The organism is Novosphingobium sp. BL-S-20, from assembly GCF_055521635.1.
This window is the reverse complement of sequence record NZ_CM145493.1, coordinates 1036744-1093936: the sequence shown is the minus strand read 5'-3', so window position 1 is coordinate 1093936 and position 57193 is coordinate 1036744. Positions and strand designations below refer to the sequence as shown.

52 protein-coding genes (2 of these 52 running past the window's edge) are annotated in these 57193 nt (G+C 64.6%); 28 read left to right on the top strand and 24 right to left on the bottom strand.

Annotated elements, in window-relative coordinates:
- The 4 genes from ACZ1II_RS04720 to ACZ1II_RS04705 form a co-directional block, all read left to right on the top strand.
- On the top strand, nt 1–171 hold the end of the coding sequence (locus tag ACZ1II_RS04720) for a Fe2+-dependent dioxygenase (RefSeq protein WP_465143262.1). 510 nt of this gene lie to the left of the window's left edge; the window shows 171 of its 681 coding nt (coding positions 511–681); the start codon falls outside the window, past its left edge; its stop codon occupies nt 169–171.
- The gene (locus tag ACZ1II_RS04715; RefSeq protein ID WP_465143261.1) at nt 168–1289 is read left to right on the top strand and encodes an alpha-hydroxy acid oxidase; all 1122 of its coding nucleotides are present in this window, start codon (nt 168–170) and stop codon (nt 1287–1289) included. Before ACZ1II_RS04720 ends, ACZ1II_RS04715 begins: the two co-directional genes overlap by 4 nt.
- A gap of 328 nt (nt 1290–1617) precedes the next feature.
- Complete coding sequence (locus ACZ1II_RS04710; RefSeq protein ID WP_465143260.1) at nt 1618–4206, top strand: TonB-dependent receptor; 2589 nt, start codon at nt 1618–1620, stop codon at nt 4204–4206.
- A gap of 129 nt (nt 4207–4335) precedes the next feature.
- Nucleotides 4336–4746 carry a hypothetical protein gene (locus ACZ1II_RS04705; RefSeq protein WP_465143259.1) on the top strand — a complete coding sequence of 137 codons (411 nt, stop codon included), beginning with the start codon at nt 4336–4338 and terminating at the stop codon, nt 4744–4746.
- Here the strand turns inward: ACZ1II_RS04705 and ACZ1II_RS04700 are convergent.
- The 7 genes from ACZ1II_RS04700 to ACZ1II_RS04670 all read right to left on the bottom strand — a co-directional run bounded on the left by ACZ1II_RS04700 (nt 4736) and on the right by ACZ1II_RS04670 (nt 11377).
- Nucleotides 4736–5776, bottom strand: coding sequence for a DUF3667 domain-containing protein (locus ACZ1II_RS04700; RefSeq protein ID WP_465143258.1), 1041 nt, complete (start codon nt 5774–5776; stop codon nt 4736–4738). The genes ACZ1II_RS04705 and ACZ1II_RS04700 overlap by 11 nt on opposite strands.
- Before the next feature lie 57 nt (nt 5777–5833).
- Complete coding sequence (locus ACZ1II_RS04695) at nt 5834–6604, bottom strand: ParA family protein (RefSeq protein ID WP_465144530.1); 771 nt, start codon at nt 6602–6604, stop codon at nt 5834–5836.
- 222 nt (nt 6605–6826) lie between these two features.
- Nucleotides 6827–7171: a DNA-directed RNA polymerase subunit omega gene (rpoZ, locus tag ACZ1II_RS04690; protein ID WP_465143257.1), complete on the bottom strand. Its 345-nt coding sequence runs from the start codon at nt 7169–7171 to the stop codon at nt 6827–6829.
- 98 nt (nt 7172–7269) lie between these two features.
- Nucleotides 7270–9411, bottom strand: a complete 2142-nt coding sequence (locus tag ACZ1II_RS04685) for a S9 family peptidase (protein ID WP_465143256.1) — start codon at nt 9409–9411, stop codon at nt 7270–7272.
- A 67-nt stretch (nt 9412–9478) separates the two neighbouring features.
- On the bottom strand, nt 9479–10030 hold the full coding sequence (locus tag ACZ1II_RS04680; RefSeq protein WP_465143255.1) for a DNA-3-methyladenine glycosylase I: 552 nt from the start codon (nt 10028–10030) through the stop codon (nt 9479–9481).
- A complete protein-coding gene (gene alkB / locus ACZ1II_RS04675; protein ID WP_465143254.1) occupies nt 10027–10671 on the bottom strand; it encodes a DNA oxidative demethylase AlkB in 645 nt (214 codons plus the stop codon). Before alkB ends, ACZ1II_RS04680 begins: the two co-directional genes overlap by 4 nt.
- Nucleotides 10658–11377 (bottom strand): 2OG-Fe(II) oxygenase, encoded by a 720-nt coding sequence (locus tag ACZ1II_RS04670; protein WP_465143253.1) that lies wholly within the window; start codon nt 11375–11377, stop codon nt 10658–10660. Before ACZ1II_RS04670 ends, alkB begins: the two co-directional genes overlap by 14 nt.
- Nucleotides 11378–11543: 166 nt before the next feature.
- On the opposite strand from ACZ1II_RS04670, the gene ACZ1II_RS04665 reads away from it, so the two are divergent.
- Both ACZ1II_RS04665 and ACZ1II_RS04660 read left to right on the top strand, forming a co-directional pair.
- The gene (locus ACZ1II_RS04665; protein WP_465143252.1) at nt 11544–12347 is read left to right on the top strand and encodes a DUF4198 domain-containing protein; all 804 of its coding nucleotides are present in this window, start codon (nt 11544–11546) and stop codon (nt 12345–12347) included.
- Between the two features lie 11 nt (nt 12348–12358).
- On the top strand, nt 12359–12820 hold the full coding sequence (locus ACZ1II_RS04660; RefSeq protein ID WP_465143251.1) for an EF-hand domain-containing protein: 462 nt from the start codon (nt 12359–12361) through the stop codon (nt 12818–12820).
- A 95-nt stretch (nt 12821–12915) separates the two neighbouring features.
- Here ACZ1II_RS04660 and ACZ1II_RS04655 read toward each other — a convergent pair whose 3' ends face one another.
- The 3 genes from ACZ1II_RS04655 to ACZ1II_RS04645 are packed head-to-tail and all read right to left on the bottom strand — an operon-like array spanning nt 12916 to nt 18767.
- Complete coding sequence (locus ACZ1II_RS04655; protein WP_465143250.1) at nt 12916–14379, bottom strand: efflux transporter outer membrane subunit; 1464 nt, start codon at nt 14377–14379, stop codon at nt 12916–12918.
- Between the two features lie 2 nt (nt 14380–14381).
- Complete coding sequence (locus tag ACZ1II_RS04650) at nt 14382–17573, bottom strand: efflux RND transporter permease subunit (protein ID WP_465143249.1); 3192 nt, start codon at nt 17571–17573, stop codon at nt 14382–14384.
- A gap of 6 nt (nt 17574–17579) precedes the next feature.
- A complete protein-coding gene (locus ACZ1II_RS04645) occupies nt 17580–18767 on the bottom strand; it encodes an efflux RND transporter periplasmic adaptor subunit (RefSeq protein WP_465143248.1) in 1188 nt (395 codons plus the stop codon).
- A 32-nt stretch (nt 18768–18799) separates the two neighbouring features.
- On the opposite strand from ACZ1II_RS04645, the gene ACZ1II_RS04640 reads away from it, so the two are divergent.
- Together ACZ1II_RS04640 and ACZ1II_RS04635 are read left to right on the top strand one after the other, a co-directional pair.
- Nucleotides 18800–19486: a TetR/AcrR family transcriptional regulator gene (locus ACZ1II_RS04640; protein WP_465143247.1), complete on the top strand. Its 687-nt coding sequence runs from the start codon at nt 18800–18802 to the stop codon at nt 19484–19486.
- Nucleotides 19487–19648: 162 nt separating this feature from the next.
- Nucleotides 19649–19915, top strand: a complete 267-nt coding sequence (locus ACZ1II_RS04635; RefSeq protein WP_465143246.1) for a hypothetical protein — start codon at nt 19649–19651, stop codon at nt 19913–19915.
- 18 nt (nt 19916–19933) lie between these two features.
- Here the strand turns inward: ACZ1II_RS04635 and ACZ1II_RS04630 are convergent, their stop codons facing one another.
- From ACZ1II_RS04630 to ACZ1II_RS04620, 3 genes are all read right to left on the bottom strand, one after another.
- A complete protein-coding gene (locus ACZ1II_RS04630) occupies nt 19934–22174 on the bottom strand; it encodes a fused MFS/spermidine synthase (protein ID WP_465143245.1) in 2241 nt (746 codons plus the stop codon).
- A 104-nt stretch (nt 22175–22278) separates the two neighbouring features.
- Nucleotides 22279–23562 (bottom strand): cystathionine gamma-synthase family protein, encoded by a 1284-nt coding sequence (locus tag ACZ1II_RS04625; protein ID WP_465143244.1) that lies wholly within the window; start codon nt 23560–23562, stop codon nt 22279–22281.
- Nucleotides 23563–23664: 102 nt separating this feature from the next.
- On the bottom strand, nt 23665–23880 hold the full coding sequence (locus ACZ1II_RS04620; RefSeq protein WP_465143243.1) for a hypothetical protein: 216 nt from the start codon (nt 23878–23880) through the stop codon (nt 23665–23667).
- A 57-nt stretch (nt 23881–23937) separates the two neighbouring features.
- Between ACZ1II_RS04620 and ACZ1II_RS04615 the strand changes: the two genes are divergently transcribed.
- Together ACZ1II_RS04615 and ACZ1II_RS04610 are read left to right on the top strand one after the other, a co-directional pair.
- Complete coding sequence (locus tag ACZ1II_RS04615; protein ID WP_465143242.1) at nt 23938–24171, top strand: hypothetical protein; 234 nt, start codon at nt 23938–23940, stop codon at nt 24169–24171.
- A gap of 26 nt (nt 24172–24197) precedes the next feature.
- Nucleotides 24198–24461 (top strand): DUF6356 family protein, encoded by a 264-nt coding sequence (locus ACZ1II_RS04610; protein ID WP_465143241.1) that lies wholly within the window; start codon nt 24198–24200, stop codon nt 24459–24461.
- 15 nt (nt 24462–24476) lie between these two features.
- Here the strand turns inward: ACZ1II_RS04610 and ACZ1II_RS04605 are convergent, their stop codons facing one another.
- From ACZ1II_RS04605 to ACZ1II_RS04595, 3 genes are all read right to left on the bottom strand, one after another.
- The gene (locus ACZ1II_RS04605; RefSeq protein WP_465143240.1) at nt 24477–25187 is read right to left on the bottom strand and encodes an SDR family NAD(P)-dependent oxidoreductase; all 711 of its coding nucleotides are present in this window, start codon (nt 25185–25187) and stop codon (nt 24477–24479) included.
- The gene (gene yaaA / locus ACZ1II_RS04600; RefSeq protein ID WP_465143239.1) at nt 25184–25936 is read right to left on the bottom strand and encodes a peroxide stress protein YaaA; all 753 of its coding nucleotides are present in this window, start codon (nt 25934–25936) and stop codon (nt 25184–25186) included. Before yaaA ends, ACZ1II_RS04605 begins: the two co-directional genes overlap by 4 nt.
- A gap of 101 nt (nt 25937–26037) precedes the next feature.
- Complete coding sequence (locus tag ACZ1II_RS04595) at nt 26038–26256, bottom strand: hypothetical protein (RefSeq protein ID WP_465143238.1); 219 nt, start codon at nt 26254–26256, stop codon at nt 26038–26040.
- A gap of 325 nt (nt 26257–26581) precedes the next feature.
- On the opposite strand from ACZ1II_RS04595, the gene ACZ1II_RS04590 reads away from it, so the two are divergent.
- From ACZ1II_RS04590 to ACZ1II_RS04575, 4 genes are all read left to right on the top strand, one after another.
- On the top strand, nt 26582–26950 hold the full coding sequence (locus ACZ1II_RS04590; RefSeq protein ID WP_465143237.1) for a hypothetical protein: 369 nt from the start codon (nt 26582–26584) through the stop codon (nt 26948–26950).
- An 80-nt stretch (nt 26951–27030) separates the two neighbouring features.
- A complete protein-coding gene (locus tag ACZ1II_RS04585; protein ID WP_465143236.1) occupies nt 27031–28272 on the top strand; it encodes a TolC family protein in 1242 nt (413 codons plus the stop codon).
- A 5-nt stretch (nt 28273–28277) separates the two neighbouring features.
- On the top strand, nt 28278–29417 hold the full coding sequence (locus ACZ1II_RS04580) for an efflux RND transporter periplasmic adaptor subunit (RefSeq protein WP_465143235.1): 1140 nt from the start codon (nt 28278–28280) through the stop codon (nt 29415–29417).
- 4 nt (nt 29418–29421) lie between these two features.
- Nucleotides 29422–32592, top strand: coding sequence for an efflux RND transporter permease subunit (locus ACZ1II_RS04575; protein ID WP_465143234.1), 3171 nt, complete (start codon nt 29422–29424; stop codon nt 32590–32592).
- 84 nt (nt 32593–32676) lie between these two features.
- Here ACZ1II_RS04575 and ACZ1II_RS04570 read toward each other — a convergent pair whose 3' ends face one another.
- The 3 genes from ACZ1II_RS04570 to ACZ1II_RS04560 form a co-directional block, all read right to left on the bottom strand.
- Entirely contained in the window at nt 32677–33663 is a 987-nt protein-coding gene (locus ACZ1II_RS04570; protein ID WP_465143233.1) for a copper resistance protein B, read from the bottom strand.
- The gene (locus tag ACZ1II_RS04565; protein WP_465143232.1) at nt 33663–35435 is read right to left on the bottom strand and encodes a copper resistance system multicopper oxidase; all 1773 of its coding nucleotides are present in this window, start codon (nt 35433–35435) and stop codon (nt 33663–33665) included. The genes ACZ1II_RS04570 and ACZ1II_RS04565 overlap by 1 nt, the downstream gene beginning before the upstream one ends.
- A gap of 98 nt (nt 35436–35533) precedes the next feature.
- Nucleotides 35534–36544, bottom strand: coding sequence for a DUF2891 domain-containing protein (locus ACZ1II_RS04560; RefSeq protein ID WP_465143231.1), 1011 nt, complete (start codon nt 36542–36544; stop codon nt 35534–35536).
- A 174-nt stretch (nt 36545–36718) separates the two neighbouring features.
- On the opposite strand from ACZ1II_RS04560, the gene ACZ1II_RS04555 reads away from it, so the two are divergent.
- From ACZ1II_RS04555 to ACZ1II_RS04500, 12 genes are all read left to right on the top strand, one after another.
- On the top strand, nt 36719–38569 hold the full coding sequence (locus ACZ1II_RS04555) for a cation:proton antiporter (RefSeq protein WP_465143230.1): 1851 nt from the start codon (nt 36719–36721) through the stop codon (nt 38567–38569).
- Nucleotides 38566–39174: an OmpA family protein gene (locus tag ACZ1II_RS04550; RefSeq protein ID WP_465143229.1), complete on the top strand. Its 609-nt coding sequence runs from the start codon at nt 38566–38568 to the stop codon at nt 39172–39174. The genes ACZ1II_RS04555 and ACZ1II_RS04550 overlap by 4 nt, the downstream gene beginning before the upstream one ends.
- Before the next feature lie 58 nt (nt 39175–39232).
- Nucleotides 39233–39772, top strand: coding sequence for a sigma-70 family RNA polymerase sigma factor (locus tag ACZ1II_RS04545; protein WP_465143228.1), 540 nt, complete (start codon nt 39233–39235; stop codon nt 39770–39772).
- An 85-nt stretch (nt 39773–39857) separates the two neighbouring features.
- Nucleotides 39858–40877 carry a FecR family protein gene (locus ACZ1II_RS04540; RefSeq protein WP_465143227.1) on the top strand — a complete coding sequence of 340 codons (1020 nt, stop codon included), beginning with the start codon at nt 39858–39860 and terminating at the stop codon, nt 40875–40877.
- Between the two features lie 154 nt (nt 40878–41031).
- Entirely contained in the window at nt 41032–44136 is a 3105-nt protein-coding gene (locus ACZ1II_RS04535) for a TonB-dependent receptor (protein ID WP_465143226.1), read from the top strand.
- A gap of 112 nt (nt 44137–44248) precedes the next feature.
- A complete protein-coding gene (locus ACZ1II_RS04530) occupies nt 44249–45040 on the top strand; it encodes a Slam-dependent surface lipoprotein (protein ID WP_465143225.1) in 792 nt (263 codons plus the stop codon).
- A gap of 64 nt (nt 45041–45104) precedes the next feature.
- Nucleotides 45105–46604: a surface lipoprotein assembly modifier gene (locus ACZ1II_RS04525; protein ID WP_465143224.1), complete on the top strand. Its 1500-nt coding sequence runs from the start codon at nt 45105–45107 to the stop codon at nt 46602–46604.
- Between the two features lie 18 nt (nt 46605–46622).
- Entirely contained in the window at nt 46623–47216 is a 594-nt protein-coding gene (locus tag ACZ1II_RS04520) for a biliverdin-producing heme oxygenase (protein WP_465143223.1), read from the top strand.
- Complete coding sequence (locus tag ACZ1II_RS04515) at nt 47200–47616, top strand: YbaN family protein (protein ID WP_465143222.1); 417 nt, start codon at nt 47200–47202, stop codon at nt 47614–47616. Before ACZ1II_RS04520 ends, ACZ1II_RS04515 begins: the two co-directional genes overlap by 17 nt.
- Nucleotides 47613–48380: an energy transducer TonB gene (locus tag ACZ1II_RS04510; protein WP_465143221.1), complete on the top strand. Its 768-nt coding sequence runs from the start codon at nt 47613–47615 to the stop codon at nt 48378–48380. The genes ACZ1II_RS04515 and ACZ1II_RS04510 overlap by 4 nt, the downstream gene beginning before the upstream one ends.
- 218 nt (nt 48381–48598) lie before the next feature.
- Nucleotides 48599–49111, top strand: coding sequence for an acyltransferase (locus tag ACZ1II_RS04505; protein ID WP_465143220.1), 513 nt, complete (start codon nt 48599–48601; stop codon nt 49109–49111).
- Nucleotides 49108–50082 carry a glycosyltransferase family 2 protein gene (locus tag ACZ1II_RS04500; protein WP_465143219.1) on the top strand — a complete coding sequence of 325 codons (975 nt, stop codon included), beginning with the start codon at nt 49108–49110 and terminating at the stop codon, nt 50080–50082. Before ACZ1II_RS04505 ends, ACZ1II_RS04500 begins: the two co-directional genes overlap by 4 nt.
- A 56-nt stretch (nt 50083–50138) precedes the next feature.
- Here ACZ1II_RS04500 and ACZ1II_RS04495 read toward each other — a convergent pair whose 3' ends face one another.
- Genes ACZ1II_RS04495 through ACZ1II_RS04480 form a run of 4 tightly spaced genes read right to left on the bottom strand, consistent with a single transcriptional unit; the run spans nt 50139 to nt 55025 of the window.
- The gene (locus tag ACZ1II_RS04495) at nt 50139–50924 is read right to left on the bottom strand and encodes an ABC transporter ATP-binding protein (protein WP_465143218.1); all 786 of its coding nucleotides are present in this window, start codon (nt 50922–50924) and stop codon (nt 50139–50141) included.
- Nucleotides 50921–51934 (bottom strand): FecCD family ABC transporter permease, encoded by a 1014-nt coding sequence (locus ACZ1II_RS04490; protein ID WP_465143217.1) that lies wholly within the window; start codon nt 51932–51934, stop codon nt 50921–50923. Before ACZ1II_RS04490 ends, ACZ1II_RS04495 begins: the two co-directional genes overlap by 4 nt.
- Complete coding sequence (locus ACZ1II_RS04485; protein WP_465143216.1) at nt 51934–52890, bottom strand: TroA family protein; 957 nt, start codon at nt 52888–52890, stop codon at nt 51934–51936. The genes ACZ1II_RS04490 and ACZ1II_RS04485 overlap by 1 nt, the downstream gene beginning before the upstream one ends.
- Nucleotides 52887–55025: a TonB-dependent receptor gene (locus ACZ1II_RS04480; RefSeq protein WP_465143215.1), complete on the bottom strand. Its 2139-nt coding sequence runs from the start codon at nt 55023–55025 to the stop codon at nt 52887–52889. The genes ACZ1II_RS04485 and ACZ1II_RS04480 overlap by 4 nt, the downstream gene beginning before the upstream one ends.
- Before the next feature lie 204 nt (nt 55026–55229).
- Between ACZ1II_RS04480 and ACZ1II_RS04475 the strand changes: the two genes are divergently transcribed.
- Both ACZ1II_RS04475 and ACZ1II_RS04470 read left to right on the top strand, forming a co-directional pair.
- The gene (locus ACZ1II_RS04475) at nt 55230–55832 is read left to right on the top strand and encodes a helix-turn-helix domain-containing protein (protein ID WP_465143214.1); all 603 of its coding nucleotides are present in this window, start codon (nt 55230–55232) and stop codon (nt 55830–55832) included.
- Nucleotides 55833–55856: 24 nt separating this feature from the next.
- A complete protein-coding gene (locus tag ACZ1II_RS04470) occupies nt 55857–56627 on the top strand; it encodes a sensor histidine kinase (protein ID WP_465143213.1) in 771 nt (256 codons plus the stop codon).
- A gap of 234 nt (nt 56628–56861) precedes the next feature.
- Here ACZ1II_RS04470 and ACZ1II_RS04465 read toward each other — a convergent pair whose 3' ends face one another.
- Nucleotides 56862–57193, bottom strand: partial view of a hypothetical protein gene (locus tag ACZ1II_RS04465; RefSeq protein WP_465143212.1) — the 3' portion only. Its footprint extends 217 nt past the window's final position; only the last 332 of its 549 coding nucleotides appear in the window; its start codon lies beyond the right edge, outside the window — the gene reads right to left on this strand; its stop codon occupies nt 56862–56864.

Here is a 57193-nt window from a genome sequence, read left to right as displayed (position 1 = left end):
GTCTCGTTCTTCTGGACCCAGAGCTTCGTCGCCGCACCCGAACGCCGCCGCCTGCTTCTCGAACTCGACGGCGCGATCCAGGGGGTGGCGGGCGACCATCCCGAGCACCCTTCGGTCGACACGCTCACGCAGGTCTACCACAACCTGCTGCGCCAATGGTCGGTGACGTGAGCGACCTACCGCTTCCCGCGCTGACGCAAATCCCGCCGGACTTGCGCAGCCTAGCCGACTACGAAAGGCGCGCCCCCGCCCATCTCACCGCCGAGGCCTGGCACCACATCGAGGAAGGCTCAGGCATCGGACAGACCCTGCGCGCCAACCGCGAGGCGTTCGCGCGCCGTGGATTCCGCCCACGCGCCATGGCCGACCTCCGCGGCGGCAGCACCGCGACCGAGCTGTTCGGACGCACCCACGCCGCCCCGCTGATGCTCGCGCCGATTGCCTACCAGCGCCTTGCCCATCCCGATGGCGAACTGGCGAGCGTGCGCGCCGCCACTGCCCTCGACACCGGCACGATCGTCAGCACCCTGTCGAGCGTGACCCTGGAGGATATCGCCGAGGCCGCCCGCGCCTTCGCCCGCGAACTCGGCAAGCCTGCCGCACCCCTGTGGTTTCAGCTCTATCTCCAGCCCGACCGGCAGCATAGCCTCGCTCTCATCCGCCGCGCCGAGGCGGCAGGCTACGAAGCGATCGTGTTCACCATCGACGCCGCCATCAAGCTCTCGGGCATGACGCTGCCGCCCGGCGTCGGCGCGGCGAACCTCGCCGGAATGCCGCTGCCACGCCAGACCGCGACGCCGGGCGGACGTATCCTGTTCGGCACCCCTCTTGCCGATACGGCCCCGCGCTGGGAGGACCTCGCCTGGCTCCGGCAGGTCACGGCCCTGCCGATCCTCGTCAAGGGTATGGTGCTCGGCGAGGATGCCGCGCGCGCCGTCAATCTCGGCGCGGACGGTCTCATCGTCTCCAACCACGGCGGCCGCGTGCTCGACGGCTTGCCTAGCGTGCTCTACGTGCTCGAAGAAGTGGTCGAGGCGACCGGCGGGCGCGTTCCGCTCCTCATGGACGGCGGGTTCCGCTCCGGCACCGACGTGGTCAAGGCGCTCGCGCTCGGGGCAAGCTCGGTGCTGATCGGCCGTCCGCAGATGCATGCCCTCGCCGTCGCCGGAATGCCGGGCGTGGCCCATGCGATCCACCTGCTGCGCACCGAACTCGAGGCAGCCATGGCGCAACTCGGATGCGCGACCCCAGCCGATATCACGCGCGAGCGGCTGACCGATCTCTATTGATACCGCGACAATTGCGGATCGCTCATCTTCGGTAAATCTCTGGAATTGCATCGTTCATTTGTTAGCCGACCAGGCCAAGCAACAATGACGCGAAGCTGTCACCAATTAATACAAATTATGACGCCTCAAAGGGCGCGAACTTTGTCATGGCAGCAACAAAACAAGATGAGGGATTTACAAAGTGGTGCGATTCCGTTGCGGCCTTTTGGCATCGGCTGCCCTGACAGTCTGGCCTATCGCTACCGTTCACGCCCAATCGGCTTCGAGCGGCACAGGTACCGGCACGACCACAACGACCCATGCTGCCACCGAAGATAGCGGCGAAGAAATGGAGATCGTCGTTTCGGGCCAGAAGCCGCGCGGCTCGGTCGTCGGCGATATCGCTCCCGAAGTGACCTTCAACTCCGGCGACGTGCGCGCGCTGGGCGTCTCCAGCGTCACCGAACTGCTTGAGGAACTCGCGCCGCAGACCGAAAGCGCGGGCGGCGGTTCGCCGGTCGTCCTGCTCGAAGGGCGCCGCATCGCCAGCTTCCGCGAAGTCGGCACGATCCCCACCGAAGCGATCCAGCGCGTCGAAATCCTGCCCGAGGAAGTCGCGCTGAAATACGGCTATGCAGCAACGCAGAAGGTCGTGAACATCGTCCTGCGCCAGCGCTTTCGCGCCTACACGCTCGAAACCGGCGGCAAGCTCACCACCAAGGGCGACGGCCTGACCCTCAACCCCAAGGCCGATTTCCTGGCGATCCGCCGCGGCGAACGGGTCAACATCGATGCCAATTACTCGCACGCCAATCCGATCACGGAAGCCCAGCGCGGCCTTGCCACGAGCGGCGGCGACGGCAGCAACCGTACCTTGCGCTCGGGATCGGAAGCCCTGACACTGACGGGCACTTACGCCAAGCCGCTCTCGCAAGTCTGGCTGGCCACGATCAACGGCGAAGTCACCACCACCGATACCGAGGCCCTACGCGGCAGCGCGCTTTCCCCCGTCACCATTCCCGGCGGCAGCGCTTATGCAAGCGGCGCGACGGATGAGACATTCCTTCCGACCGTCGACGGTCTTTCCCCGCTCACCAACAGCAACAGCACCCAGACCGGGCATCTCGGCCTGACCTTGAACGGCACCACCCGGAAATGGCAGTGGACCGTCACCGGCAACTACGACCACAGCGACACCCGCTCGATCCAGCAGCGCCCGCTGAACCTTGCCGACTATGCCGCCGCCGTCGCCGCCGGAGACCCGCTGGCCGATCCCTCACTGCCGATCGCCGGTCAGTTCCTCGACTTCCAGTCGGCTAACCAGTCGCGCAATTCTACCGATAGCGCCGAACTCAACCTGATCGCCACGACCTCGCCTTTGCAACTGCCTGCCGGTGCGGTAAACACGACCTTCAAGGTAGGCGGCACGCTCGACCGCTCGGAAAGCGAGATCACCCGGCAAGGCCTGACGCAATACAGGAATGTCGACCGCAACCAGGGCGAGGCCTCGGTCAACATCGACATCCCGCTCAGCAGCCGCGCGGTGCCATTATTCCCCGGCGCCGGAAAGATGTCGATCAACGCCAATGCCGCCGTGCGCCAGGTCGGCGATTTCGGTACGCTGCGCACGCTCGGCGGCGGTTTCACCTGGAACCCGACCAGCCAGTTCAGCCTGATCGCCAGCTATCGCGACGACCAGAGCGCGCCCAGCGCGGCCCAACTCGGCGGTGCGGTAATCACCACCGCCAATGTCGACATCTTCGATTATACGCGCGGGCAGTCGTACCGCGTCACCGCACTGACCGGCGGCAATCCCGATCTCAAGGGATCGGGCATGCGCAACTTCCGCCTGGGCGGCACTTTCCGCCTCGACGATCCAAACATCACGCTCAATCTCGACTACAATCGCAGCTGGCAGCGCAATCAGGTTACCGCCCTGCCCGGTGCGACGCCTGCAGTCGTTGCCGCTTTCCCGGAACGCTTCACGCGCGATGCCGACGGCGACCTGGTCTCGGTCGACCTGCGGCCGATCAACATCGCCAGCGAGGACAAGTCCCAGCTGCGCATGGGCATCACGTTCACGAAGTCGCTCAAGACCCCGCAGTCGCAGATCGACGCCATGCGCGAGAGCTTCCGCAAGCGGTTCCCGAACGGCTTCCCCGGTCGTCCCGATGGCGAAGGTGGTCCGCCGCCGCCTCCGAGTGAAGGCGAGGCTGCCGGTTCTCGACCTGACAGTGCCGGAACCTCTGCCAATGCACCGGGCAATCCTGGAGGCGGTGAAAGCCCCGCCGGCGGCCCCGGCGGCGGCTTCGATCGTCCCGGCGGTGGCGGTCCGGGTGGCGGTCCGGGCGGCGGGCGCGGCTTCGGCGGCGGCGGCTTCGGCGGCGGCGGCTTCGGCGGCGGAGGACGCGGTGGGCGCCTCACGTTCTCGCTCTACCACACCTGGGTCTTTTCCGACCGTGTGGTCCTGCGCGAGGGACAGCCCGAGATCGACCTGCTCAAGGGCGGTACGATCGGTGCCAGCAGCGGCGGCACCCCGCGCCACAAGCTGGAACTGCAAACCGGCTATTCGCAGAGCGGGCTCGGCATGCGCTTCACCGGAAGCTGGCAGAGCGGCACGACCGTAAACGGCGTGGACGGCTACCCGACGACACAGCTGCGTTTCGAGGACTTCGCCAAGTTCGACTTGCGCCTCTTCGCCGATCTCGGCCAGCAGCCCAAGCTGGTGGACAAGATGCCGTTCCTACGCGGCTCGCGCGTGACTTTCTCGGTCTCCAACCTGTTCGACGCCCGCCAGAAGGTGCGCGACGGCAACGGCGATACGCCTTTCGCCTATTCGCCTTACTACCTCGACCCGGTAGGCCGTTCGTTCCAACTCACGTTCCGTAAACTGTTCTTCACGGCGCCGCCGGGCGGCCAGGGGCGCGGGCCGCGGTAACGGCAAGCGGCGCGACGAGGAGATCATCGTCGCGCCGCCGCGGTGTTAGCGCCGTTCCGGATGAACTTCAGGCTAGTATTTGCGAATGATTTTCATTAGCATGTTATTCGCGACCTGGAGTGCCCGCCGATGACCTTTCACTTTCCCGCCCCGTCCGGCCCGCCCGCCACCCTGCCGCCCAGCGTTCTCGTCGACATGGCGCGCTGCTGGACAGAGGCCCGCAGCGACGGGCACCTGACTCAGCCCAGCCTTGCCACCCGCCTCGATTTGTTCGACTGCGCCGTTCTCGCGCCGGTACTCGACAGCTTCTGCCTCCTGCTCGAATCCGCGCTCGATCGGCCGTTCCGCATGGGCGAAGCCCGGCACCTCTCCTCCGACGAGCGATTGATGCTGACACTGCTCGAAGGGCCGGAACTGCGCACCGTCACGCTGCCCTGCGACAGGACACGCGGCGCCCTGCTCGATCTTGCGATCCGTTCGACCCGGATCATGATCGCCCTTACCCTTCGGCAAGCACGCAAGGTGAAGGTCAAAGGCTGATTTGGGCCATGATCATCACGAAGAAGATGACCAGCGCCGTCGAAGCGAACCAGCCCAGCAGGACGGTGCGCCAGAACGCGCCGAACCGGCCTACTCCGTAAGCTCCGCGCAATTGCCGGTACATGTGGATCGGCGGTACGAAGAACAGAGCGGTCCACAAGGTGGCGGCGCCGAGCGCATCCAGCACCATACCGAGAATGACGAGCATCGTCATGAAGCAGAGCGAGTACGTAACGAAGACCGTGTGGTCGTAAAGGTGGAAGCGGCGGCTGAACGGAAAAAGCAGCCAGAGGAACGGCACCGAGATCGGGATCAGCGCCCAGCTATACTTATAGGCATAAGTCTGAAGCTTGTAAGCGGCGAGTTCCGGGTTCTTCTTGAATTTCTTGATCGCCTTGTCGATCTGGTGGAAGTCGCTGTAGCGCTTCTCATCGGGCAGGTTTTCGGCAATGGCGGACCGGGTGTCCTTCAAAGCCTCGATTTCCTGCCGCCTGCTGTCGATCCGCCTATCGATCGCCTGCGTATCGGCTTGCCGGTCCTTCAGCTTCTGCCGCTCTGCCTGCAAAGCCGCGAGTTCCTTCTCACTCGCGGCGATCGCCTGCCCGAAATTGCCGGATCGGACGGCCGGCACCTCGGCGCTCTCATGGCCTTCAAGGGCATGGAAGGTCGCGAACATCAGGAAGACGCTGAACAGGAAGAGCGCGATCGGAGAGACATAGCTCGCGCGCCGACCATCGATATATTCGCGCGTAAGTCGGCCGGGGCGCCAGGCCAACATCGGCAGCGTGCGCCAGATCTTGCCCTCGAAATGGAACACGCCGTGAAGCAGGTCGTGAAAGAACGCGCCGAGGCTGCGATGGACATGCGCCGCCTGTCCGCAAGCATGGCAATGCGAACCGACCAGCGAAGTGCCGCAATTGAGGCAGGCGGTTTCGTGCGTGTGCCCGTCGCTGCCCGTTTCCGGTTCGGCGGCCTTCGCGGCCAGCGCGCCTTGCCCGATTTCGGCCAGACTTTCAGTAATCTCGTTCATGCGTTCCCCCTGAAGCAGCAGGAACTTATCGCGTTGTCCAGCGACTGAACAGGCCTGCTAGCCGCCCCGAGCGGCAAGCTTGGCCTCTATGGCGCGCCACAACCGCGCGAACTGCTGCGCTGCCGGACTTTGCGGTGCATGGTCGCCGACCGGCCGCTGCTGCACGGCGCATTGCTCGACCGCACTGGCATAGGGCACCGAGGGCCAGCTCGGGTTGGCCTCACGCGCCTGTTTATGCAAGGCCCTTCGCAAATCGAGCATCGAAAGGACCGGCAGGATCGGCGGATGACGCCGCGTATTACCCGCGATTTCCCGAACCACCAGGTCAAGCGCCCGTGCGGAAAGGGGCGAGGGCGGCAGGGGAACGATCACCAGATCGGCCGCACGCAAGACTTGCGCGGAAAGCTCGTTCATCACCGGCGGGCAATCCAGCACGATGCGGGCATAGTTTCCGGAAAGCTCCTCGGTCAATCTCGCCAGCCGCTTCCGCTTGCCGATGCGGATCAACTGGGCGTCGAGTGCGCGAATGCTCTCATCCGCAGGCAAAACGTCCAGCCCTTCCCAGGCGGTTGACCGGATCAATCTGGCTGGGGAGCGATCGCGCGAGAAGACCTCTTCCGCCAACCCGCTGTCGCTGGATTCCAGCCCATAGAGAAACCCGGAACCGCCCGCCGCATCGAGATCCCAGAGCAGCGTGCGATGGCCGCCTTGTGCCGAACACCAGGCGAGATTGGCCGCAAAGGTCGTCTTTCCAACCCCGCCCTTGACGCTGTAGATCGCAATCGTGGCCCCGCCGGAGGATTGCCTATCCGCATCCGGTTCATCCACGCGGCGTCCGCGCTCGCGAACCGATCCACCGGCGATCCGGGGTAATTTGTGCTTCCTGCCAACCACGAGCGGGATCGTTGCCGGTGGAGCGCGATCCGTCAACCGGGAACCGCTTTCGGTCGCTGCCCAAAACGGTATCGGCCCGCAGCTCTGTCCGATAAACGGAGAGAACTGCGGGCCGATACCGCAATCCGGCTCGCACCGGATCAATAAGTCAGGCTATCAGCCGTCGTAGTCGCCACCCAGCGAGGTATTACGGGTGGGCGCCGAAGCGGTGATGCGCAGGGCTTCGGCCGACTGGCTGAGCGAACCGATTTCGTCCATCTCGTCGTCGTCGTCCGGCAGGACGCGCTGCATCGAGGTGACCAGCGTTTCCTTGAGGTTGGTCGGGGTCACGGTCTGCTCAGCGATTTCACGCAGGGCAACAACCGGGTTCTTGTCGCGGTCGCGCTCAAGGGTGAGTTCGGCGCCGCCCGAGATCTCGCGCGCACGCTGTGCGGCCAGCAGGACCAGGTCGAAGCGGTTGGGGATCTTGTCGACGCAATCTTCGACAGTAACGCGCGCCATGGGCACTCCGTATGAAATCTGGTGGATCGGTAAACGGGAGCCGATAAGCCCTCCCCTCCCGAGAGTCAAGAAAATGCGCGTCGGTCAGCATGCAAGAGTCATGACGCGGCGCCAAGCTGGTCGAGAACGAAAGCCTCCCATTCCGCCGAATCCCGGTAGCGCTCGAACCGGCCGGATTTGCCGCCATGCCCTGCCTCCATGTTGATCCGGAACAGCAGCGGGTTGCCATCGGTCTTTCTGGCCCTGAGCTTGGCCACCCATTTGGCGGGTTCGTAGTACTGAACCTGACTGTCCCACAGCCCTGTCGAAACAAAGAGCGCCGGATAGGCTTTGGCCGTCACGTTGTCGTAGGGCGAATAGCTCAGCATGTAATCGTAATAGGGCTGGCTGGCCGGATTGCCCCACTCGTCGTATTCGAACGTGGTGAGCGGGATCGAGGCGTCGAGCATCGTCGTCACCACGTCCACGAACGGCACTTGCGCGACGATCGCCTTGTAGTCCTGCGGCGCCATATTGGCGACGGCGCCCATCAGCAGTCCGCCCGCACTACCGCCCATCGCCGCCACCCGCCCTTTCGCCGCATAGCCTTTCGCCACGAGGTCGCGAGTCACGTCGATGAAATCGGTGAAAGTGTTCTTCTTGTTCAGCAGGTGGCCGTCGTCATACCAGCCGCGCCCCATTTCCTGCCCGCCGCGAATATGGGCGATGGCAAAGACGACACCTCGATCGAGCATGCCGATGCGCGAGGGATCGACGCTCGGATCGGTGGAAAAGCCGTAGCTGCCATAAGCATACTGGAACAGCGGCGCGGTGCCGTCGCGTTTCACGCCTTTTGCGTGGACCAGCGAAACCGGCACTCTGGTACCATCACGCGCGGTCGTCCAGACCCGCTCCGTCACGTATCGCGAAGGGTCGTAGCCCGGTACCGGCGTGACCTTGAGCACACGCTTCGCGCCGGTCGTTGCATTGATCTCGATCGTCGTGGTCGGCGTCACCAGCGAACCGTAAGTGTAGCGCACCCACGGTGAGGACGGCACCCGGTTGATATCGAGCGCCATGCGATAGGCCGGTTCGTCGGCGCCGACCGGGATCGACTTGCCCGCATCGGTCAGCAGCCGGATCGTGCGATTGCCGCCCTCGCGCTGGTCGATGGCGATAAAGCCTTCGAACGGCGCAAAATCCTCGATGAAGACGCTGTCGCTGCCAGGCGTCACATCCTTCCACGCGGCCACGCCCTTGGCGGCGTCGGCATCGGCGAGGCTCACCAGCTTGTAGTTCTTCGCACCGCGATTGGTGCGGATCACCCAGCGCTTGCCGAGATGTTCGGCCGAGTAGCGGAACTCCTTTTCGCGCGGCGCGATCACCGTGAAGCGGTCCAGCGCATCCACGGCGGCGCAGCGCTGCTCGTCGCTGACCGTGCTCTGGACGACGATGCAGGCATATTTGCCGTCCCGCGTACGGGTGATGCCCATCTGGAAGGTATCGTCCTTCTCCTCGTAGAGCAGGCGATCCACCGCGGCATCGGTGCCCAGGACATGGGCCTTCACCTGATAGCCGCGCAAAGTTACCGGGTCCTTGGCTATATAGAGCACGGTGCGCCCGTCCCCGGCCCACACGATGTTGGGTTCCACGTCGGCAATCGTATCGGCCAAGACCTTGCCAGTCGCGATGTCCTTGACCTTCAGCACATATTGCCGCCGCCCGACGGTATCCTCGGCCCAGGCGACTTTCGTGTTGTCGTCGCTGACGGAATAGTCGCCGAGCGTGAAGAAATTGTGGCCCCGCGCCATCTCCGGTTGGTCGAACAGGACTTCCCATGCACCGGCGCTCCCCGCCTTGCGGCGCTCGACCACCGGATAATCCGCTCCGGCAGCGAAGCGGCGCGCGTAGGACCAGCCGTTATCCTCGTAGGGAACCGAACTGTCGTCCTGCTTGATATGCGCGACGGTCTCCTCGTACAGCTTGTGCGAGAGCGGTTTCAGCCGCGCCATCTGCGCATCCGTCCAAGCGTTCTCGGCTGCGAGGTAGGACAGCATCTCCGCGTTCTTGCGGGTATCGTCGCGCAGCCAGTAGTAATCGTCCTCGCGCGAACCGTTCGGCGAAGGGACCTGATAGGGTTTCCTCGCCGCGACCGGGGGGCTGGCCGGCAGGTTGACGGAAGGGACGCTCTCACCAAAGGCGGGCACTGTTCCCAGCACCGCGCTCATGACCGTTATGCCCGCAAGAAACGTCGACCGCATCGTCCATATCCCCCCGTAATCGAAGCGCGATGCTATCCGGCTCGTTCCCGGTTGGAAAGACGCGATATCAGCGGCGGAAACAGGCCGTTTCGTGATCGTTGACGACGCCCACAGCCTGAAGCCAGGCATGGACCACGACCGGGCCAACAAAACCGAAGCCGCGCTGTTTGAGCGCCGCCGACAGGGCATCGCCTGCCGGAGAGCGCGCCGCACTGCCGGTGCCGTCGCCCATGGCAGGTTCGCCGCCGACGAAGGACCAGACGAACTCGGCGAAGTCCTCGCCCTGTTCCTGCATCGCAAGGTATCCCTGCGCGTTGCGGATGGTCGCCTCGATCTTGGCGCGGGCGCGGACAATTCCCGCATCGCCCATCAGGCGTTCGATTTCGGCAGGACCGTAACCAGCGATGCGATGAGGATCGAAGTCCTCGAAAGCCGCACGGAAAGCATCGCGCTTGTGGAGGATCGTCCGCCACGACAGGCCCGCCTGGAAGGTGTCCAGCACCAGCTTTTCCCAGAGCGCGCGGGAATCGCGGACGGGAACGCCCCATTCGTCGTCATGATAGGCCTGCATCCGGGCATCGCCCTCGGACCAGCGGCAGCGGCATAGCGTTTCGGTCATCGGGCTTTCCGGAAAGTGAGGTTGTAGCGCCAAGGGCCGGTGGCAGGATGCGTACCCTTCTCGACACTGTCCACCCCATGGAAGACCATGCGCGACGGGCCTCCCCAGACCACCACGTCGCCATGGTGAACATGATGGCGACGGGGGCGGTCGCTTCGCGCCTTTCCGCCCCAGAGGAACGTGGCCGATAGCCCCAGCGAAACCGAGACGATCGGCGCATCGTGGTCACGCTCGTCCATGTCCTGATGCAGCGAGAGGCGCGTTTGTGTGTCATAGCGATTGACGAGGCAGGCGTCCGGCACGAAGCTCGGATAGCCCGCGGCAGCCGCCGCGCGCGCCGCCAGATCGAGGAAGCGCGGCGGCAGCGCGGGCCAGGAATTTCCCGTCTCCGGATCGGTGGACTGATAGCGATAGCCCTTATCGTCGCTGACCCAGCCCGTCTCTCCGCAGTTGAACATCGCCACCGAAAGTCGGCCGCCGCTGCGGGTCGTCATATGGCGGAACGGCGAGATCGCCGCGAGCGGCGGTATCTCGGCGAGCAATGCGTCAGCATCATCCAGCGCGAAACCGCCGAGCAGGATCGCGCCCGGCCCCAGCGCGACTTCGCTGCGAGCGCAGGCGAACATGTCAGGCTGCATCATGGAAGATTACCCCCAGAACATGGCGCCTGCCCGAGCGAAGCCGCGACACCCCGTGCCGCATGGCGACGCGGTAGTCGCCCCGCGATCCGCGCTGCGGCCGCTGGTTGACCGCAAAGACCACGCCGTCGCCCTTGGCCAACGGCACGACGATAGGCCGCGACTGCATGCGCGGGCGCTGCTCGGTCAAGACGAACTCGCCGCCAGTGAAATCCACTCCCGGCTGCGAAAGCAGGACCGCCACCTGCAAGGGGAAGACATGCTCGCCATAGAGGTCCTGATGCAGGCAGTTGTAGTCTCCGGGACCGTACTGGAGCAGCAGCGGCGTCGGCCGTCGCTGTCCGGCAGCATGGCTGCGGTCGAGGAACTCGGCATGATTCGCCGGAAAACGGGCCGCCATGTCCATGCGCTCATGCCAGCGGTTCGCGATCGGCGCGAGACGGGAATAGAGCGCCGTGCGCAGCGACTGGACCACATCGGGCAGCGGATAGGCGAAATAGCGATACTCGCCCTGTCCGAAACCGTGGCGGGCCATGTGAACCTGGCTGCGGAACATGTCTGTCGGGGCGTAAAGCCCGCAAACCGCATCGCATTGCCCATGCCCCAGCAGGCCCGGTAGGAGCGCCCAGCCCTCCCTGTCGAGCTGGGCCGCGATTTCCGGCCAATCCTGTCCCGCAACAGCGGGCATTTCGTCTTCGTTCTGGGTCATCACCGGCGGCCTATCGCAAGCACCCTGCGATAGCGCCCCGATCCTTGCGATCAAACCTAGCTCTCACCGGCAAGGCAGCGAACAGGCATCGTTGCAATTATCGCTATTGATTCGCATTAGTTTATATGCCCAAGGACGAGTACGCCCATCCATCGAGAAAGACCCGATGACTCGCACCAGACACCTCGGCCTCATGACCGCCACCCTCGCTGCCATTCCCGTCATTGCTCTCGTGACAGCCGCACCGGCAGCGGCCCATTCGCCTTACCTGCTGCCCAACGGCTTCAACCTCGACAAGGACGACCATGTTACCGTCGAAGCCTCGTTCAGCGAACATGTCTTCGTGCCGACGATCGCCATGCAGTCGGACGACTTCCACCTCGTCGGGCCGGACGGAAAGGCCGTGCCGCTGAAGCCGGTGGCGCTGCGCGATCTCACGATCCTGGAAGCCCCGCTCCCGGCCGACGGCACGTATCGCCTGACCAGCGGCGAGCGGCAGGGGCGGGTCGCCAAGGCCGCGCTCATCGACGGCAACTGGGAATTCATCGATCCGCGCCGCCCCCTCCCCGCCGGCGTCACGCCGGTCGACATGCAGAGCGTGACCAAGGCGGAGACGTTCGTGACACGCGGAAAGCCTGATCAGGCCGCGCTCGCGCCATCCGGCAAGGGTATCGAATATCGCGCGATCACCCACCCCTCGCTGATCCACGCAGGCCAGCCTGCCGAATTCGAACTTCTGTTCGACGGCAAGCCGCTCGCCAATGCCGACGTCGAAGTCGAACAGGCGCGGGCGGGCGAGGTGGAGAACACGCGCCTGCCGCTCGTCACCAGCGATGCGCGCGGCCGCTTCACCATCACCGCGCCCGAACCGGGGCTCTACTTTGCGATGACGCGCCACCGCGTGGATGCCGCAAACGGCCTGCCGGCGCGGAGCTACACGTATTCCCTGAGCTATTCCGTTTCGAAATGAGGAAAAATACCATGAAGTCCGCACTTTGCGCGATGTCCCTGCTGGCCGCGATCGGCGCCGGAACCACGGCAGCCCATGCCGCCTCCCACGATCTTGCGACTTTCATCAGGGAGCAGGACCTCGACGGCGACGGCAAGGTCGGCAAGGACGAGTTCCAGCGCGGCCGCGATGCCGAGTTCGACCGGATGGACCGCAATCGCGACGGCGTCCTCTCGCACGACGAATATGTCGGCGACTATCGCGAGCGTCTGGAACGTGAACTGGCGCAGCGCCCCGAAAGCGAGCGTGCCGAGCAGCGCACCCGCCAGATGCGACAGGCCGAAGTGCGCTTCGGCGTGCTCGACAGCGACAAGAGCGGCGGCATCACCCGCGCCGAGTTCGCCGCCACCGGCTGGGGCATGTTCCTGCGCCACGATACCAATCATGACGGTTTCGTCTCGGCTGACGACGTACCGGCGAAGGACGACGAATAACCTTCTCCCCCGCAGAAGGGGGCAAGCCTTCATTGGATTTTCCGGGGAACGGCAGGGAAAAACTCCCCTCGCCCGTTCCCCGGAAAAAGCGCCGATCAGTTGACCTGTGCTGAACCCTGTGCCGCTGGGGCACCTTGCGGGTCGGCAAGACCACCGCCGAGCGAGCGGTACAGTTCCACCAGATTGCTCGCCCTTGCAAGGCGCGTCGTGACCAGTTGCTGCTCGGCGGCATAGGCCGTGCGCTGGGCATCGAGCGAGGTCAGGAAAGAATCCACCCCTGCCTTGAAACGGGCATCCGACAGGCGCGCCGCGACCTTTGCGGATTCGGCCCGGTTGGTCTGTGCCTCGACCCGTTCTCCGATCTTGCCCCGCTGCGCGAGCGCATCGGCCACTTCGCGGAAGGCCGTCTGGATCGCCTTCTCGTAAGTCGCCACGGCGGCCTGCTGCGAGGCCTTCGCATAGGCCAGATTGCCCGAGCGCTGACCGCCGTCGAACAGCGGCAGCGAAAGGCCCGGCGATGCCGTGTAAGTGTAGGACCCCGACTTGAAGAGCCCGGACAGCGCCGTGCTCAGGGTTCCCACCGTGCCGGTCAACGAGATCGTCGGGAAGAACGCCGCGCGCGCCGCGCCGATATTGGCGTTTTCGGCAATGAGCAGATGTTCCGCCCGCAACACGTCCGGACGGCGTAGCAGCACGTCGGAGGAAACGTCCGACGGCAAGGCATCGCGCGTCACCGCTTCGGCGGCAAGTCCGGTCGGCAACTGATCCTGCGGCACCGTGGTGCCGACCAGCAGGTTGAGCGCATTCTGATCGAGAGCGACGCTGGCTTCCAGCGTGGCAATGTCGTTCACCGCATTCTGGTAGTTGGTATCGGCCTGTCGCACTTCCAGTTCGGAACCGACGCCGATGCGGAACTGCTCCTTCGTCAGGCGTAGCGTATCCTCGAAAGTCCGGAGCGTTTCGCGCGAGAGGCGCAGTTGCTCGTTATCCGAGGCCAGGGTCAGCCAGGCCGTCGCGATTTCCGCGATCAGGCTGATCCGCGTCGAGCGCTGCGCTTCATCACTGGCGAAGACCTGCTCCTGCGCGGCCCGCGTCAGGTTGCGGATGCGGCCGAACAGGTCGAGTTCGAACGAGGATATTCCCGCCGTCGCCTGATATATCTCGAGATCCGAGGAGACGCTGCCGGTGCCTGCGCCGCCCCCGGCGCCCATGATGTTGTTGGTGTAAGTCGCCGTCCCGCCCGCGTTCACCGTCGGGAACAGCGCGGAACGCTGCACTTTCAGCTGCGAGCGCGCCTGGAGCACGTTGGCCGCCGCGACCCGAAGGTCGCGGTTGTTGGCAAGGCCGGTCTCGATCACCTGCCGCAGGCGGGGATCGAGGAAGAAGTCCTGCCAGCCGATACGGCTGACGTCGACGGCATCGGTTGCCGCCGCCGGGTAAACCCCGCCCTGCGGCAAGGCCGCAGGCACGGCGCCGACCGGCCGCTCGTAACGCGGCGCGAGGTTGCACCCGGCCAGCATCGTCGTGCCGGCGATCAGGGCGATAAGGGATTTTTTCATGTTCAGATTCCCTGCGGCTCGGTGCCGTCGGAGGAGCGAGGACCGGCCTCGCCATCGGTTTCCTGACCCTCATACCGGTCGGTCTGGCCGTGCTTGAACAGACGGCTGACGACCACGAAGAACATCGGGACCAGGAAGATCGCGAAGATCGTGGCCGAAAGCATGCCGCCCACGACCGCGCGGCCGATGGCGTTCTGCCCGCCTGCGCCCGCGCCGGTCGAGACCGCCAGCGGCAGCACGCCGAACACGAAGGCCAGCGAGGTCATCAGGATCGGACGAAGGCGCAGCCTTGCCGCCTCGATGGCCGCGTTGAAGGCATTCATGCCGGACTGGACGCGCTCCTCGGCGAATTCGACGATCAGGATCGCGTTCTTGGCCGAGACGCCGATCGTCGTGATCAGGCCCACCTGGAGGTAGATGTCGTTGTTGAGCCCGGTGAGCTTGGCGGCGAGCACGGCACCGATGACGCCAAGCGGAACCACCAGGATGACCGCGATCGGCACCGACCAGCTTTCGTAGAGTGCTGCAAGGCAGAGGAACACCACGAAGAGCGAGAGGGCGTAAAGTGCCGGAGCCTGGCCGCCGGAGAGACGCTCTTCATAAGAGAGGCCCGTCCATTCCAGCGCCGTGCCCGGCGGCAGCTTCTGCTGCATCTCGGTGATGGCTTCCATCGCCGCGCCGGTGCTGACGCCCGCGCCCGGCGCACCCTGAAGCTGCACGGCAGGACGGCCGTTGTAGCGGGTGAGGATGACAGGAGCCAGCTTCCACGAAAGGGTCGAGAAGGCGCCGAAGGGAGCCATCTGCCCGTCGCTGCCGCGTGCGTAGAAGTTCTCGATCGCCTGGGGCGAGGAGCGATACTGCTCGTCCGCCTGGATATAGACGCGCTTGGTGCGCCCGCGATCGAGGAAGTCGTTGACGTAGGCACTGCCCCAGGCGGTCGATATCTCGCTGTTCACCGCGCTCAGGTCGAGGCCGAGCGCGCCCGCCTTGTCCTGATCGATGTTGACGTCGAGCTGCGGTGCATCGTCGAGGCTGACCGGACGGACCTGCGCCACGCTCTTGTCCTGGGCGGCAAGGCCCAGAAGCTGGTTGCGCGCGGCGATCAGCTTGTCGTGGCCGATGTTGTTCTGGTCCACGAGCCAGAGGTCGAAGCCGGTCGCATTTCCCAGCTCCTGCACCGCCGGCGGCACCAGTGCGAAGATCATCGCATCACGGTACTTGGAGAACGTGCCCATGGCGCGGCCGACGATGGCCGGCGCACGGTTTGCGGCGCCGCTGCGGTCCTTCCAATCCTTCAGCTTGACGAAGGCAAGACCCGCGTTCTGACCCTGGCCGTTGAACGAGAAGCCGCTGATGGTGAAGACGGACTCCACGTTCGCCTTCTCGTCCTTGAGGAAGTAGTCGCGAACGACGTCCAGACCGCGCTGGGTGCGCGGCAGCGTGGCTCCCGGAGGCGCCTGGACGAGCGCGAACATCGTGCCCTGGTCCTCGTCGGGAAGGAAGCCGCTCGGCAGGCGCCAGAAGATCAGCGCCATCGCGCCCACGATCAGCAGGTAGACCACGCCCGACCGCTTCCAGTTGCGCGCGGAACTGCGAACGCCCTTCTCGTACTTGCGCGTACCGAGGTCGAACTTCTCGTTGAACCAGCGGAAGAAACGGGTGAGCAGCCCGTTGCCTTCATGCTTGGTCGGATCGTGCGGCTTGAGGATCGTGGCGCAGAGCGCCGGGGTCAGGATCAGGGCGACCATGACCGAGAGCGCCATCGACGAGACGATCGTGATCGAGAACTGACGATAGATCACGCCGGTGGAGCCGCCGAAGAAGGCCATCGGCAGGAACACCGCGGACAGCACCATGCCGATGCCGATCAGCGCGCCGCTGATCTCGTCCATCGACTTTCGTGCTGCTTCCCTCGGCTTGAGATGCTCCGTCTGGATCAGGCGTTCGACGTTCTCGACCACGACGATGGCGTCATCGACCAGCAGGCCGATCGCCAGCACCATGCCGAACAGGGTGAGCGTGTTGATGGAATAGCCGAGCGCCTGCATGACCCCGAAGGTGCCGAGCAGCACGACCGGAACCGCGATCGTCGGAATGATCGTCGCGCGCCAGTTCTGGAGGAACAGGAACATGACGAGGAAGACGAGCACGACCGCTTCGACCAGCGTGTGCACGACCTGTTCGACCGAAAGGCGGACGAACGGCGTGGAGTCGTAAGGATAGACGACCTTCACGTCCTGCGGGAAGTTCTTGGCGATGCGTTCGACTTCGGCCTTCACGAGGTCGACGGTGTCGAGCGCATTGGCGCCCGAAGCCAGCCTGACGCCGAAGCCCGAGGCGGGCTTGCCGTTGTACTGGGTTTCGAAGCCGTAGATTTCCGCGCCGAGTTCGACGCGGGCGACGTCGCGCAAGTGCACGACCGCACCGTTCTGGCCCTGGCGCAGGCGGATATTGCCGAACTGCTCGGGGGTCTGGAGGCGGGACTGGACCGAAACGGTCGCGTTGAGTTCCTGCTCCTTGGATGCGGGAAGCTGCCCGATCTGACCTGCCGAGACCTGCGCGTTCTGCGCCTGGACCGCGGTGGTGACATCGGAAATGGTCAGGTTGTAGCTGCGCAGCTTCAGCGGATCGACCCAGATGCGCATGGCGTACTGGGTGCCGAAGATCTGGAGTTCGCCTACGCCGTTGATGCGGCTGACCGGGTCCTGCACCTGGCTGACAATATAGTCGGACAGGTCGTTGGCGCTATGGCTGCCGTCCTGCGAATAGATCGCCGCGACGAGCAGGAAGCTCGCCGCCGACTTGGCCACGGTGACGCCTTGGCGCTGGACTTCCTGCGGCAAGAGCGCGGTGGCCGCCTGCAGCTTGTTCTGCACCTGGACCTGCGCGATGTCGGGATCGGTGCCCTGCTCGAAGGTCAGGGTGATCGTGACGTTGCCCGCCGAGGACGATTGCGCCGAGAAGTAGCGCAAGTGGTCGATGCCCTTGAGCTGCTGCTCGATGATCTGCGTGGTCGTGCGCTCCAGCGTTTCCGCATCGGCGCCCGGATAGGTCGCGCTGATCGTCACGGTGGGCGGCGCGATCTCGGGGAACTGCGAGACCGGCAGGCTGCGGATCGCCAGCGCGCCGAACATCATCAGCACGATGGCGATGACCCATGCGAAGATGGGCCTGTCGATGAAATAACGTGCCATGATCGGTTACTGACCCTGTCCGGCAGCTTGGCCCTGTCCGGCAGCCTGGCCCTGCTGGGCAGGCGTGCCTGCGGCGGGCTTTGCGGCCTGCGCCGCGACCGGCTTCACCGGCATGCCGGGGCGAAGCATCTGCGCGCCGTCGACGACGACCTTGTCGCCCGGCTTCAGACCGTCGGTCACCAGCCAGTTCGTGCCGACCGTTCGTGGAGCGGTAAGCTTGCGCACTTCCAGCTTGCTGCCGGCGCCGACCACGAGCGTCGTCGGATTGCCCTTTTCATCGCGGCTGACCGCCGATTGCGGCACGAGGATGCCGTTGCTCTTGGTGCCCTCGACCAGTTCGGCGCGAACGTACATGCCCGGCAGCAGCAGGCCGCGCGCATTGCCGAATTCGACGCGGACCACCTGGCTTCCGGTGGAAGGATCGACGGTCACGTCGGTGAACTTGAGCCTGCCTTCCTCGCCGTAAGCCGTGCCGTCCTCCAGCTTCAGGCGTACGCGGGCGGCGCCGCCATCCTGAGATATCGCGCCCGACAGCATTTCCTGACGCAGGCGGAGCACTTCGGCGCTCGACTGCTGGAGATCCACGAAGATCGGATCGAGCCGCTGGATCACGGTCAGGGCGTCGGTCTGCGAAGTCGATACGAGAGCGCCGACCGTGAACGTCGAACGGCCGATGCGGCCCGAAATCGGCGCGCGGACGGTGGTACGGCCAAGGTCGATCTGGGCGCTGCGCAGCGCGGCTTCCTGAGCCGCGACATCGGCCCGCGCCTGTGCGGCGCTAGCGACGGCGTTTTCCGCTTCCTGGCGCGAAATCGCATTGATCTTCACCAGTTCGCCATAGCGACGGGCCAGAGCGGCGGTGTTCGCGATATTGGCCCGCGCACGGACGAGCGCGGCGCGCGCGCTGGCGACCTGGGCCTCGTAAGGCGAGGGATCGATGCGATAGAGCGGCTGTCCCGCCCGCACCATGTCGCCTTCCTGGAACAGGCGCTGCAGGATGAGCCCGTTCACCTGCGGACGGACATCGGCGGTTTCATAGGCGGTAGTCCGGCCAGGAAGTTCCGAACTCAGCGTCACGGCGCCTTCCTTCACGGTCACGACTCCGACCTCGGGGGGGCCAGCAGGAGCCTGCTGCTCGCCTCCACCGCCACAGGCGGACAGTAGCAAGGCCAGAGCCGGTGTGATCTTTTTCATGGAACACGCTCGCAAAGAGAGTTAAAACGTGAGTGAATGTTCACTCATTGATTCGCGCGATGTTTATTGCGTCGCAACAACGAATGCAAGGCAAGGAGGCTGCAATGCAGGACGAACCGATCATGGACCGCTCGCGCGCGGCACGGTCCGTCGTGCGCCGCCAGCACCTGCTGGACACGGCCAGGAAGCTCTTCGTGGAACAGGGCTTTCATCGCACGGGCATGGCACAGATCGCACTCGCCTCCGGGATCAAGGTCGGGCAAATCTACCGGGATTTCGCGAACAAGGAAGCCATCATCGCAGCCATTTGCGAAGCCAATCTCAACGTCTGGCTGGACGAGGACGAATTGGACAAGGCTGTCGCGAACCGAAACGTCGTCGCCATCCGGGCGTGGATCGAACGCATCTGCTCGGAGGAACCGACCATCGAGGATCGCCGGCTCATGACGGAACTCCTCGCCGAGGTGGGCCGCAACCCGATCATTGCGGAACTCAACAGCAAGGCAGACGAACGGGTACGCTCGCGCCTGAACGCTGCACTCGAGTCCCTGTCGCCCGAAGCGTCAATCGATCGCCGTTCGATCATCATCGACCTGATCTTCATGCTTTCCTGGGGCATGATGGCGATGATGGAGCTTTCCCCGCACAAGAAACACGGGCCGATCAGGGACCACATGATCTCGATCCTGCGCAAGGAAATGGCCGAATTGACGCCATGATGCGCAGACCATTGCTGCACTGCGGCAATTTGTAACGCCAGACCTCTCCATAAGGCGAGATTGACGCACTATTGTTACGCAGAAGGCTGGACAGCCGTTGGGTTCCGTATCATTCTGATGCCGGTGCGATGATCGAGCGAAGTCGCGCCGGAGGATCGAGATATGATCGAGAAGAATGAAGTGGACTCGGGCGAGAAGGCCATGATCCTTCTGCAGAGCCTGATCTGCTACTTGCGAGAGAAGAACGTTCTGACCCGCGCCGACATCGAAGAGCTGCGGGAAAAGGTCGAGGCGAGGATCGCCGATGCGGAAGCCAACCTGCCTTGCGCCAGCGCCCTGGCCTCGGCGGCTGCAACGGAAATGCGCGAACTCGAACGGTTCTGCGGCAAGAAATACGGCGGCAAGCACCGCCACCACCGCATGAACTGAGCGCCTGCAAGCGCCGGATCAGGGACTGCCGAGCAGGCGGTCCCATCGAACATAAGGCAGGATCGATGCATGATCGTCGGTCCAGGGTTTGGCCCATGGCTTTGCGCGGTCTTGTTCGAGCGTGGTCCATGGCATGTCGCGGCTCTGCCGGACCAGTTGCGCCAGCACGGACGGGTCTCGCGAAAGGGCAATCCAGCGCGAAGGCGTATAATTGTCGGTATCGCGCGGCTGATCGAGACGCGAGATCGCCGCCAGCCCGCTAACCCTCGCATTGATGCCGACGACCGGAGCAAGGTCGATATAGCGGTTGGAAATATGCAGCAGCATCAGGCCCCGCGGCGCAAGCGCCCTGGAATAGATCTGCAGGGCCTCCGTCGTCAGCAGGTGCACCGGGATCGCATCGCTCGAAAAGGCATCGATCACCAGCACGTCGAACGTATCTGCGGGTAGCCGCGCCAGCTCCAGCCGCGCATCCCCCAGGACCACGCGGGCATCCGGCGTGCAATCGCGCAGGAAGGTGAAGCGCCCGCTCGTCGAGAAACGGAGGATGACCGGGTCGATCTCGAAGAAGGTCCAGTGCTGTCCCGGCGCTGACTGGCAGGCAAGCGAGCCGGTACCGAGGCCGACGACGCCGATACGCGCTCCGGCACCCTCGATCCGGGGCGCAGCCTTGAGAGCAAGAGCGACACCGGAGGTAGGCCCGTAATAAGTCAGCGCATCGCGCGATCGGCCGGGTTGCAAAGACTGCTCGCCATGCAGCGTGGTACCGTGTGCGAGGGTTCGCAGGGTGCCCTCGGCGGTATCGCGTACGGTATAGATACCGAAGTAGCTGCGGGTCCGCTCGCCCGCCAGGGTCGCGCGGATCGTCCATATCCCGCCCTGCGCGATCATGGCCACCGCCAGCACCAGGACGAAACCCGCGCGCCAGGCCATGAGCATGACACCGGTCGCAACCAGGAAGACGGTAAGTAGAACCGCCGCAAGCCCGTCTTGCGGGCGCAGGGCATATTGGTCGAGCTGCCATCCGAGAAAGGCCGCGAAAACCAGCAGCAACACCAGCGCGATGCGGGCCATGCCGGGTTCGATGCCCTCGTTCTCATGCCAGCGCAGCAGCGGTGTCAGCGGCATGAGCAAGGCGGCGGCGAGGACCAGCAGCGGATGCTCCCAGGCCCAGTCGAACACCAACGGCGCAATCAGCGCGGTAAACAGTCCGCCCAGTGCGCCGCCTGCCGACATTACCAGATAGAAGTGCGTCAGGTGCGCCGCGCCCGGTCGCAGATCGTAGAGCCGCCCGTGCAGCGCCGTCGCGATAGAGAACAGCATGAGGCAGGCGCCCCCGGCGACCCACAGCGTACCCGATCCGTTGGACAGCATCGCATAGCTGCCTGCGAAAAGCACAACGACCGGCGCGATACGGGTCACGGCGATGCATGCGCCGCGCCGGTCGGCAAAGGCGACGACGAAACTCAGCAGATAGAGCCCCAGCGGAATGACCCAAAGCAAGGGCATCGCGAAGATATCGGTAGTGAGATGGGTGGTCGTCGAGAGCATTAGCCCCGAAGGCACGGCGGAAAGCAGCAGCCAGACCGCCATGCGGCGCCAACCGATCGGTTCGGCCTCGTCCTTCTCCGCCACGACGACCGAGGCCTCAGTGAGGTTGCGGCGGGAACCCGCGGCGAGCGCGACCAATAGCACGAGCAATGCGAAGCCCGCCGACCAGGTCAGGCTTTGCAGCCGCAAACTGAGGAACGGCTCTGCCAGTAACGGATAAGCGAGCAACCCTGCGAAACTGCCGAGATTGGATGCTGCGTAGAGCGCCCAGGGCTGGCCCGCGGCGGGATCGGCAGCGAACCATCGCTGCATCAGCGGCGCCTGCCCGGAAACGGCAAAGAACACCGGACCGATACTCAGCCCCAGAAGCAGCGGCACCCACAGGGCTTCGGGCAGACCTGCAGGTTGTGCGATGGAGGACAGACCCACGGGCAGCGTCGCCCCGGCCACCAGCAGAACCAGCAAGTGGACCACCGCCTGCCGCCGCACCGACCATCGCCCGAGCAGATGGGCATAGGCGTAACCCGCCAGAAGCAGCGCCTGGTAAACCAGCATCGCGCTGTTCCACACGTTAGGCGCGCCGCCCAGCCGGGGCAGCGCCATGCGCGCCACCATCGGCTGCACGAGGAACAGCAGAAAGCTGCCCACGAGAATGGTCGCGACGAACAGGCCGCGCGCGGCTCCGCCGGGTCTCACGTCAACCTTCACCCGTCATCCAGAATCGTCCGCTACTATGCGACGGCACCTCTATCCGACGAGGACGGCGGGATAAAGCGTCCCGACCCGGCGTTCAGGGTCCAACTGGCCCGAATTCAACTGGCTTCCAGGGCCTGGGCGAGATCGGCGACGATGTCGTCGGGATGCTCGATGCCGATCGACAGGCGGATGGTCGATTGCAGCACGCCGATCCGGTCGCGGACTTCGGCGGGAACCCCGGAATGGGTCGTCGTCGCGGGATGGCTGGCCAGCGACTCGGTGCCGCCAAGACTGACCGCCAGCTTGAAGATCTGCAGCGCATTGAGAAACCGGAATGCCGCTGGCTGACCGCCGACGATATCGAAGGAAAACGTCGATCCGGCCCCGGTCGACTGAGCCGCGAACACGTCCGCTTCGCGCGAGCCTGCCGGATAGAACGGCGGATAGGCGACCCGCTCGACTTTGGGATGGGCCTGGAGGAACTCGGCCGCAGCTGCCGCATTGGCATTGGCCCGCTCCATCCGCAGACCCAGCGTTTCCAGCGACCTGCCAAGCATCCAGCAACTATGGGGATCGAGCTGCGTGCCGATCGCGCTGCGCAGCAGGCGCACCTCGCGCATCAGTTTGGCCGACCCCAGCGCCGCCCCGGCAACCAAATCCGAATGCCCGCCGACATATTTCGTCAGCGAATAGAGCGAGATATCGGCCCCGAGCCGCAGCGGATGCTGGAATACCGGACCGAGCAGCGTATTGTCGCAGACCAGCAGCGGACGATGCCCCTGCTCTTCGCCGATGGCATCGCAGACGCGCTTCAACAGGCGGATATCGACGAGACTGTTGGTGGGATTGGCAGGCGTCTCGATCAGCACGAGCGAAATCCGTCCCTGCGCAGCAGCAGCCTTCGCGGCAGTCAGGACGGCCTCTTCATCAAGCCCGTCGCTGAAGCCGACGGCCTTGATGCCGAGGTTGGCGAAGGTCTTCGCCAGCAATGTCTCGGTGCCGCCGTAGAGCGGCTGCGAATGCAGGATGACATCGCCGGGGCGCGCGAATGTCAGGATCGTCGTGGTGATCGCGCCCATGCCCGACGAAAAGACGACGCCAGCCTCCGCGTCCTCATAGACCGCCATGCGATCCTCGACGATCTCGCTGTTGGGGTGGTTGAAGCGCGAATAGACGAGGCCCCGCCCCTGCCCCGGCGGCGGCTCCTTGCGGCCCGCAACATAGTCGAAGAAATCGCGTCCTTCTTCCGCCGTCGGGAACACGAAAGTCGAAGTGAGGAAGACCGGCGGCTTCACCGCGCCTTCCGAGAGGAACGGGTCATAACCGTAGTTCAGCATCAGCGTGTCGGGGTGCAACTTGTGGTCACCGATAGCCGTCTTGCTTTCGCGCGGTGCAGTCATTTCCATCTCCCAAAGATAGGACCATGATAACGGCAGGTTACGCCAAATCGCGCGGGACGGAAGTGGAAAGATGCCCGGAAATATTTCGATATCCCATCGATTTCAATCTGATAGACCCAACACTTCATGACCGGAAGCTGACATGGCTTGCCGCTCGCAACCGTTCCGTCGCATCGACGAACCCATTCGCCGCCCTTCCATACCCGCCCCGATATTTTGCACTTGACGGAGTTTGTCAATTAAATAGGTTGAGAATACCGGATCGAGAATCCCGCATTCAAGATCGTCAACGCCAAGAGCACTCTGATTGGAAGCCATCGATTCCTCGCCTCGCGGCCGGGATCGTCACCAAGGAAAGAAGGGGAGTACGGACCCATGCCTCAAAGCGATTTTCACGTCGTCCGCAAAGGCCTCGACTGGGCAGTGAGCCTGCACGGGGTTTTCCTGGCCGCCTTCGAAACCCAGCGCGCTGCGCTCAACCGTGCGATCGATGCCGCGCATCAGGTCGGCATGAAGGGCCACGAAGCCAAAGTGCTACTGCTCGATGGCCAGGGCGGCCCCGAAACCCGCTGGGTCTTCGGTCGCCATCCCTATCCGCCGACAGCCTGATTTCCTCCAAAGCTGGAGCGACCACGATGTTCAACCGACTTTTCGTCGACCATCCTCGAACCGTGGATGAAAGCTACACGCAGCATTGGGTGGTCGCCAGCAGCTTCGGCCTGAGGATGATCGTTGCCGGGATCGGCACGATCATCCACGGGTTCGTGCCCGGCCTGCTTACCCATGCGGGGAGCGACATGATCCGCAAGCTTCACGGCGAGATGACGCGCCGCCAGTCCGGCGCGGCAAGAGCGGAGACAATAACTGTCGGACAGTGGCAACCGGAATACGAAATCTGACGCCGGGAAGTTGCGTTAAAACGGAATTTCCTTGCCCTCGAAATCAAACAGCTTGCCGCTGTCGGAGACTTTCAGGTCCTCTATCACGTCGAGCAGTTGCAGCGCCGCGCGCTCGGCGTCGAACAGACGCCCGGCCTGTACATTGCCCTGAAACGGGCGCGACAGCGCGGTATCGACGGTGCCGGGATGCAGGGCAACCACGATCGCCCGGTCGTTTCGGCGACGCTCCTCGATCGCCAGATTGCGCACGATCATGTTGAGTGCTGCCTTCGAAGCCCGATAACCGTGCCACCCACCGAGGCGATTGTCGGCAATCGATCCTACCCGCGCCGAAAGCGCCGCGAAAACCGCCCTGCCGGTTCGCGGCATGATCGGCAGAAAATGCTTCGCCACAAGCGCCGGTCCGATCGCGTTGACGGCATGGACTTTCGCCAGCCAGACCGGATCGAGATCGCGCAGCGCCTTTTCGGGGCCTGACGCGCCCTCGTGAAGCAGCCCAGTCGCCACGATCACCAGCGTTGGCGGCGGCCCCTTGGCGACCTGCGCAGCGGCAGCTTCGATACTTGCCTCATCCAGCAGATCGAGATGCTGCGCCCCGCTGCGCGACCGTGCAAAGCCATGGACGACGTCGAAAGCGCCCTCCTCGATCAGCGCCGCCTCGAACGCCCCGCCGATCCCACCGGAGGCTCCGATGATAACGGCAGACGATCGGCCCGCACCGCTCATGCGCGGGTGAACCGCCAGCGGTCGGGTTCGCTGGCCTCGGGATCGAAGCGATAGCCGTCACTGTCGAAACCGCGCATCGCCTCGATATCGGTGACGTGATGCTCGCACATCCAGCGCGCCATCATGCCGCGCGCGCGCTTGGCGTTGAAGCTGATGAAGCGCGGGCCGTTCGGACCGGGTTCGCGGAAGTCCACGTCGATCACCCGAACGCCAGGCAACTTTCCGGCGACGGCAGCGTAATATTCCTGGCTGGCGAGGTTGAGGATCACGCCCGATCCCTCTTCGGCAAGCTGGGCGCGCAGGAAGGCGGCGATGCGATCACCCCACCAGTCGGTCAGGCTCTTGTGCCGGGGCGCCCAGCGCGTACCCATTTCCAGCCGGTAGGGCCGGATCGCATCGAGCGGCTTCAGCAAGCCATAGAGTCCCGAGAGCATCCGCACATGGTCCTGCGCGAAAGCCACGCCTGCCTCGTCCAGCGTATGCGCTTCTAGACCGGTATAGACGTCGCCCGCGAAAGCGAAGAGCGCCGCCCGCTCGGGCAGTTCGGGAAAGTCACGAAAACGGTCTGCATTCAGCTTGGCGAGGCGCGGAGAGATATGCATCAGCTCCGACAATCGCTTCTGGGTCAGGTTCGCGGCAGAACGCGCGAGACTGGCCGCTTCTTCCGCGAAATGCGGTGTGGAAACATCAAGAGGCGGCAGAACCCGCTCGAAATCGAGCGTCTTCGCAGGGGACAGGAGAACGATCATCGCCGCCGCGGTAGCGAGAGCCGGAGGCGGCGTCAAACCGTCTCCCCATCGGCCCGAGCTGCGTCGACGGCAGGACGGGCCGATGGGATAGCAAGCCGAACTCAGATCCAGCTACGGCCGTCGGCGCTGCCGCACCCATAAGGCGGCAACTGGTTCGAGAAGCGGGATTGCAGCTTGTGGCAGCCCCAGGTCCGCAGCGGGCCGGGCATATAACCGTTCAGCGCGATTCCCACTTCATCGTAAGGGCTCTCGCCTTGCGCGACATACATGTACCAGCGTCCGCCGAACATCACTGTCGCCGCAATCAAGACGACGAGCACGACCTGCACAACCTTTTGGATAATTCATCTCCTGCAATGAGAGTTGTTTTGAAATCAGCCTCTTACGGGCTTCGAAGCGGGCAAATGCCAGTGAAACTCCGGAGCATCAACTGCTATTGCAAACCACATTCAACGCCCTGTCGACGCTCCGGGGCAAATGGTCGCATCCTGCTGCCGATCGTGTCGATGAAATGCCTCAGATCGGCGGCCACCGCGTCAACAAGCGGACGAATGAAAAGAAATTCTTCCCGTAAAAATGCGCGAATGCGAAGATAAGAGGAATTGTGACAATATATCCTCTCGTCAAATACTCTCAAAAACCCTCGTGACGCCGATCCTCAATCGCATTATGCAGCATTCCATGCGCGCACTCGGGCACATCTTTCTGTTCTTGCTGATGGCAACATCGCTTCTGGCGACGACGACCGTCCATGCGCAGGAATTTCCCGGTGCCGAAGCGGTCGATTGTTCGGGTTTCGTGCATAGCAAAGGCGATGCAGACGAGAGTCAGGGCGATGCGGACAAGGGCGTTCCCCATCATCACGCCAGTTGCCATTCGGCGGCGGCCTTCGTCCCTCAGGTTTCCGACGACCTCCTCGCGGTCCGCCCGATCAAGGCAGTGAAGGCCTCTTTCGATACGGCAAACGTCGACCGCTGGTCGATAGGCCCGGACTTGCGCCCCCCCATCGCCTGACGAAGCCATAGACGGCCGCCCTCTGCCCCTTTTGCGGCAGGCATGCGGCCATCCTTGCCTTTCGCTCAGGATGATCTCCCATGCACCGTATATTCGCAGCCTTGCTGGCTGCCGCGTCCTGCACCGCCGTGGCACAGGCGCAGGAAACCCCGGCTCTGACGCTCGAACAGGCGATCGCGGCGGCGGGCGGCTCCGCGCCTGCCGCCCAGGCTGCGCAGGCCGACATCGAAGCCGCCGCAGCTGCCCGCACCGTCGCCGGACTGCGCCCCAATCCTTCCGTCCAGACCCAGGTCGAGAACGTTGCCGGTTCCGGCCAGTATCGCGGGTTCGACAGCGCAGAGACCACCGTTAACCTGGCCGTCCCCATCGAACTCGGCGGCAAGCGCTCTGCCCGGATCGCACTGGCCGATGCCCAGACGGACCGCGCGCAGCTGCTTGCGGCCGTCACCCAGGCCGATATTCGCTGGCAGGTGACGCTGCTCTATATAGAAACCGCAGCGGCGCAGCGGCGCCTCGCCACCGCGCGCGACCAGTCGCGGATCGCCGCTGAGGCTGCAAAAGCCGCCCGCATCCGGGTTCAGGCAGGCCGCGCCTCTCCACTGGAGGAACAGCGCGCCGACGTCGCCCGGATCAACGCCGACGCCGCGGCCGAACGCGCGGCGCGGCTTGCCGAAGCGGCGCAGACGAACCTCGCCCGCAGGATCGACGCGCCCGCTGTCGGCACGCTCGATAGCAGCTGGCTGGAACGCCTGCCCAAAGACGTGGGCCCGCAACTTCCTGCTTCCGCTGCCGGGACCCTCGCTCTGGCGGCGGCCGACGCCGACCTTGCGATCGCCGATGCCGGGGTCCGCCTCGCGCGGTCGCAGCGTGTGCCCGATCTCAATGTCGGCCCCGGCCTGCGCAGGCTCTCGCAGACGAACGACACCGCCTTCGTCTTCAGCGTATCGATGCCGATCCCGCTGTTCAATTCGGGCAAGGCGGCATTGGCGCAGGCCAGTGCCGAGCGCACCCGCAGCGAAGCGCAGAAGCGCCTAACCGCACTCGATGTCGAGCAGGCGATCACCAGCGCACAGGCCGAAGCCGACAATGCCGCCGTGACCGCTCGAACGGCCAACGGCCCGGCCCTCGCCGCCGCGCAGGAAGCCGCCCGCATCGCCCGCATCGGCTACCGCGAAGGCAAGTTCGGCCAGCTCGACCTGCTCGATGCAGAGCGCACGCTGGCCGAGACCCGGCTCGCCGCGATCGATGCCCTCGCCGCCTACCAGACCGCCCGCGCGCAGTTGGAGCGCCTCACCGCACCCGCGCCGGTTAAGGGAAACTGATTGCCATGAATATCCATCACATCGTCCTTTCCCTGCCGCTGGCCCTTGTTCTGGCGTCCTGCGGAAACAAGGAAGAGGCCGCGACCGAAGCGCCTGCAGAAGCCGCCGCAAGCGCTGCGGATAAAGGCGAGGTCACCCTCACCGAGGAACAGATCGCCACCGCCGGTATCCGTCTTGCACGCCCTATGGTCGGCGGCGCGGGAACCATCGAACTGCCCGCGATGATCGAGGGCGATCCGGACGGGACCCAGGTCGTTTCCGCCGCCATCGGCGGCAGGGTCGTTTCGCTCACCCGCAATCTCGGTCAGTCTGTCGGTGCCGGGCAGGTGCTGGCCGTGATCGAGAGCCGCGAGGCCGCCTCGCTCAATGCCGAAGTCGAGGCGGCCCGCGCGCGTCTGTCTCTTGCCAATGCCACGCTGGCGCGGGAGCAGCGCCTCTTCGCCCAGCGCGTCTCCCCGGAGCAGGACCTGATCGCGGCACGCACCGCCGCCACCGAAGCCCGCATCGCCCTGCGCCTCGCCCAGCAGCAGGTCTCGGCTGCGGGAGCAGGCGGCGGTAGCCTGAACCGCATCGCCATCACCGCACCGCTCTCCGGACAGGTGATCTCCCGCAGCGTGACGCTGGGCCAGACGGTCGCCGCCGATGCCGAGCTGTTTCGCGTGGCCAACCTGTCGAGCATCTCGCTGGCGCTCAACCTCCAGCCGCAGGACGCCGGACGCGTCCGTCCGGGAGCCGCAGTCACGGTGAAAGCGGCGGGACGCGAGGCGACAGGCCGGATCTCGTTCGTCTCGCCCGCACTCGATGCAGCGACCCGGCTCGTTCCGGTCATCGCCACGCTCGACAACCGTTCGGGCCAATGGCGTGTGGGCGAGCCGGTGACGGCCGCCGTAACCCTCGCCAGCAGCGGCAACGATAACGGTGCGATCAGCGTGCCCTCCACCGCGATCCAGACCGTAGACGGCAAGCCCGCCGTCTTCGTGCGTACCGCCAGCGGCTTCAGGGCGGTGCCGGTAACGCTGGGAGATAGTGCCGGGGAAAGCGTGATCGTGCGCTCCGGCCTCAAGGGCAGCGAGCAGGTCGCGACCATCAACAGCTTCACGCTCAAGGCCGAACTCGGCAAGGGCGAAGCAGGTGAGGAAGACTGAGCCGATGATAGCCGCAACCGTAAACTGGGCGGTCCACAAGCGCTGGCTCGTGCTGCTTCTGGTCGCCATCGCCGCCGTGATCGGCGCCGCCGCGCTCTCGCGCCTGCCCATCGATGCCGTTCCCGACATCACCAACAACCAGGTCCAGATCAACGTCCGCGCGCCCGCGCTCTCTCCGGAACTGGTCGAGAAGCAGGTGGCCTTTCCGATCGAGACCGCGCTCGCGGGCATTCCCGGCCTCGAATATACCCGCTCGCTGAGCCGCAACGGCTTTGCCCAGATCACCGCCGTCTTTTCGGAAAAAACCGACATCTACTTCGCCCGCCAGCAAGTGAGCGAACGGCTAGGCGGCGTGAAGGAAAACCTGCCGGGCGGCGTGAACCCGGAAATGGGGCCGATCGCCACGGGCCTCGGCGAAGTCTTCATGTGGACCGTGCGCCTCGAACACCGCAAGGACGACACCCATCTTCCCGGCGAACCCGGCATGCAGCCCGACGGCAGCTACATCACGCCCGAAGGCGAACGGCTCGTGGGCGAAACCGACAAGGCCACCTACTTGCGCACCGCGCAGGACTGGATCGTGGCGCCCCTGCTCAAGAACACGCCGGGCCTTGCGGGCGTGGATTCGATCGGCGGCTATGCCAAGCAGTTCCTCGTCGTGCCGGACGTGCAACGCCTTGCCGCGAGCGGGATCACGCTTACGCAGCTCGGCCAGGCGCTGGAAAGCAACAACGTCAGCGTCGGCGGCGGCTTCGTCGAGCGCGGCGGCGAAGGGCTGGCCGTGCGCGCCGACGCGCTCGTGCGCCACGCCGGCGAACTGAGCCAGATCGTCGTCGCCACCCGCGAAGGCGTGCCGATCACCCTTTCGCAAGTGGCGCAGGTTCGCACCGGACAAGCCGTGCGCATGGGGTCGGCCTCGGAGAACGGCACCGAAGTGGTCGTCGGCACCGCGATCATGCGCATCGGCGAGAACAGCCGCACGGTGGCCACCGCCGTGGCCGACCGCCTTGCCGCCATCAATGCCTCGCTGCCGCCCGACGTCATTGTCCAGCCCGTGCTCGACCGTACTGCGCTGGTGAATTCCACTATCGCGACCGTTGCCAAAAATCTCGGCGAAGGCGCATTGCTGGTGATCCTCGTGCTCTTCGCGCTGCTCTGCAATATCCGGGCCGCGCTGATCGCCGCTCTCGTCATTCCCGTCACCATGATGCTGACTGCGTTCGGCATGCTGAAGGCGGGCGTCTCGGCCAACCTGATGAGCCTCGGCGCGCTCGATTTCGGCCTGATCGTCGATGGCGCGGTCATCATCGTCGAAAACGCACTGCGGCGCATGGCCGACCGGCAACACCGCGAGGGCCGCCTGCTGACGGTGAACGAGCGCCTCGATACCGTCGCCCTCGCCGCGCGCGAGATGATCAAGCCCTCGGTCTACGGCCAGGCGATCATCATCCTCGTCTATGTCCCGCTGCTCACGCTGACCGGCGTGGAGGGCAAGACATTCGTGCCGATGGCGCTCACCGTCATCATCGCGCTCGTCTGCGCTTTCGTGCTTTCCCTGACTTTCGTGCCCGCGATGATTGCCCTCTGGCTGTCGAAGCGGATCGAGGAGAAGGAAGGGCGGATCATGACCTGGCTCAAGGCCCGCTACGAACCGGGCCTTGAGCGGGCGATGAAACGTCAGGCGCTGACCATCGGCACCGGCATCGGCGCCTTTGCCGTCGCCATCCTCGCCTTCCTTTCGCTCGGACAGGTGTTCCTGCCCCAGCTCGACGAAGGCGACCTGCTGATCCAGGCCCTGCGCATTCCGGCCACCTCGGTCCAGCAGAGCCAGGCGATGCAGGTGCCGATCGAACGGATGATGTCGCGGCAGCCCGAAGTGAAGTTCGTCTTCTCCAAGACCGGCACTGCCGAACTCGCCTCCGATCCGATGCCGCCCAATGCCACCGACATGTTCGTGATCCTCAAGAACCGGGCGGAATGGCCCGATCCCCGCCTTTCAAAGGAAGATCTCGTCGCTCGGATCGAGGGCGGGCTCGCGAAGATACCCGGCAATGTCTACGAGATCACCCAGCCGATCCAGATGCGCTTCAACGAACTGATCGCCGGGGTTCGCGGCGACATCGCGGTTAAAGTCTACGGCGACGATTTCGACGCCATGAACGCCACCGCCGAAAAGATCGCGGATGTGCTGCGCCGCACCCCCGGCGCGGCCGACATCAAGGTGGAGCAGACCAGCGGACTACCCATGCTCGACATCCGCGTGAACCGCGATGCCATGGCCCGTCTCGGCGTCTCCGCGCAGGACGTGCAAGAGGTGATAAACGCCACCCTCGGCGGCAAACAGGCGGGCGCGATCTTCGAAGGCGACCGGCGCTTCCCCGTGGTGATCCGGCTCGCTGAAGCGCAGCGGGCCGATCTCTCCACTCTGGAGCAATTGCTCGTGCCGACGCCCGGCGGACAGTTCGTGCCGCTCGCCAGTCTCGCAGATATCCGCGTGATCGACGGCCCCAACCAGATCAGCCGCGAGAACGGCAAGCGCCGCGTCGTCGTCCAGGCCAATGTGCGCGGACGCGACGTGGGCAGCGTGGTTGCCGATGCACAGGCCGCAATCGCGCGGGGCGTCCGCCTCAGCCCCGGCAGCTATCTCGAATGGGGCGGCCAGTTCGAGAACCTCGCCTCGGCTCGCGAACGGCTCCAGCTGGTGGTTCCGGCCTGCTTCGTGCTGATCCTGCTGCTGCTCTACGGCGCGCTCGGCTCGGTGCGGGATGCCGCCATCGTCTTCACCGGCGTGCCGCTTGCACTCGTCGGCGGTGTGCTGGCGCTGTTCCTGCGCGGCATGGACTTCTCGATCTCGGCAGCGGTGGGCTTCATCGCGCTGTCGGGCATCGCCGTACTCAACGGTCTGGTCATGGTGTCCTCGATCCAGGACCTGATGCGAGAAGGCATGGACCGGGCCGAGGCCGCCCGCACCGGCGCGCTCCAGCGCCTGCGCCCGGTGGTGATGACCGCCCTCGTCGCCAGTCTAGGCTTCGTGCCGATGGCCTTGGGAACCGGCGCCGGCGCGGAAGTGCAGAAACCGCTGGCAACGGTCGTGATCGGTGGCCTCATCTCGGCGACGCTGCTGACGCTTTTCGTCCTGCCCACGCTCTATGCGCGCCACGGGAGCAAAGTGTGAAACGAGAGGCCTGAAACACAAGGAAGGGCCGGCAGCGATCCCGCTGCCGGCCCTTCTCATGATGTCCAACTCGAAGCGCTCAGATCAGAACATCGCCCGCACGCCGAAGACTGCGGAAACACCGGAAACGCCTTCACCGGCGGCCCGCGCACGATCCGCAGTTCCGCCCAGCTTGCGCTCCCAGTTCACGCCCACATAAGGCGCCAGCGAACGGTTGCGTTCATAGCGTAGCCGGCCGCCCATTTCGAGGCGCTCGAAGCCTGCGCCAACGTTCAGCGCAGGCACGTCCTGAAACGCGAAATCCACTTCGGCCTCCGGCTCGATCACCAGCGACTGGGTGATCCGCTGGCTGTAACCGGCCTTGCCGCGGGCATGGATATCGCCCTTGTCGGAAACCAGCAGCTGGCCCTGCACCTCCAACCAGTAAGGCGCGAGGCCCTCGATACCGATCAGCGCATAAGTCCGCTGCGGATCGGGACGGAAGTCATGCCGCACGCCGAGTTGCAGGTTGAAATACGGGTCCAGCGCATGGCGCCAGTAGGCGTTGAGTTCGATGCGCTCGGCCCGCTCGCCGAAAGTGCCCTCGCCCTCGCTGGCCAGCACCGCGCGGTCGATATCACCGCCATACCACGCCTGCCCTTCCCAGCCGAAACCATCGCCGCCCTTGCCGGTGCGGAATTCGAGCTGGTCGACCTGAAGCGCGAACGTGCTGAACTTCATCTCCTTCACCATCGCCGCGCGCGAAGCCGCCATGCGATCGGGTGCGAAGAAGCGCTCGGCGGGATAGTCCGTGGGGACCGGCGGCGGCGGGGCATCACCCGGCTCGTCGGAGACCGTGCTTGCGGGCATGGCATGGGCGGAGTGATCCATTCCCTGCATATCCGGCCCGCTCATGTCCATGCCGGACATGTCCATCTGGGAATGGTCCATGGAACCGTGATCCATCGAACCATGATCCATTCCGGAATGCTCGTCGGCCTGCGGCGTCGCGCTGCCGCTTTCCTGCGCCTGCACCGCAAGCGGAGAAGCCGTCAGCAGCAACGAAACGAGGCCCGGAAGAAGACGCGCCATCAGGCTTCTCCCTCCTTGCGCACCGTGACGACACGCATCATCCCCGCGTGCATGTGCAGAAGCATGTGGCAGTGGAATGCCCAGTCACCCTCGGCATCGGCGGTGAGATCGAACGAGGCCTTTCCGCCCGGCAGCACGTTGATGGTGTGCTTGCGCGCGCGGTTCCCCGGCTCGCCGCTGACCAGTTCGAAGAAGTGGCCGTGGATGTGGATCGGGTGCGGCATCATCGTGTCGTTGATGAGATTGACCCGCACGCGCTCACCCAGACGGAAGGGAATCGGCGCCGGGTTCTCCGACATCGCCTTGCCGTCCATCGACCACATGTACCGCTCCATGTTGGCGGTCAGATGTACGTCGACCTGACGGCTCGGCACGCGCGGATCGGGATTGGCATCGCGCGAGCGCAAGTCCGCATAAGTCAGCACGCGGTGATCGACGCTTTCCAGCCCGGTCGGGCGGTCCGCCAGGCGGTCCACCGGCATCGGCGAAAGCGTGGCAACGCCTGGCCCCATCTTCACCCCCGGCGCAACCGAGGGATCGCGCATCGACATGGAATGGCCGCTCATCGAACTGTTGGCAGGCTTGCTGAGGTCGATCACCCCGCCCTTACCCATGTCCATGCCGTCCATGTCCATGCCCATGTCGCGCATCGTGAGAAGCGGCCGTTCACGCAGCTTCGGCGTCTCGCCGACGAGGCCCGGCCGCTGTGCCAGGGTCGCGCGGACGAAGCCGAAGCGGTCGATCGCCTCGGCAATCACGCCGTAGCTTTCCGCAGCGCCCGGTTCGACGATGAAGTCGTAGGTCTCGGCAATGGCGATCTGCACTTCGTCGGTCTCGACCGGCTGCACCGGATTGCCGTCCGCCGCCACCACGGTCAGCGGCAAGCCGGGGATGCGGAAGTTGAAATTGGTCATCGACGAGGCGTTTATGACGCGCAGCCGCACTTTCTCGCCCGGTGCGAACAGGCCGGTCCAGTTCTCGGCATTGCCGTGGCCGTTGACGAGGAAGCTGTAGGTCGATCCGGTCACGTCCGAAATGTCGGTGGCGTCCATGCGCATCTTTGCCCAGGCGAGACGATCGGCCTGAGACTGGTCCTTGCCCGCGAGCAAGCCGGCAAGCGTCTGGCGCTGACGGTTGAAATAGCCGCTCAGCATCTTCAGGCGGCGCATCTGCTCATGCGGATGGATCGGACTCCAGTCCGACAGGACCAGCACGTGCTCGCGGTCGCAGGCGATCGGATCGGCACCGGCAGGATCGATCACGATCGGACCGAACAGCCCCTCGGCCTCCTGCATGCCGGAATGCGAGTGATACCAGTACGTACCCGACTGGATGAGCGGGAACTCGTAGACGAACGTCTCGCCCGGATCGATGCCGGGGAAGCTGACGCCCGGCACGCCGTCCATCTGGAACGGCACCAGCAACCCGTGCCAGTGGATCGAGGTCTGCTCCTTCAGGTGGTTGGTGACGGCGATCCGCACCGTCTCGCCTTCGCGCAGGCGCAGCAGCGGCGCGGGCAGCGAGCCGTTGACGGTCACCGCATGCCCCGAACGCCCGCCCGTTTCGAAATGGCTCTCGCCGATCTGGAGCGCGATGGAATTGCCGGTCAGGACGCCCGGCTCGTTGCTTGCGTGAACGAGTCCGGGCGTCCCGCTCCTTGCCCATGCCGGAAACAGCCCGGCAAGGCCGAAGCTTCCGGCAAGCGCGCCGCCAAGGGCAAGAAAACGCCTGCGCTGAAGCAGGCTGCGACCGAAGGTATCGTGCGGCGTCATGCTGGAGATACGCCTGCACGGCGCCGATCCCTCAAGCCAGCCACGACAAAATCGATCGGGCTTCGCCAATCCGAAGCCGCCTGCCCGAACCTGGCAACCTATCCCGCGTGATCCATTGCCAGCAGGGCGAACGTCGCCAGCCAGTGCTCGCCCATGTAATCCCCCTCCAGATGGGGAAGCGCCGCTTGCAGGTGCCGTTCGGCGACCTCTTCCCCCATCCCGCGAACGAGGTGCCCCTCCGGCAATCGCGCCGCGATCTGCCGCCAGCACCAGGCTCGGCTGAGGTTCAGCCCGTCGAGATGGGCGATCTTGCCATCGCTCCGATCCGATACGAAGGCGGGAACCAGCAAGGTCTCCGGACGTCCTTCAGCCATCTGGGGAAGGAAAGCGTCGAACCACTCCGCGAACGCGGCGGGCGGCAGGATGCGGCCCATCGCCAGCGCCTCGACCAGGGTAGGCGAGAGAAACTCGTCGCCGGACGGCTCCCAGGCCTGGGCTCCGCGATCGCCGCCGAACCAGTCGTCGAGGCGGCTCTCGATCAGCCTGGCAAGACCACTGCTCCGATCCTTCGCCCATTCCTGCGCGAGAACGAGCGCGAACGCCGAATTGGTGTGAATGCCGTGACGGATCGGATAAGTCAGCTTGGGCAGATAGGCTTCGAAGCGCCCGGCAAAGATTTCGGCCAGGGGTTCGAGTGCCTCGCCCCAGTCCCGGCGCTCATGCAGCGAAAGTTCGTGATGGAGCGCCAGCAGCCAGCCCCAGCCGTAAGGACGCTCGAACCCCGTCGACAGCGGACGGGCCAGATAGGCGATCTCGCCCGCGATCTTCTCCGGCACCAGCATCGCATCGGCGCGCGTCCGAATGGCGGCGGCTTCGGGAATATCGGGAAAGAGGCGCAGCAGGCGCATGACCTGCCACCAGCCATGGACGCAGCTGTGCCAGTCGTAGCTGCCGTAGAACACGGGATGAAGCGCAGAAGGTGTCGCCGCATCTTCCGGGCCGCCGAGCACATGATCGAGCTTATTGGGATATTCGCGCCCAAGGTGGCCGAGAGTGAGCCGCGCGAAATGCGAAGCGTGCGCCGCCGTCAGGATCGTGGTCATCGTCATGGTCCCAGAAAAATCGAGAAATTGCGGTATCGGCCATTGCCATAGCGGACCGCGCATTTCGAGACCTTCGGCCAAAAACGACGCCTGCCTCTCGCGCGCCCACTATCCCGATCTGTGAAAAAAATTCGTGCCTGGCGGTTACTTTGGCGGCGCGAGACGGTTATGCCCCCCGTTATGCAGCAGCAAGCCCTTGTCTTCGCGCTGATCGGCATCCTTGGTATCGGCGCGCAATGGATCGCGTGGCGGACCGGGTGGCCGGCCATTGCCCTCATGCTCGCAGCCGGTGTCCTAGCAGGCCCCGTCACCGGCCTCGTCGTTCCCGAACAGACTTTCGGGGGCCTGCTCGAACCGATGATCTCGGTCGCCGTCGCGCTGATCCTCTTCGAAGGCGGCCTCAGCCTCAACTTCCGCGAACTCAGGAAGACCGAAGGCGCGGTTACCCGCCTCATGGTGATCGGCATACCGATAGGATGGGTGCTCGGCACCCTCGCCTGCTACTACGTCGCCGGGCTGGTCTGGCCGGTCGCGATCCTGTTCGCGGGCATTCTCGTCGTGACCGGGCCCACGGTGGTCATCCCCCTGCTGCGCCAGAGCAATATCGCACCGCGACCGCGCGCGATCCTCAAGTGGGAAGCCATCGTCAACGATCCCTTCGGCGCGCTCTGCGCCGTCATCACTTACGAATACCTGCGCCGGTCTGGTGAGGGTGGCACCCTGCTCTCGGTCCTTGCCGCATTGCTGGCCGCCGCCGTCGTCGCCGGTCTGATCGGCTATATCGCAGCCCGTGCGATCGCCTGGGCCTTCCCGCGTGGCCATGTCCCGGAATATCTGAAGGCGCCGGTGCTGCTCGTCACAGTGATCGGCACTTTCGTGATTTCCAACCTGATCCAGCAGGAGACCGGACTGCTCGCCGTGACGGTGATGGGCGTCGCCATCGCCAACATGCGGCTGGACAGCCTGCGCGACATCCACCCGTTCAAGGAGAACGTCACCGTCCTCCTGATCTCGGGCGTCTTCGTGCTGCTCTCGGCCTCGCTCGATTTCGGCGTGCTGCGCCAGTTCGAGTGGCGCTTCATCGCCTATCTCCTGGCCTTGCTGTTCCTGGTCCGCCCGGCGACGGTGCTGCTGAGCCTGGCTTTCAGCAAGATTCCCTGGAACGAGCGGCTGCTGATCGCCTGGATCGCCCCCCGCGGCGTCGTCGCCGTCGCCATGTCGGGCCTCTTCGCGCTGCGCCTCGACCAGCTCGGCTACGGCGACGGCAGCATCCTGGTGACCCTGTCCTTCTCCGTCGTCGTCGCCACGATCGTCGCCCACGGTTTCAGCATCCGCTACGTCGCCCGCTGGCTGAAGGTCACGGGTGCGCGCAAGAAGGGTCTGCTGGTGGTGGGCAGCACGTCGTGGAGCCTGTCGCTTGCCGATCAACTGCGCCAGCTCGACGTGCCGGTAATGATCGCCGACACCAGCTGGCAGCGACTCTCCGCCGCGCGCCAGGCGGGCATTCCGACCTATCACGGCGAAATCCTGGCGGAATCGACCGAGGAACGGCTCGATCTCGTGCAGTTCCAGGTCCTCGTCGCCACGACCGACAACGAGGCCTACAACGCGCTCGTCTGCAGCGAGTTCGCGCCCGATATCGGGCGGGATTCGGTGTACCAGCTTGGCGGTACCGGCGACGACGAAGACCATCGCAGCCTGCCCGAAGCGCTGCGCGGACGCGCGATGTTCGCCTCCGGCATCGGGGTAGAGGAGATCGCCCGGCACGAGCGCGCTGGCTGGACCTTCCGCAAGACCCGCATCAGCGAACAGTTCGATTTCGCCGATGCCCAGGCAGCGCTTCCCGACGAGGCCGACATGTTGTTCGTCCTGCGCAAGGAAGGCCGGATACTGTTCTTCACCCACGCCTCGCGTCCCACGCCGCAGCCCGGCGACACGATCGTATCCTACGGCCCATCGCGTCATGGAGAGCCGGAAACCATGCGCGGCAATACCCACAACAATAGTCATAACAGGGAGGCTAAAGCATGAAGAGCAGGCCCGTCATCGCATCCTCGATCCTGTTCGCCGCCCTTTGCGGCTGTCAGCAGGAGACCCCGAGCGGGAGAGAGACCGGCGATGTACCGACGGAGGAAGCTGCGGTACCCGATGCAGTTGCCAGCGCCGGACCAGACGACACGGTGGAAGAACCGAAGAAGTCGATCATCCGCACCGAAGTCGGCACGGAACCGAGCGAAGCGCCCGCTCCGGAGACGGTCCACCTCGTCGTTCCCTACCCCGAGAAAGGCGCAAGGCCGGACGCGGCCGCCATGAGCCTGATCGATGGACTGCTGACAACTCCGGCCCTCAAGGCAGGCGGCCCGATCACGATCTGGGGGCACAGCGATTCGCGTGGTTCGGATGCGGAAAATCTCGCGGCTTCCCTGCGAAGGGCTAATGCTGCGCGCGATTACCTGGAAAGCAAGGGCGTGAATTCGCAGCGCATCACCGTCATCCCGCTTGGCGAAGCGCGTCCGATCGCGCCCAATCGCAAGCTCGACGGCAGTGACGATCCCGAGGGCCGCGCAAAAAACCGCCGCGTCGAGATAGAGATCGCCGCGCCTTCGCCCGCAGGCCCGGCAGCACCGACACCCTGAGGCAATTCGTCCGTTTTTGAGATTGGTTCGCAACAACTGTTCTGCTAATCCGCGCGGCATGGATCAGCCTGCCGCCAGCAATTCGGAAGCCGACGCGCAGGATCACCTTCGTCTCTTCACGGGGAACAGGGCCGGACTCATCCGTTATGCCGCGGTCTTCACCGGGGATGTCGGCGTGGCGGAAGATGTCGTGCAGGATGCCTGGATGCGGTACATGGCCGCTGCCGGCGCGCAGACGATCCAGGAGCCCGAGCGTTTCCTGTTTCGCATCGTGCGCAATCTGGCTCTCGACGCCCGGCGGCGGCGAGCGCTTGAAAAACGGCTTTTCGCACAGGATTCCGCAGAGGCCGTGCAGCAGATCGCTCACGATGCGCCTTCGGCCCATGCCCAGACGGAATCCGCGCAGGAACTGGCGCAGGTACTCGACGCCGTATCCCGGTTGCCCGAACGCACGCGCCGTGCATTTCTGATGAACCGCGTCGAGGGGATGACGCTCGTGGAAACCGGCAAGCGGCTCGGCGTCTCGAAAAGCGTCGTCCACGAACTCGTCGTTTCCGCCCTCGCCCATTGCCGCAGCGTGCTGCGCCGGGGAACATGACGGCGATGACGATATTATTTCCGGAAACCTCTCGCGCCCGTTCGTCATGGATACCAGACGTTCGATGGGAAAGACGCAGGGCTCCATGACCAGTGACGATCAGGACAAACGCGCCCTCGACCGCGAGGCGCTGGACTGGCTGGTCCGCCTCGACGACCGGCCTGACGACGAAGACTTGTACGCCGCGATCGCGGCCTGGCAGGAACGCAGTGCGGCGCACCGGGCAAGCTGGGAAAGCGCTCTCGATCTTGCCGCGACGGTCAGGACCGCGCTGCCGCAAGCCGCACTTCCGACAGCCGCGAACGACAGCACGGCAAGCGCCGACGAAGTGCCCACGCTGGACAATCTTGTCCACTTGCCCATCCCATCCTTGCGGCGCAGATCCCTCCTCCGGCATTGGCGGGCCATCGGCGGGCTTGCCGCAGCCGCCTGCCTCGGCCTCGTCGTCGCCCCCGACATGGCGTTGCACATGCAAGCCCAGGAACTGACCGGCACCGCCGAAGTCAGGACGATCGCGCTGAGCGACGGTACCCGCGTCGTCCTCGCACCGGGCAGTGCGCTGTCGTTCGATAGCGACGGCAGCAAGCGAACGGCGCACCTGCTGCGTGGCCGCGCCTTCTTCGACGTCGCCCGTGACGCCGCCCGACCGTTCGAGGTGATGGCGCGGGAAACGAAAGTCACGGTGCTGGGCACGGCCTTCGAAGTCGACAGCCTCCCCGAAAATGCATCCGTTGCGGTAAGTCGCGGCATCGTCGCCGTAGACTATGCCGGTCACGCGCCCCGCACCGTGCTGCACCGGGGAGAAACGGTCACCCTTGCACCCGATGGCCGTGTGATCAGCGGCACCCTGCGCTCCGACCGGATCGCCGGATGGATCGACGGTCGGTTGTTCGTCAAGGATCGTCCGGTCAGCGAGGTGCTGGAAGCGCTGCGCCCCTGGTATCGAGGCTATATCATCGCCCGCGGCCCCGGCCTGACCGAACGCCGGGTGACGGGAATCTACGACTTGCGCAATCCCGAAGCGGCGCTGACCGCACTTGGGAAGGTCCATCCGCTGCAAGTGCGGCGGATCACGCCTTGGCTGAAAGTGGTCACGGTGGATTGAGGTCACTCATGAATCTGAATATTATCCTTTAATTTCATTTATTTGAAAAATCTTTCAAGTTTTTCCGGAAATCCCCGATGCCCAGCCGTCATTCATATATGCAAATGCTTTGCATTAGCATTTAATGATCTACTCAGACGGATGGAGCGAATTTGTGATCTCGGGGGGAAAGTACGGGCAGGTCGGCAGGCAGGGTAAGGCCCTTGCGGGATTGTTGCTGGCCACGGTTTCGCTGAGCGTGATGGCCTGGCCGGCGGCAGCGCAAGTCGAAGCGGCGCAGGCGGTCCATCGTTTCGATATTCCCGCGCAGGCGCTGGACGAGGCCCTGATGGACTTCGGCAGCCAGTCGGGCCTGCAAGTCAGCATCGACGCCGCCGACCTTCAGGGGCAGCGCAGCTCCGGGCTGCGCGGCCGCATGACCGCCCGAGAAGCCCTGACGCGGCTGCTGGCGGCCAGCGGCTTCACTTTTCGCCTCGAAGGCAATGTGGTCACGCTTGCCCGCGCATCTGTCACCGGCGCCGAGGGCACGGTGAATCTCGGTACGCTCAGAGTCGAAGGGCAGAGCATCGAAGAGGCGGAGAACACCGCCGCCCAGCGCGACATCCTGCGCAAGGATGCCGTCTACGACCAGGACATTTCCTCGACTTACGCGGGTAAGGAGGAAATCGAACGCTACAAGGGCGTCAACACCGCCGATGTGCTGAAGGGCATGGTCAACGTCTATAGCGGCGACGCCCGCAACGGCGGCGCGATCGACCCCAGCATTCGCGGCATCCAGGGACCGGGCCGGGTGCCGGTACTGATCGACGGTACCGAACAGGCACTTACCGTCTGGCGCGGCTATAACGGCGCCAGCAACCGCAGCTATATCGACCCCAGCCTGATCTCAGGCGTGCAGGTGCTGAAAGGCCCCGTCTCCGCGCGCGGCGTGACCGGCTCCACCGGGGGTGCGGTCGTGATCAACACGCTCGATGCGGACGATATCCTCCAGCCGGGCAAGCGCTTCGGCGTCGAACTGCGGCTGGAAGGCGGCAACAATTCCACCAATCCGCGTCTGCCCACGCTGCTGACCGGGCAGAACTACAACGACGTGCCCGGCTTCCTCTGCGCCTCGGGCGGCTCGCCCACATTTCCTTACTGCGATCCGTCGCTGCGCGTGACCTTGCGCAAGGCGGACGACAACGAAAGTTTCTCGGCCGGGGATCGCGCGGTGCGGCTGGCCGTTGCTGGACGCATCGGCGACGTGGACCTGATGGGCGCCTATGCCTTCCGCGAACGCGGCAACTACTTTTCGGGCAAGACCGGCGCAGGCTATTACCGACAAGAAGGGCTGCCGCAGAACGCCGATACTTACGTGCGCATTCTCGGCCTCAATTACGAGCCCGGCAACGAAGTGCCCAACACATCCAGCGAACTGGAATCGATCCTGCTCAAGGCCACCTGGCACATCGCGGACGACCAGGCGCTGCAACTGGGCCTGCGCGACAGCCGCAGCAAGTTCGGCGAGATCCTGCCATCCCGCATCATGACCACCAACGGCGAGACATTCGGCAATATCCAGTGGCCGCTCAGCAAAGTCCATGCGAAGGCCTACAACGCCGAATACAAGTGGCAGCCGGGCAGCCGCTGGCTGGACCTGCGCGCCACGGCCTGGCTCACCGACACCGTCAGCGACACCTACAGCTCCGGCGGTTTTCCCAATGCCGCCTCGATCGCCGACCCCATCATCATCAACAGTGCGCTCATGAACGCCCGAAACGACCGCTTCGGCTTCACCGCCAGCAATCGCTTCGCCTTGTCGGACCGCCTGGACTTCCTGCTCGAAGGCAGCTGGAGCCATGAAAAGCTGCGTTCGGACGACGAGTATTCCGACGCCGCAGCCAATGGCTGGCGGCAATTCCCCCGCGCCGGACGCCGCGAGGAATACCGCATCAACTTCAGCGGGGAATGGAAGCCTGCGCGGTTCCTCAAGCTGAACGCGGGGCTGGCCTATTCGGGCTATTGGGCGAAGGACGATTTCCTGCCGAGATACCTGGAACTGCAGGGCGGCTCGGCAGATCGGTACATGGCGCGGGACTATTCCACCAGCTATCGCACCAATGAACAGGGCGTCGAAGCCTATGAAGCCTCCCTGCGCGAACGTTACGCCTCCAGCACTGCCAATCCCGCGACGATCGAACGGGTCATCGCCCAGGCCGTGGCCCGCTATGCGCTCAACCCGACGCCCTTCGTATGGAGCCATACCGGGCCGGTCTGGGAAGCAGGTGCAAACGGCAAGTACAGCCGCGCTGACAACATCTGCCTGAACGGTTCGCTCGACAGCATCGCCAATTACGTGGCCGGTTCCTGCGTCGCCTCGGCCAATATCGCAGCCGTGTCCGTCACCGAAGCAGCCCGCAAGTCCGCGCACGGCTGGACGCCCACCGCCTCCGCGACGGTCTATTTCAGCGACAGCAGCCGCGCCTATCTGCGCTATGCCGAAGCCCTGCGCTTTCTCAGCATGTTCGAGAGCACGATCGGCTTTTCGGCTTCGCTCAACCCGCTGGCGAACCTCAAGCCGGAACGCATGCGTTCCTGGGAAACGGCCTTCATCCAGGACTTGCGTCCGCTGCTGGGGCTGGGCGGCGAAGACCAGCATGCCGATATCAAGCTTACCTGGTATCATAACACCACGCGCAACGTGATCGAACGCGATACCAATCTGATGTTCACCAACCTGGACAAGCAGGTCATCGCCGGGTTCGAATTCCAGGCGCGTTTCGACAACGGCCGCTTCTTCACCGACATCAGCGCCGGTCACATGACCACCAACAAGGCCTGCGACGAAGATATCGCGACGCGGCTGGACCCTTCGCGCGGGCGCGTGCCGAACTGCGTGAAATACGGCTTCCTCGCCGGCTTCCTGCTGACCCAGGCAACGCCCGAAGATACCGTCAACTGGACGATGGGCGGGCGCTTCCTCGATCGCCGGCTGGAAATCGGCGGCCGCTTCACCTGGTACAGCGGCTACGACAACCCCCAGCTCGCCGAATTCACGCAGGAGAACGACTGCGTGGGCGGGTGCGCCCTCAACATCCCCTATACCTGGGGCGAAATCGTCACCCTCGATGCCTATGCCCGGTTCCGGATCAATGCGCGTTTCACTGCCGAGCTGACCGGGCTGAACCTGAACAACCGCTACTATCTGGACCCGCTCTCGCGTTCGATGCTGCCCGCACCGGGGCGCACCGTGCGGCTCAGCCTGACGGGAAGGTTCTGATCACCAGTTTCAGGACCGCCGCCGCATCCGGGACTCTGCAAAAGCAGGATGACAGCGACGGCCCTGAATGAATGCGCCCGGCAGTCGGGCGCACACCAATGGAGGAACTACTATGAAGTTCGTCGACATGAAAGCAGCCGCTGCCGTTCTGGCCCTTTCCGCTGCGCTGGCAGGCACTGCCTCAGGCACGGCTCAGGCCCAGACCATCACCGGCACCTCCAGCGACACGTCCAAGGTGAACATCGGCGTCAGCACCGTTTCGGCAGGCTCGATCCACGTTCCGGGCCGCGTCGGCATCAACGTGCCCAGCATGCTGCCCACCCAGTATATCGACTTCCAGGGCCTTCAGGGCATTCTCGGCACCGACGCGAATGGTGTAACCAGCTTCGTCAACACCACCCAGGCCACCACCGACCACTCGCGCTATGGCCGCTTCGACTATGCCAAGGTCGGTGCCCAGGACGTCTATTACGGCGAATGGTCGCAGACCGGCAGCGCCGCGGCCGGCGATCACACCGTCTACTTCGGCGGCACCGGCGCCACGGCCGAAGCCAGCGTTCCGACCAGCGGCACCGCGACTTATGCCGTCAAGGGCATCAGCGACTATGCTTCCAGCGGCGCGCAGCTGAGCGGCACCTTCACGGCGAACTTCGGCGCCGGCACCGTCACCGGCTCGATCCAGAATGCCGCGCTGAAGGTCGATATCGGTACGGCCAGCATCATCGGCTCCGAGATTGCCGGTTTCGGCACCGCCACCGCCTCGAACGCGGCCACCAGCGCCACGCTTGCAACCGGCGGCGATGTCAGCGGCCAGTTCTTCGGATCGGCAGCCCAGGCGTTGGCGGGCGTCGCCACGTTCGCGGGCAGTCGTCAGTACGACACCGCTTTCGGCGGTTCGCAGTGACACCGCAAGCCTGAAGGACGTCGATGGGGCCGGATCGCTCCGGCCCCATCGTTCGGGAAAAGACATGAAGCTGCCCCGCTCTCTCCCTCGCCGCGCGGCCTGCGCGGCATTGCTGCTCGCCAACCTGCCGGCGCCCGCGCTCGCCCAGAGCGCCGCCGATCAAGACACCCGTCTGCGCCTGGACCAACAAGTCGACGCCCAGCAGCGCAAGACCGAACGGGAGCGACTGAAAGCCGCCGAGGACTGGGACGCCCTGCCGACCTCGCTCGAAATCGACGGCAAGACCTATGTCGTCGCAGACAATGTCGACGACATGGGCCGCGCCCTCTATATCGCGATCGGGCGCCGGCAATGGAACGACGTACGGCGCTTCCTGCTCGCCTATCGCCGCTACTCCGACCATGACCCGATGCTGACGCTCCATGCCGAAGGCGCGCTCGCGCGGCATGAAGGCCGACTGGCAGAGGCCGAGCGCCGTTACCGCGCACTTGTCGCGCTGAGGGCAGACTTCGTTCCTGGGCGCCTCGAACTGGCACGGGTGCTGTTCGAAAACCACAAGGATCGCGAAGCCCGCCGCAGTTTCGAAGCCGTACGCCACCTGCTCGCCGCGCAGGGCGATGAAACCCGCGGTGTCCTGGCCACCGTCGATGTCTTTCTCGGCGCTCTGCGACAAAGGCGCGGCTGGCAGGGTAGTTTCGCCCTCGGCCCCGGCTACAGCACCAATCTCAACCAGTCCTCCGCCAGCTATACCTGCCTGCTTGCCGCCGTCGACGGCTCCTGCCTGTTCGAACGCAAGGTTCCCGATCCGATCAGGGCAACGGGTCTCAATTTCGAGGGCACGCTGGGCCGCACCGTGCCGCTGTCCGGACATAATGCCGTAAAAGCGAGCGTGCTGCTGTTCGGAGACATCTATCCCGCACAGCACGCCTATTCGCAGACGACCCTGATGATGCGGATCGGCTACCAATATCAATCCGCACGCGATACGCTCACGCTCTCTCCGTCGCTGGATTTCGGCACGTTCGGTTCGGCGCGGCTCTACGACGCACCGGGGGCCAATGCCCTGTGGCAGCACGTCCTTTCGCCGCGAACGCTGCTGCGGATTGAAGGCAATTATCGCGACTATCGCTATCGCCAACGCGCCTTTCGTTCCCAGGACGGAGCTTTGACGGACCTGAGCCTGACCGCCTGGTACGCCCCCTCCTCCGGCTGGAGCCTCTTCGCCGGACCTGACTTCGCCGCCAAGGACGCTCCCGCCGCCGTCGATGCCTATCGCCAGTGGGGCGCGCGGATCGGTATGAACCGGACTTTCGGACAGGCGGCAAGCCTGCTCGTGATCGGCTCCTGGCGTCGGCGCAATGCCCGTGCCTTCAACGAGGTCTTCGCCGCCCGGAGACGAGACGACCAGTACAACGCCACTGCCATCGCCCGCTTTCCCGCACTGCGCATCGCCCGCCTGATCCCCGAGATCGTGGTCCAGCACACCCGTGTCGAGAGCACGATCGACTGGCTCTATTCCTACCGCCGCACAAGCGCGAGCCTGCGCCTCAGCCGCGCCTTCTGACCTCGAAGGAGACCCGCAATGTCCATGACCATCCTGGCCGAATCCAGTCGCGCCCGGCGCCTCAAGACCGCCACCAGATCTGCTCACGAAGATGTCGACAGGTCGATCGTCACGGCCGCCGCCTTCACCGATCGCCAGGGCTATGGCCGGTTTCTGCGAATACAGTACCTGTTCCATCGCGATGTCGAGGCGCTCTACGCCGACACGCGCCTGCGCGCCGCCTTGCCGGACTTGGCCGCCCGCTGCCGTCTGCCGCTGGTGATCGAGGACATGGACGATCTCGCCATCGCCCTGCCGGGCACAACACCCCCCATGTTCGCCATGGGCGCCCCGGTGAACCTCGGCAGCGCGCTCGGCTGGCTCTACGTTGCCGAAGGCTCCAACATGGGCGCGGCGCTGCTGCGCAAGGAGGCGGCGAAGCTCTCACTGTCCGACAGCTTCGGTGCACGCCACCTCGCTCCCGCCAATGAAGGCCCCGCCGCTCATTGGCGCGCATTCACTGCCGCGCTCGATGCCGTCTCCCTTTCCGAGGCAGAAGAGACACAGGCAGAACAAGGCGCCCTTGCGGCCTTTGCCCGCGTGCGGACGCACATCGATGCCTGTCGTGCCTGAAGCCGAAGACCGCATCCAGCGCCCGCGCATCGCGCGCGGTGCCTGGCTGTTGCTGGGCATGGCTCTGGTCGGGATCGGTTTCGTCGGTATCTTCGTGCCCCTGCTGCCGACCACCGACTTCCTGCTGCTCGCGCTGCCATGCTTCGCCCGTTCCTCGCCCCGGCTGGAGGCCTGGCTGTTGAATCACCCCCGCTATGGCCCCAGTCTGCGGGCCTGGCGAAAGAATCGCGCCGTGCCGCGCCACGCCAAGATCGCCGCCTCTATCGGCATGCTGATCGGCTTCGGACTGTTCTGCTTCCATATCCGTCCGCGTCCGCTGATAGGCTGCGCCGTGGCGATCTTCCTGCTGTTCTGGGCGCTATGGATCATCCGACGTCCCGAACCGGGAACCCGGCCATGACGCCTGGAACGGGCATTGCGCAAGGTGTTCGAAGAGTGAGGCCTAGCGCTACGGGCCTGCGCTATTCAGATCGCCCAACCGGCTGGCCCGCGCGGCTTGCGGGCCTGTCGGGAACGGCCGGTATCGCTGCAACGCTGCTCTTCGCCGCTCTGTTCACATGGCAGCCGGCGCGGCAAATCGCCCCGCCTTCTTCCTTGCCGCTTACCATTGAACTGCACTCTCCCGCAGCCCTGCCCGAGCCGGTGCGGGATGTCGCTCCCGGTCCTGCCGAGATCGAACGACAGCAAGCCGAACCGCAGCCGGACCGGGAAATCCCGCCGCCGATCCTTGTGCTTCCCCCTCCCCCGGCGACGGAGCCACTCGCGCCCCCGCCGCTAGACATCATCGACCCCGGCCCACCGGTTCAGCAGACCACCGCTCCCAGAAACATCGTGGCGCCCATGGCCGACCGGCTGGCCAACGATTCCCGGCCTGATTGGGAAGCATCGGTCCTCGCCCACCTTGAGCGCTTCCGCCGCTATCCGCCCCGCGCCCGCGCGGCCCGCCAACAGGGCGTAGCCCATGTCCGCTTCATGATGGACCGGGCAGGCATGATCCTGTCCAGCGCGATCGTGGGCAAATCCGGCTCCTTCACGCTCGACCAGGCCGCGCTCGATACACTGAAACGGGCCCAGCCTCTTCCCGCTATCCCAAAGGGACGACCTGACAGGCTGGAACTAACCGTACCGATCGAATTCGACCTTCATGATGACGTGAAGGGATAGAGAGACACCCGAAGCCCCGGCGATTTTCTCAGAACGCGGCACTGCGCCCTTGGCAGTATCGGAGAAGCAAAATCCTGATGTCACAGTCGTTAGCACCGACAATAGAGTGCCGATCGATAGGACGGAAATGGATGCAACCATAGCTTGCCGCTCCATATGCCAGACGTCAAACTTGCGGGACGACTGGGCAGTGCTCAAAAATCCCGAAGGTTGAAAACATGTTCAGAGAATCTGTTTTCCTGTGGCTCGCAAACCATTTGCCGCACGGGCGCTTCGGCACCCGCGCGCGATATGAAGCGCTCAGATTTGCCGGGATGAAACTTGCGCCCAAGGTCATCGTCATGGGACCGATCTCCATTTCGCCCCCCGGTACTGGAAGCAGGGTCACGATAGGCTCCAGAACCTTCATCAATGCCAATGTGCGGTTCGGGGCCAAAGCAGGCGTAACGATCGGACGATTTGCGCAAATCGCACCCGATGTCTCCTTCGAAACGAGTTCCCATGACCTCAGCTTCACCGACGGACGCAGTCGTGCCGACAAGTCCTTGCCAGTCGTGGTACACGATCATGTCTGGATCGGAACCGGGGCGATCATCTTGCCTGGTGTCACGATTGGAAGAGGCGCAGTCGTCGCAGCCGGAGCTGTCGTTACCCGCGACGTTCCGGCAAGAACACTGGTCGCCGGCGTTCCAGCCAAGACACTTCGAGACGTTCAGGAGTCATTTTCATGATGACGGAAACCATGATGGATCACTTCACGCATCTGACCGATCGGTCGTCTCCGGAAGTCGGTCAGTCAGTCCAAGTTCCGAAAGATGGCCGTTATTTGAGTGTGGCAGTCGTTATCGCCAGTACATCCAGGCCGGAACTGCTCGATCAGATATATGGCTTGATGCAGGGTCAGACCTGCCGCCCCGACCTTCTTGTCTTCTCCGTCGTGAATGAAAGCGATGTCGGCGATAAAATTCGGAACGAGCCATCCGCCGAGATATTGTACGGCCCCAAAGGGCTTTGCGCTCAACGAAACAGGGCACTGGACAGGCTTGGGAACACTTACGATCTAATCGTTTTTTACGATGACGATTTCATTCCCGCCAGCAACAGCATTGCACGAATAAAGAAATTCTTCGCAACCCATCAGAGCGTAATCGGGGCGACGGGGAACGTCATCAAGGACGGAATAGGAGGAGCAGGCGTTTCTTTCGATGAAGCGATGAGGCATCTCGCCGAGCATGAAAGAAAGAATTTCGACCACAACTACATTGTTGCCAGCCTTGAAGGCCTTTACGGCTGCAATATGGCATACAGAGCCTCCGCGATCGGAACCTCCCGTTTCGACGAGCGCTTGAAGCTCTATGGGTGGCAGGAAGATGTCGATTTCGCATCTTCATTATCCTCGCGCGGGAGGATCGTGAAGACATTCGCATTTTCCGGAGTTCATCAGGGCGTAAAATTTGGCAGAACCTGCGGAATAAAATTGGGATATTCGCAAATAATAAACCCGATTTATCTAGTTAAGAAAGGAACGATGCCAAAATCATTCGCATTGCGCCTCATTTTCGGCAATCTTATTTCCAACCATGTAAAATCATTGCGGTCCGAATCCTGGATAGACCGCCCCGGACGTATGCGAGGAAATTGGATAGCCCTGTTCGATTTATTAAAAGGCCGCATCAGACCGGAACGGATCGAAAGTCTCTAAAGGCGCTCGTACCCCGCGACGATCGAAACGCGAAGAACAACCATTGAGCCTTGATCTCAAGTCAGCAGGAAATCGCGGCCCTCGGCGCTGACGATCCGCAAGTCCACCCCATAGAGACGGGACAGTCGCTCCGCCGTGACAACATCTGCGGTTGGCCCATGGGCCGTGACCCGCCCCTGATCCAGCAGCACTGCCCGGTCGCACCAGCGCAGGACGGCCTCCGGCTGGTGAACCGACATGAGCACGGCGTAACCCTCTCGGGCCAAGCCGTGCAGAAGCTGCATGACCCGCGCCTGTTGGCCCAGATCGAGCGAAGCGGTCGGCTCATCGAGCAGAAGTGTGCGGGCGCCCTGTGCCAAGGCCCTGGCCACCAGCACCGACTGGCGCTCTCCGCCAGACAATCCCGCATAGCTGCGCCGGGCGAGGCCGGTCAGCCCCATGCGTTCAAGGGCATCGGCAACCGCGTTGCCGTCCGCAACACAAGCGCGCGCCCCGCTCCATCCCCGATCGCTCCACGGCGCGCGTCCCATTGCGACCACTTCGGTCACGGTGAACGGAAAGGCCGCTACATGCGCCTGTGGGACATAGGCAATGCGGGTAGCGATCACCCGCCGCGTAAGGCTGTTCAGCGGCACGCCTTCGAGACAGACCCTGCCCTGCGCGGGTACGATCAGTCCCAGCAGCAGACGCAGCAGCGTCGTCTTGCCGGAACCGTTGGCACCCAGCAGCCCGGTGAAAGTGCCGGGAAGCAAGTCGATTGAGACTTCTGCCAGGATCTCGCGCCCGTCGCGCCAAAAGTGGAGATCGCGGGCCGAAAGTCCGGTTTCGGCGGTATCGCTCATATCCAGGCCCTGCGCACGCGCGGCAGCACGATCAGAAAGGCGATGACGCCGATGAGGTCGGTGACGATGCCGATCGGTATCTCGGACGCCGTCAGGCTGCGCGCCAGAGTATCGCAGATCAGCATGAACATGCCGCCGAGGCAGGCCGCGATCGGCAACAAACGACGGTTTGCCGGCCCGACGATCAGGCGCGCGACATGCGGCACCACCAGTCCCACCCAGCCGATCGTGCCTGCCAGTGCCACGGTCAGCGCACAGGTCGCGGTAGCCACGGCGATCACGCCCATGCGCAGCGTGGGAGCAGGCACACCCAGGCTGCGCGCCTCGTCATCACTCAAGGTCAGGATATCGAGAAACCGTCCACAATGGAGCATCGCCGCGATCCCCAGCGCAAGCCATGGACCGACCTCGCCGATCTGCCCGGCGCTGACCGAAGCAAGACTGCCCAGCAGCCAGAACACGATGTCCGGCAAGACGTTTTCCGGATCGGCCACGAATTTCACGAGCGAGAGCAGCGCGGTGAACAGCGCGGTGCTGATGAGGCCCGCGAAGACGAGGAGCAGGATGCTGCCTTCCTCGCTGCGCCCGAACAGGGCGGCGATGACGATGCCCGCGCCCACGGCGACGATGCCCCCGATAAAACTCGCGACCATGCGCAGTGCGGGCGGCCAGCCGAGCAGGATCGCAACGGCGGCTCCAAACCCCGCCCCTGCCAGAACGCCGAGCAGGCCCGGCGAAACAAGTGGATTGCGAAACACTGCCTGATAGCTGCCCCCGGCCAGCGACAGACCCGCGCCGACAAGCACTGCCGCGATCACCCGCGGCAGGCGGGAATCCAGCACCACGGTAGCGGCATAGGGATCGCCGCTGGCCGATCCCAACCCACCAGCATGAAGCAGTACGCGCCCCACATCGAGCGGGCCGATGGAATATTGCCCCATGCACATCGCCGCGAGGGATAGCGCCACCAGCCCGGCGAGCGCCAGCGGCAGCAGGATCCGGGTCTGCATCATCGGCTCGGCGGCGGCAGGGCGCCGAGAATGCGGCGATACTCGTCACCGCTCAATCCGTAGTCGAAGAAACGGCGATAGAAGGTCACGCTTTGCCGCTCCATGTTCAGCCCTTCGAAATGCGCAGGATGAAGCAGCTTGGCCGTCCATTGCAACTGGAGCGCGAATTCCGGGCCATAGCGATCCCAGGGGAACACACCCGCCGGATTGCGCACCACCCGCCTGCCCCGCAGTACCGGGATACCGTCCCATGGCCGATCGGCGAGGTTTGCGGCCTGGCCGCCGACGATGACGATATCCGGGTTCCAGCGGGCGATCTGCTCGGGCGAGATCGGCTTGAGATTGCCCGACAGCCCGACGGCGGCATTGCGGCCGCCCGCCAGCGTGATCCAGGTATCGATCAGGGTGTCACTGCCATCCGCGCGCAGCGGGGAAAGCGAGGCGAGGTGCAGGACCCGCGGCCGCTGCTCGGGCCGGAGACCGGCCAGCCCGGCACGCAATAGCCCCAGCGTGGCATCGAGGTAGCCTTCATAGCTGCGTGCCCGTGCTGCGGCGAGCGGAGTACCGATCGCCGCAGCCGAAGTTCGCAGGCTGGCGCGCAGGCTGGCGATGTCCGTGAAATCGACCCGCCGGGCGCGAATGCCCAGCCGGGTGAGGCGATCTGCCTCGGAGCCTTGCGAGACGAAAGCCAGATCGATCCCGGCCGCCATCAGCGCCTCGGCATTCGCGGGTCCGTTGGCGACCGAGCGCGCCCTGGAAAGCGCCGGGGCAATGCGGAACATCCAGGGCTGCGCCCGAGGCGTCGCCACCGTGATCGCAATCCTGTCCGCCGCGCCCAGCATCACCGCCATCGCGTTGTGGGCATACCACAGGTCTGCGATCCGCTGGGCCGGAGCGGCAAATGCCGAAACCGGCGCCAGCAGCAGCGCGAGCGCAAGAAGAACCCGCTTCCTCAAAGCGCCAGCGCCAGCGAGGCCTGAACCGTGCGCGGCCGCCCGAGCGTCGCCTGGGTATTGCCCGCGCCGCTGTAGCCGTTCAGCCCGCCCGGCAGGATATTGGTCAGATAGTGCCTATCGAACACGTTGGCGACATCGATGCGCGCCACCACGGTCTTGCCCGCGATCGGAATCTCCTGCTTCGCGCCGAGATCCAGCGTCGTATAACCGGGGGCGTAGAACCGGTTGGCATTGTCGGTCGGCCGGTTGCTGACATGGCGGCCGAAAGCGGTCAGCGCGAAACCGGGCATCGGCGCCACGTTCCAGGTCAGCAGCAGGCTCTCCGTCCAGCGCGAGAGGCCGACGATGCGGGTATCGCGGGTGGCCGCGCTGGCCGTGTCGAGCAGGCGCGGATCGAGATAGGCGATGCCCCCGAAAGCCGTCAGGCCGGGCAGGATCGTGCCGTTGACGGTGAACTCCGCGCCCCGGTTGCGCTGCTTGCCGTCTTCCCGGAAGGTCAGGGTCGCCGGATCGGTATAGGCAAAGGGCCTGGATATCTGGAACGCCGCCAGCGTCAGGTCCAGCCCGGCGAGGCCCCACTTCGCGCCCGCTTCGTATTGGCGGCTGCGGAACGGGGCGAGGATATCGTTCGCATTGGTCGTGCCGACAGGCGCCGTATCGCCCTGTTGCAGACTGCTCGCCCAGGTGGCGTAGAGCGTGACGGCATCGACAGGCTTGTAGACCAGGCTCACCGATGGGCTGAAGCCATGATTGTGGGAACCACTTGTGCGCGCGCCTGCGGCGTTGCTGTTGCGGGTGCCAAGCCAGCTATAGCTTCCGGTGAGCACGGCGCTGACATCCCGGCCAAGCCCGATACGGTCGCTGGCCACGATCACCTGCTGCCAGGACCGCGCCGAGCGGTAGCGATCGGTGAAATCGGGAAAGGCGGGTTCGGCGAAAGCGCGCGGCGCCGCCAACGTCGCGCTGCCGAGCGTGTAAGTGCGCGCGGCGCGGGGATTGAAGTTCTTCGCCGTGAAGCCCGTCGTGCCCAGCGCCAGTTCGTGCGAAAACGGTCCGGTGGCAAAGCGCCCGTTGAGATAGAGCTGGTTCGAAAGCGTGGTGAAGCGGCTGGCGGTCGCCGTCTGGATCGTCGCGGTATAGGCTCCTGCGGCATTGGTGATGGTGTTGTTGATCTGCGTCGTCTGGCGGTCGGCGATCTGGTCGCCGAGGCCCAGGGTCAGGTGCCAGTCGGCCCCGAAGTCGTGGAGCAGTCTTGCGCTGAACGTGCCCGTATCGTTGCGCTGTCCGGCATAGTCCTGCCAGTAACCGCTCTGCCGGGGATCGATGTCGTGCGGAAACGCCAGCCCCGCCGCCAGCGTGAAAGTGCCGGGCAGGCCGCGCGTGTAATAGTGGTAATAGCTGGCATTGGTCTGGAGCACGGTATCTGCGCCCAGCCTGAAATCGAGCGCGAGGCTGGCCAGCTGGCGGCTGACGTGGCTACCGCCGATATAGCCGCCCCCCGCTTCGTTGAGACCGTTGAAGCGCACACCGACCGGGCCGGCGGTTGCCGAAACATCTGCCGATTCCAGCCAGAGATTGCCGGAACCGAAGCCTGCACGAAGATAGGCGGACGGCTGTTCGGTCGGGCGTTTGAGCACGTAGCTGAACAGCCCGGCCGGGTTGCTCGGTCCGTAGATCGCCCCCGAAAGGCCGTTCAGCACGTCGATGCTTTCGAACTGTTCGGTGGGATAGTCCGTGGTCGCCGCGATGTTGAAGCCATCGATCCGCGCATTCTGGACAACGCTGCCCTGAAAGCCACGGCTCTGCGGGCGGGCGCCGTCACCCTGGACCGAAGGAATATAGCGCAGCACTTCCTGAACGCTCTTGAGCTGCTGCTGCTCGATCAGCGCGCGCGGAACGATGTTGATCGTGCTCGGCGTGTCGAGCACGCCGACTTCGCCCAGCACGCCGAGCGAGATGCTGCGCGATTCCGCATGGACCGAGCCTTCGCGCTGTCCGGTGACGATGATCGAACGGCTTTCCGCGGCGGCGCCATCAGCTTCCTCTGCCTGAGCGGTTCCTGCCGAAGCCAGAAGGACGAGCGCGCCGGGGACGCCCGAGAAGACGCCAACGAGTCGAATGGATTTGTTTTTCAAGAACGGCCCCAGGATGATCGATTAACTCTATATCTTTCCGTATATAGATATCGTCGCCCCCTGCCATTCATGCGCAGGGCGTTCAAAGGCTAAACCTTGGTTTAGTGCGCCCAGCCCAAAGCGATAGGCAACCTCGCCTGCCGTTCGGGTTTCCTCGTCAGGGCCGATCGACGAACCTGTTCCCGCAAGATTTGGGAACCATACATGCTGCACCAGACGATCACGCCGGACACCAGCCAGGCCATTTCCGATCCGGGCACCCTGATCGGCCGGCACTCGCTGGCGATGACCCTGGTCGCGGGCGTCCGGCGATCGCTGGATGACGATCCGGTCCTGGCGCGCCACTATCTGGAACGGCTGGAGGCGCTGCTCCATCCGGCGTCGCGGTCTCCAGAGCACGGCCCCGAAAGCGGTCTCGACCTCATTCCCGGCGGCATTCTCGCTCGGCCTCAGAAGAGCAAAGGCGGCCTCGCCCCCTGGCAGGAACGCCGTATCGTCGACCATATCGACGCGAACCTCGGCACATCGATCCGCGCCGAGGATCTTGCTGCGATCGTCGGCCTCAGCGTGGGTCATTTCACGCGGGCCTTCAAGGCCGCCACCGGCGAGACGCCGCATGTCTTCCTCGTCCGCCAGCGGCTGCGCCGGGCGCAGATACTGATGCTGGAGACGCACGATTCCCTCGCACGGATCGCCTGTGCCTGCGGACTGACCGACCAGGCCCACCTCGCCCGTCTGTTCCGCGCCGCCGTGGGCGCAACCCCCACCGCCTGGCGCCGCGCGGCGCAGCGACCGTTACAGCAATAGCCTTTCATCGCCGGGAGCCGCCTCATGCAGATACAGCATCTCGACAGCCTCTCGCCTCCCGAGCCAAGCCGCGCCGAACTCGTTGCACGCATCCAGACGCTGGAAAGCCAGGCGCACCGTCGCAGCCTGATGATGACGGCGGCTGGTCACGACTTGCGCCAGCCGCTCCAGAACATCCTGGCCGCCATCGAGCACGTGGCCGAGCATGTCGCATCTCCGCAATCGCAGCCGGGAGCCGCGTTCTGGCGCTCGGTCGCGATGGACCAGGTCTCGCGCCTGTCCCACGGCCTCGCGGAACTCATGATGGCGTCCAGCGACGAACACCCCTGCTTCGGCGGGGAGCATCGCCCGGTTTCCATCGCATCGATCTTCGAATGGCTGGAAGCGGAATGGTCCGTCGCTGCCGACTACCGGCACCTCTATCTCCGGTTCGTGCCCTGCTCGGCCGTGGTGACCTGCGACCCGGCGGTCCTGCGCACGATCCTGACCAACCTGATCGGCAATGCCATCAAGTACACCCGCGAAGGCGGGATCGTCGTCGGCTGCCGTCGCAGCGGCGATGTCCTGGCCGTCGATGTGGTCGACACCGGCTGCGGCGTGGATCCGGCCCTCCACCGGCGCATCTTCGATGCCTTTGCGCAGGGACATTCCGGCAGCGAGGGCTTCGGCATGGGATTGTGGCTCGTGCAGCGCCTTTCCCAGGTTTCAGGTCATCCGCTCCAGTTCTGGAGCAAGCCCGGATCGGGCTCCCGGTTCCGCGTCAGTGTGCCGATCGCCCGTATCCCCGCACACTGACAAATCCCGTCCCGCTCTCTCCCCCTGACGGACGGGTTCCCTGGGCCGAGGCACTTCGTTGCCTCGGCCTTTTTTTTTCGTCATGACTGCGAAAGCCGGTCCGCCGCAGACATGCCAAAGGCCGGAAACCTTCCCTTGGGGAGGATTTCCGGCCAATCGCAATGATGGCTCAAGGCAGGGTTGCGGGGCTCGGTGGCAGTTGCCCCCCGCTCATTTGCCCGATGCCGCCGACCGTCAGGCCGGGTTGGGCTGACCCAGCGCCTTGCGGGCGATGCTTGCAGCGAAGAGCGGGGTTTCGCGCTTGTTGTGGTCGCCGCCGGCAGCCTGGCGCGCAGCCGCGGCATCCTCGTAGCTCACACCATGTTCGGCGATGAAGGCCATGAACGCATCGGTTGGATGCGCGGTAACGGCATTGGTGTAGCGCGTACGGCCGCCCTCGATCGCCTCGGCCTTGAGTTCCCAGATCACGTTGACCTGGGTGCGGCCATTGGCGGTAAACACGTCCGAGATCGAATTCATGCGGCAGTAGGTCGGGGTCGCTTCCTCGGCAACGTAGTGCTGCACGA

Bases quoted from the DNA above. Each gene is read 5' to 3' on its own strand.
- ACZ1II_RS04610 (WP_465143241.1), top strand. From the start codon at position 24,198: ATGTTCAACCGACTTTTCGTCGACCATCCTCGAACCGTGGATGAAAGC.
- ACZ1II_RS04685 (WP_465143256.1), bottom strand. From the start codon at position 9,411: ATGCGGTCGACGTTTCTTGCGGGCATAACGGTCATGAGCGCGGTGCTG.
- ACZ1II_RS04570 (WP_465143233.1), bottom strand. From the start codon at position 33,663: ATGGCGCGTCTTCTTCCGGGCCTCGTTTCGTTGCTGCTGACGGCTTCT.
- ACZ1II_RS04580 (WP_465143235.1), top strand. From the start codon at position 28,278: ATGAATATCCATCACATCGTCCTTTCCCTGCCGCTGGCCCTTGTTCTG.
- ACZ1II_RS04625 (WP_465143244.1), bottom strand. From the start codon at position 23,562: ATGACTGCACCGCGCGAAAGCAAGACGGCTATCGGTGACCACAAGTTG.
- ACZ1II_RS04660 (WP_465143251.1), top strand. From the start codon at position 12,359: ATGAAGTCCGCACTTTGCGCGATGTCCCTGCTGGCCGCGATCGGCGCC.
- ACZ1II_RS04475 (WP_465143214.1), top strand. From the start codon at position 55,230: ATGCTGCACCAGACGATCACGCCGGACACCAGCCAGGCCATTTCCGAT.
- ACZ1II_RS04655 (WP_465143250.1), bottom strand. From the start codon at position 14,379: ATGAAAAAATCCCTTATCGCCCTGATCGCCGGCACGACGATGCTGGCC.
- yaaA (WP_465143239.1), bottom strand. From the start codon at position 25,936: ATGATCGTTCTCCTGTCCCCTGCGAAGACGCTCGATTTCGAGCGGGTT.
- ACZ1II_RS04620 (WP_465143243.1), bottom strand. From the start codon at position 23,880: ATGGCTTCCAATCAGAGTGCTCTTGGCGTTGACGATCTTGAATGCGGG.
- ACZ1II_RS04645 (WP_465143248.1), bottom strand. From the start codon at position 18,767: ATGAAAAAGATCACACCGGCTCTGGCCTTGCTACTGTCCGCCTGTGGC.
- ACZ1II_RS04495 (WP_465143218.1), bottom strand. From the start codon at position 50,924: ATGAGCGATACCGCCGAAACCGGACTTTCGGCCCGCGATCTCCACTTT.
- ACZ1II_RS04500 (WP_465143219.1), top strand. From the start codon at position 49,108: ATGATGACGGAAACCATGATGGATCACTTCACGCATCTGACCGATCGG.
- ACZ1II_RS04680 (WP_465143255.1), bottom strand. From the start codon at position 10,030: ATGACCGAAACGCTATGCCGCTGCCGCTGGTCCGAGGGCGATGCCCGG.
- ACZ1II_RS04700 (WP_465143258.1), bottom strand. From the start codon at position 5,776: ATGAACGAGATTACTGAAAGTCTGGCCGAAATCGGGCAAGGCGCGCTG.
- ACZ1II_RS04585 (WP_465143236.1), top strand. From the start codon at position 27,031: ATGCACCGTATATTCGCAGCCTTGCTGGCTGCCGCGTCCTGCACCGCC.
- ACZ1II_RS04670 (WP_465143253.1), bottom strand. From the start codon at position 11,377: ATGACCCAGAACGAAGACGAAATGCCCGCTGTTGCGGGACAGGATTGG.
- rpoZ (WP_465143257.1), bottom strand. From the start codon at position 7,171: ATGGCGCGCGTTACTGTCGAAGATTGCGTCGACAAGATCCCCAACCGC.
- ACZ1II_RS04510 (WP_465143221.1), top strand. From the start codon at position 47,613: ATGACGCCTGGAACGGGCATTGCGCAAGGTGTTCGAAGAGTGAGGCCT.
- ACZ1II_RS04545 (WP_465143228.1), top strand. From the start codon at position 39,233: ATGGATCAGCCTGCCGCCAGCAATTCGGAAGCCGACGCGCAGGATCAC.
- ACZ1II_RS04560 (WP_465143231.1), bottom strand. From the start codon at position 36,544: ATGACGATGACCACGATCCTGACGGCGGCGCACGCTTCGCATTTCGCG.
- ACZ1II_RS04550 (WP_465143229.1), top strand. From the start codon at position 38,566: ATGAAGAGCAGGCCCGTCATCGCATCCTCGATCCTGTTCGCCGCCCTT.
- ACZ1II_RS04710 (WP_465143260.1), top strand. From the start codon at position 1,618: ATGGAGATCGTCGTTTCGGGCCAGAAGCCGCGCGGCTCGGTCGTCGGC.
- ACZ1II_RS04605 (WP_465143240.1), bottom strand. From the start codon at position 25,187: ATGAGCGGTGCGGGCCGATCGTCTGCCGTTATCATCGGAGCCTCCGGT.
- ACZ1II_RS04575 (WP_465143234.1), top strand. From the start codon at position 29,422: ATGATAGCCGCAACCGTAAACTGGGCGGTCCACAAGCGCTGGCTCGTG.
- ACZ1II_RS04505 (WP_465143220.1), top strand. From the start codon at position 48,599: ATGTTCAGAGAATCTGTTTTCCTGTGGCTCGCAAACCATTTGCCGCAC.
- ACZ1II_RS04650 (WP_465143249.1), bottom strand. From the start codon at position 17,573: ATGGCACGTTATTTCATCGACAGGCCCATCTTCGCATGGGTCATCGCC.
- alkB (WP_465143254.1), bottom strand. From the start codon at position 10,671: ATGATGCAGCCTGACATGTTCGCCTGCGCTCGCAGCGAAGTCGCGCTG.
- ACZ1II_RS04470 (WP_465143213.1), top strand. From the start codon at position 55,857: ATGCAGATACAGCATCTCGACAGCCTCTCGCCTCCCGAGCCAAGCCGC.
- ACZ1II_RS04565 (WP_465143232.1), bottom strand. From the start codon at position 35,435: ATGACGCCGCACGATACCTTCGGTCGCAGCCTGCTTCAGCGCAGGCGT.
- ACZ1II_RS04555 (WP_465143230.1), top strand. From the start codon at position 36,719: ATGCAGCAGCAAGCCCTTGTCTTCGCGCTGATCGGCATCCTTGGTATC.
- ACZ1II_RS04705 (WP_465143259.1), top strand. From the start codon at position 4,336: ATGACCTTTCACTTTCCCGCCCCGTCCGGCCCGCCCGCCACCCTGCCG.
- ACZ1II_RS04635 (WP_465143246.1), top strand. From the start codon at position 19,649: ATGATCGAGAAGAATGAAGTGGACTCGGGCGAGAAGGCCATGATCCTT.
- ACZ1II_RS04515 (WP_465143222.1), top strand. From the start codon at position 47,200: ATGCCTGTCGTGCCTGAAGCCGAAGACCGCATCCAGCGCCCGCGCATC.
- ACZ1II_RS04520 (WP_465143223.1), top strand. From the start codon at position 46,623: ATGTCCATGACCATCCTGGCCGAATCCAGTCGCGCCCGGCGCCTCAAG.
- ACZ1II_RS04540 (WP_465143227.1), top strand. From the start codon at position 39,858: ATGACCAGTGACGATCAGGACAAACGCGCCCTCGACCGCGAGGCGCTG.
- ACZ1II_RS04525 (WP_465143224.1), top strand. From the start codon at position 45,105: ATGAAGCTGCCCCGCTCTCTCCCTCGCCGCGCGGCCTGCGCGGCATTG.
- ACZ1II_RS04615 (WP_465143242.1), top strand. From the start codon at position 23,938: ATGCCTCAAAGCGATTTTCACGTCGTCCGCAAAGGCCTCGACTGGGCA.
- ACZ1II_RS04490 (WP_465143217.1), bottom strand. From the start codon at position 51,934: ATGCAGACCCGGATCCTGCTGCCGCTGGCGCTCGCCGGGCTGGTGGCG.
- ACZ1II_RS04530 (WP_465143225.1), top strand. From the start codon at position 44,249: ATGAAGTTCGTCGACATGAAAGCAGCCGCTGCCGTTCTGGCCCTTTCC.
- ACZ1II_RS04665 (WP_465143252.1), top strand. From the start codon at position 11,544: ATGACTCGCACCAGACACCTCGGCCTCATGACCGCCACCCTCGCTGCC.